Below are 57,671 nucleotides of genomic sequence, written 5' to 3'. Positions count from 1 at the left end.
TGGCGTCCCGGTTGCTTATCCACGTACGATGAACGCCAACGATGAGCGAGAGGAAACCAAACCCGACACCCGAGATTGAGGTGATCTCATGGATCGGCGAACCGTCGGATCGCATCCGATCCCTGGGCAGCCCGCTCTCAGGATGGCTTCCGGACCAGAAATAGTCAAAGGTGGCGCGGTGCAGGCTATCAAGTTGACCGGGTAATTCGTCTGTCACTTCCAACCTCAAAAGATCCACGGCAGTTGGGAGCAGACCCGTGCCAAGCCTTATCCGACTCGGTTACTATTTCCAAATGCGCAGGAATTCTTCGCCGGGAACGGAGGCCCACATTCGAAAACAGGCTCCGCGACGCCGATGTGGATTTAACATGTCTTTCTACCAAAGCTGAGACCTTGAGAACGACCAATCTTGCTTCACTAGGGTTTTGCGATACCGTCATGAACAGAGGTTTCGCAACGGAGGGAAGATGGGATGTGCAATCACTGCGTGATAGAAGACGTGAAGAAGAACATGCTGTCGCGTCGTATGCTGTTTAAAGGGGCGGCCTTTGCGGGTGTGGCGATGACCGCGGGAAATCTGGCGACACCGGTCCTTGCTCAGGCGGCTCACAAAGTCGTCGATCTCACTCATGTGTACGATTCAACCTTTCCAACATTTGATGGCAAGCCCGGAATAGAATTCGAATGGGCAGCAGATATCGCCAAGGACGGATACCAACTCCATAAATTGACGGTTTTCGAGCACACTGGAACCCATATTGACGCGCCTTTCCACTTCAGCGCCGATGGCGCCAGCGTTGATCAGTTGGAACCCCAAAAACTGGTCGCGCCGCTGGTCATCATCGACATCACCGATCGCGCCAAGGAGGATGCCAATTCGACGATTGAGGCGGCGGATATAGAACGCTGGATCAGCGCAAATGGCGAGATTCCCGCAGGTGCCGTCGTGGCTTTGCGTTCTGGCTGGGCAACAAAGGTTAAAAGCCCCTCCTTCCGTAATGACGACGCTGGAAAATTCGCCTTTCCCGGCTTCGGCAAGTCGGCGACCGATTTACTGCTCGAGCGCGACACCGTTGCAATTGGCGTCGACACGCTCTCACTGGATCCGGGCAACTCTGCCGATTTCGCTGTGCATAATTCGTGGCTTCCAGCCGGCCGCTACGGTATCGAAGGTCTGAACAACCTTGAGGCGTTGCCGATCAAGGGAGCGACAATCGTCGTTGGCGCGCCAACCCACCGAGGCGGGACAGGCGGACCGGCTCGTATTCTCGCGCTTGTTTAATCGTAACTGGTCTCCTGGCGATGAACGACGACTTCCGGAAATAACGCCGCAGAAGCAGGTGCTTGCTTTTGCGGTGGGCTGCCAGTGAACTGCTCGCCAGCCATGATACTTTCCAGAACGCTTTTGAACCGTGTTTTACGACCGCCCTCGCATGCTGTCTGCACAGAACGCCGTGGCAATGATTAGTGTAAGCCCTCCGGAAAATCCGTCGCGTGAAAAACTTGCCGATACCTGGCTGAACTACAGATCAAGAGGAATGTGCCTGGCGCCACTGCGTCAGCCGCGGGCTCTCTTTACGCCGCCCATACCGGTTCATCGATTCACTGAAAATCCGACAAGCGCTCAAAGCCGCGATTATGGATGACGATGTGCGATCTCTTCCGGATTGCGGGACGGCTGACCAGTTTATCAGCGGCAAGGACGCTCTTTCGGCTGCCGACTACACGCGGGTTGCGACAGCCGCTATGTTGGATATACATCCCGGAAACAGAGGCTGACCGGTGGAGCTGTTCAAGCGCACGACAAGAGAGGATATGATCATGGCTACGAAACCCCGACGACCGTCCAATCCAAAAGACGCGGCCGAGGCGCTGTTCAAACCGGCAAAGAAGGTCGTGGCGCCGGTCGTTGAACGGCCTGCAATCCCCAACACCAGGGAGCTTGTGTCATTGAAGATCGACAGCGATGTCCTCGCGTATTTTCAGGCGGACGGACCCGGCTGGCAAGAGCGCATCAACGATACCTTGCGAGCCGCAATGAATGCGTCCAATTAACATGCTCTCGATGAAAATCGAACCTTCGGCCTTACCGGTTGCGAGCTGGTCGTGAACGAAATCCATCGCCCAGACATCATTCGGGCCGACAGCCGTTTGCCGATCTTCCCGAAGCTTTGCCTTCACCCGCCGCTTGGGTGTCTTGTTGCGCAACTGCAGACCCAAGTCTCTGTAAATGCGGTAGGTTCGCTTGATGTTGGTGCCCCATCCGCAAAATAGAACCCGGTCGTCAGCCCAAACAACCATTGGATGGCATTGCCCGGCGGCAAACCGATTTCGTCCAGTTTCTCGAGGTCACCGCGCTCTTCGAGGGTCGCCGTTGTGGCGATGAATCCGTTTATATCCAAGACGCCATCCTAGCGCTCGCCGCCATCAAACCGGCGTGTCCACCATTCTGTGTACTCCATCTCATCGACATCGTGGGGAGCCCGTAGATAAGGATAGTCCCAGTTCTCGTAGCGCAGGGGTTTGAGGAAATCATTGACCGCACGATATGCCAAGGGCACCCGCCCCTTGTTCAAGTCGCCCAGTACAGGCCGTTCACCCGCCTGGAAAACGACGCCACCCTCATAGGGATGGAGGACGATCTCTTCTCCGAGCACCTCTCTCGCCTTCGCAAGACCACCGACGCGCTCAAGCAGCTCATCATTGACGGCTGTCAGCCAGTTCACGTCACGGATCACATCGGTGCGCTGTGAAATGATTAATCCAAAACGGATGCCATCTTCATAGAGGAGGCCGGGAAATCTGCGGAACAGTGGATAGGCCCGTTCGGTTGCACCTGTCGCATAGGAATAGAAAAAAAGCGACATCCCCGACACGGCGTAAAAAACCTGAAGGTCACGGCAGGCGTCAACGAAGAAACGCACGACACCTAGTGGATCTAGCGATAGTTGCGACAACCTCGTCTGGTACATCAGGTGCCCAGAGCCGCCACGATACCCAATGCCGGGAAGAAGCGCTGTCAAATAGTCGTGTACCGGATCGGTCGACCGCAGAGCTTTGGCAGGCATATGTCTGATATAAAAGCCTGCTGTCTCCTTCTCATCAGCGTAATTGCTCTGTGCTAGATGCCGCTCGATGTCATCTCTCGAAGACACACGGCGCGAACGCTCACCAACCGTCAGCAGATTGGTGTTTCCTTTCGTAAAATCGTAGTAGCGCAACGCCAGATCAAGCGCCGCTCGGCGTGTCCGCAGTGTTTCACCATCCGCAAAATAGAACCCCGCCGTCAGCCCGAACAACCATTGGATGGCATTGCCCGGCGGCAAACCGATTTCGTCCAGTTTCTCGAGGTCACCGCGCTCTTCGAGGGTCGCCGTTGTGGCGATGAATCCGTTTATATCCAAGACGCCATCCTAGCGCTCGCCGCCATCAAACCGGCGTGTCCACCATTCTGTGTACTCCATCTCATCGACATCGTGGGGAGCCCGTAGATAGGGATAGTCCCAGTTCTCGTAGCGCAGGGGCTTGAGGAAATCGTTGACCGCACGATATGCCAAGGGCACCCGCCCCTTGTTCAAGTCGCCCAGTACAGGCCGTTCACCCGCCTGGAAAACGACGCCACCCTCATAGGGATGGAGGACGATCTCTTCTCCGAGCACCTCTCTCGCCTTCGCAAGACCACCGACGCGCTCAAGCAGCTCATCATTGACGGCTGTCAGCCAGTTCACGTCACGGATCACATCGGTGCGCTGTGAAATGATTAATCCAAAACGGATGCCATCTTCATAGAGGAGGCCGGGAAATCTGCGGAACAGTGGATAGGCCCGTTCGGTTGCACCTGTCGCATAGGAATAGAAAAAAAGCGACATCCCCGACACGGCGTAAAAAACCTGAAGGTCACGGCAGGCGTCAACGAAGAAACGCACGACACCTAGTGGATCTAGCGATAGTTGCGACAACCTCGTCTGGTACATCAGGTGCCCAGAGCCGCCACGATACCCAATGCCGGGAAGAAGCGCTGTCAAATAGTCGTGTACCGGATCGGTCGACCGCAGAGCTTTGGCAGGCATATGTCTGATATAAAAGCCTGCTGTCTCCTTCTCATCAGCGTAATTGCTCTGTGCTAGATGCCGCTCGATGTCATCTCTCGAAGACACACGGCGCGAACGCTCACCAACCGTCAGCAGATTGGTGTTTCCTTTCGTAAAATCGTAGTAGCGCAACGCCAGATCAAGCGCCGCTCGGCGTGTCCGCAGTGTTTCACCATCCGCAAAATAGAACCCCGCCGTCAGCCCGAACAACCATTGGATGGCATTGCCCGGCGGCAAACCGATTTCGTCCAGTTTCTCGAGGTCACCGCGCTCTTCGAGGGTCGCCGTTGTGGCGATGAATCCGTTTATATCCAAGACGCCATCCTAGCGCTCGCCGCCATCAAACCGGCGTGTCCACCATTCTGTGTACTCCATCTCATCGACATCGTGGGGAGCCCGTAGATAGGGATAGTCCCAGTTCTCGTAGCGCAGGGGCTTGAGGAAATCGTTGACCGCACGATATGCCAAGGGCACCCGCCCCTTGTTCAAGTCGCCCAGTACAGGCCGTTCACCCGCCTGGAAAACGACGCCACCCTCATAGGGATGGAGGACGATCTCTTCTCCGAGCACCTCTCTCGCCTTCTCAAGACCACCGACGCGCTCAAGCAGTTCATCATTGACGGCTGTCAGCCAGTTCACGTCACGGATCACATCGGTGCGGCGCAATATTTCCAGGGTGAAATTACTGCCATCTTCGTAAAGGAGGCCCGGAAACCGACGGAACAGAGGATATGCTTTTTCAGTCGCACCCGCCGCATAGGAATAGAAAAAAAGCGACATTCCCGAAACGGCATAAAAAACCCGGAGATCACGGCAGGCGTCAACGAAGAGGCGAACCACGCCAGTTGGGTCGCGTGATAATTCCGATAACCGCGTCTGATGCATCAAGCGCCCATTGCCGCCGCGATAGCCGGCGCTCGGGAGAAGGACAGTAAAATAGTCGTGAACCGGATCGGTCGAACGCAGCGCCTGTTTTGGCATATGCCTGATATAGAAGCTCGCGGTCTCCCCCTCGTCAAAATACTCGTCTTTTGACAGATTTTGCGCAACGTCTTCCCGTGACGAGATGCGACGTACACGCTCGTTAAAGGACAACAAATTTGTGTTGCCCTCCGCTAGGTCGTAGTAACTTAGCGCCAGATCGGCCATTGCTTGGCGTGTACGCCGTGTTTCACCACCCGCAAAATAGAACCCCGATGTCAGCCCGAACAACCATTGGATGGCATTGCCGGGCGGCAGGCCGATTTCATCCAGTTTTTCGAGCTCACCGCGCTCTTCGAGGGTCGCCGTTTTGGCGATGAATCCGTTTATATCCAAGACGCCATCCTAGCGCTCTACACCATCAAACCGGCGCGTCCACCATTCGGTGTACTCCATCTTATCGACATCATGTGGCGCTCTAAGATAGGCGCGCTCCCAGTTCTCATAACGCAGGGGCTTGAGGAAATCGTTGACCGCACGATATGCCAAGGGCACCCGCCCCTTGTTCAAGTCGCCAAGCACAGGCCGTTCACCCGCCTGGAAAACGACGCCACCCTCATAGGGGTGGAGGACGACCTCGTCTCCCAGCACTTCTCTCGCCTTGTCAAGACCACCGGCGCGCGCGAGCAGCTCATCGTTGACGGCTGTCAGCCAGTTCACGTCGCGGATAGTGTCCGTCCTGTCTCGTATGGCCAATCCGAAACGTGCCCCATCCTCGTAAAGCAGCCCGGGAAACCTGCGAAACAGAGGATAGGCTTTTGCCGTTGCGCCCGACGCATAGGAATAGAAAAAGAGCGACAAACCCGAGACCGCGTAGAAAACCCGCAGATCGCGGCAGGCGTCAACAAAAAAACGGATCACGCTATCCGGATCGCGCGACAGCGCCGATAGCCTCGTCTGGCACATGAGGTGTCCATTGCCACCACGATAACCGGCGCCGGGAAGAAGGGTGGTGAAGTAGTCGTGAACCGGATCGGTCGAACGCAACGCCTGTTTTGGCATATGCCTTATGTAAAAACCCGCCGTCTCCTTCTCGTCGTAATATTCACCTTGCGACAGGTATTCTTCGATCTGTTTTCCCGCCGAAAGACGGCGTGTCCGCTCATTAAACGACAATAAATTGGTGTTTCCCTCCACGAGATCGTAATAACGCACTGCCAAACCGAGCATGGCTTGGCGTGTTTGGCGCGTTTCTCCGTCGGCAAAATAGAACCCTGATGTCAGCCCAAACAGCCATTGGATGGCATTGCCGGGCGGCAAACCGATTTCATCCAGTTTTTCAAGTTCACCGCGCTCTTCGAGGATCGCCATCGTGGTGATGAGTTCGTTTAAATTCATGATATATCCTACTTTATCGGTATCGGGCGACCGGGGAACCGACGACCGGGTAAGGGCAGCCAGATCGGATTCTCAAGACCTTTCCGAAGTTCGCGCCACAGCCTCTCAGCTTCCCATTGCCGCTCCTGTTCGCGCTGCCTTACAGCTTCCTCACAATTGTCGCACTCGTCCAGCACGACAAACTCACTGTATTCAGCGCCGTGCCGGTCAGCGATATCTTCATATGCTCTGGCCTTCGCCGCATCGTTTGGAAACTTGTCCCCCGGAAACTTCATATCATACATGTGGGTCATCTGGCCGTTCTCGACTTTCACCACATCCAGCCAGCGGGAGCCACGCACGTTGAACCATCGCGTGCCGCCCCAGGGCGCCCGACGGGGAACCTTCGGAATGTCGTGTTCCTCTCCCTGCAGAATGATATTGCCGGGCGGTTTATCCGGGAATGTATTGTTCGGATTGTTCGGGTCCCAGAATCCAAGCTCGGAAACATAGCCGTAGTTCGTGCGCGGATCTCCCACGGGCATGCTGCTGCCAAGAACAGTGTTTGGATATTGCGCCTGGATCGTTGCGTCGACACAGCGCTGATAGCGCCCGGGGCTCGACTCGTCGTCGCGCGGCAAAACCTGATCGATCCATTCAAGACCCTCGGTGACGCTGTTTCTCGGACGATGCAGCGCATAACAGCGGCAGCCCACTTCACACAGGTAACGCTCAGGATCACCTTCGGGCAGATCGGTTTTGTAACCTCCGACCGATACGGTGTTGCCCTTGTTGAGGAGCATCTTGTCGGTAAGGCGCGTCACTGCGCGGCCTTGCATGAAGACGTTGGGGGACCAGGAAAGGAAGGTGGCCTGATGCAGATGCGTGCCGGATTTGATCCCGCCGGACGAACCGGGTTCATCGCCGATCGATTTGGCGAACCGGGAGCCGCGCACGCCATTCATCGCCCCGCCATGCGAGAACACCGTGGTCGTCCCGTCGGCAAGATCGCGGGCAAATGCGGTATTCGTGTATGGCACGGGCACAGGCTTGGGCGGGGTCAGGCAAACATCCGGCAAGGTCGAGCGGACGTAGCCACTGGAGTTTTTGTGGCAGAGCGTAATCCCGTTGATGCGAATTGTTTCCTTCATGCGTCTACCCTACCGGTTTTCATGTCGCGCTGGACGCTCTCCACAATTGTTGCCGCTCTCAGCCCGTCGCGGGAACTGGCCGACAGAAGACTGTAGCGAAACTCTTCGCCGTCCGGTTCGGCATTTTCCCTGCGCGATCCCGGCGCCGGCGCAAGTGCAAGAGCGGCCATCACAAGCCCGCTTGCCGCCCCGAGGTCACCGAGCTGAAGCGCCGGGATTTCCGCCCTGTCGGCCAGCTCGGCCATTTCCGCGGCATTGGTTGTGATCGCATAGCCAAATTCCTCAGCGCGTACGCGATCGCCATTGAGATCGACAATAAAGCGATCAGGAGAAAAGCCTCCTTCGAGGAGCATCCCATAACAGCTCGCAAGGGCGCGACCCATCAATCCGCGCTCGGGATCAATCGGGCTTTCAGGCTCTTCCATGGTAGAAAGGCGCGCAATTCGACCGAGCCGCACATCATTTTCCGGCCCAAGTGCCAACACGGCCGCAGCTTCGCCGGGAACCATGCCGTAGGGGTTGTCTCGTGTCAGCAGTTCACCGTGATAGGCCAGACTGTCGAGCATGTCTGAGTGGATATAACTGTCAACGACGGCAACGAGAACAATTCTCCCCGTTCTCCTCACGATTTCCGGACAATCCCTGCCAACAAGCTGCAGGCTTTCAGCCTGTCCGCCGAAGGAAACGGAGAGGCTCGTCACCTGCGGCAGAGGGGCCTGGTGGAGCCTGGCATTAAAGTCCTCGGCGACAGGTCCGCCTTCCATCCAATAGGGCAGCAGCAGAAGCATCGCATAGTCGGCGCTTTCCTGTCCGCGCTTCGTCAGCTGCGCAACGCAATCGGCAAGCGCGCAGGCAAGTAATTTTCGCAGCCGCTCGACATAGTCCCGCTCTTCCGTCAACGGAAAGACCGCCGCAAGGGTTGGTGGTCGCCCGTCCGCCATCACCAGGCTGCGGTCCTTCTCGGTGAATCTTTCGCCGCTCGAATAGGCGGCAATTGCCGTTTCAAAGTCTTTGCCCGCCGGACACGTCAGGCCGGCCGCCAGGATTGAAACCGCCGCTCTCATGCGACAACTCCGGCCATCTGCCTTAGTCGGAGAAAAGAGACCTCGACATCCTGGTCGCGCCCGCCACATGGCACATGGGCATTCCATACCAGATCCACGAGACGCTCATCGCCAGTGATCTCCACCTGAACGAGCCTGAACCTGTGCGTCAGCGTCTTTCCGGCAATACGCGTATCAGCTTCGAGGATACATTGCGGCAGGCGAAATGCATAACCGCCTTCCGGATGAAGCCCTTCCAGTCGTACCGGCTCACCGCCGCGCAACTCGCCGGAATAGATTTGATCGATCGGCGCGGTCTGGTGGAAATTTTCGGAGAAATCCGAGGGCAAAAGCGGCGACCTGTTTTTAATCCAAGCGTCATCATAGGTGCCAGCGTGGATACGCCGTGCTGCCCAGGCAGGCTGAATCGCGCCAAACCCGACTGGCTGCGAAAGCGGCCGACCTGGTTCGAAGACATCCGCAGGGGCTGCAATCTGGGGCATATCTAGTTCCGCGCCCTCCGGCGCGCGATCGAAATGACCCGACCAGCCCAAGCCGATCGGATTGGCGTCGCACTCGGCGCCCTCATCGTCGGCAAAGGGATCCTTCCCGCCCAATGACCGCGTCCATGACAGTTCGGTGCGAGCGACGCGATCCTTCTCGGCAATCTCCCAGCCACGCCTTTTTTTGACCATGCACCCTCTGCCCGTAACGACGGCCTGCTTGGTCAATGTACCGACACCAACGGTGACGTCGATACGGTCCACTGGCTGCTCGTCAGGCGCAACAGCTGAGCCATGAACGAGAATATCGGCAGCGGGCCTGAAAGGGGCGAAATCGGCATCTGCAACAAGCTCGCGTGCCTCTGCATCACGGTAGACGGGAGAGAGCCGGATGGGCTGCGGCTCAAGCAGGTCGGTCATGCCGTCCGGACGCGCGCGAAATCGTCCGCGCACCGCGACACACCAATATTCCTTTCCATCGCGGTCGCGAATGAAATAGCCGTCCGCGGAGAAAGGCGTGTTGTTGCTGACTGCCCACATGCCGGTCAGTTCAGGTCAATATAGGCGGCGTCCAGCGCGATGTTCTGGCGAGCCGTCTGGATAATTTTCTTGCCTTCCACCCTGACGACCCCATCAGAGCCCAACGTGATACGAGCCTCGCCGTTGCGGATCGTCATCGTCCCGGAACCGTCGAACTCGATCATCGCCGCAAGCTTCAGCAGCTTACCCCAGGCGTCCTCCGATAACGGGAGCATTTGTCCCAAGAGCACCTTGCGATCAGGGATTTGGTTCATATCGTGCGAACTCCTCTCAAAAATGATCCAGGTGGAAGGCCGTTCAAAAAATGTCCGGCTGTTCTGTTAAAACCTCAGCGGCTCATTTCAGTTGGTCCACCAAACCGTCGCCGATGACACGAGTGACGAAGTCCGTATGGATCATCGTTGCAACATCCGTCGGCGCAGCAGGGAACGCCGTCACCGAAGCAACCGCAGCAACAATGCCCTTCTTGACGTTCAATACGGTCTTGGCGCGTATCTTCTGGCCGCTGCCTTGCAGGGTGACGATATCGATGAAGCCTCGATCAACGTCACCGACTTTCTCATCCGGAACGAAAGTCACGTCCTGATCCAACTTATAGCCCACATCCGGCATCAAGTTCTGCAGCTCGATTTCCACCACTTTCGCGGCGAGCTGTCGCAGTTGTTCGTCAGTAGGCGATAGGTCCGACTTAGGTGTTGGGAAGATAAACAGCGATACGGCAGCGTTTCCGTCAGGATCATTGGAATTTGTGAACATCGCCCCGGTATAGGACGGATTGGGATCGCTGTTCTGCGTCAGTTTCTTCCATCCGTCCGGCAGGCGTGCGGAATAAACGGTACCACCGCTGGATGGCAGCTCCTGCGAGTGCATCGAGCCATCAATGCTGTCAGTCAATTCGTTATCAAGCTTCAGAGCGCCGAAAAATTGTGCGATCTGGGGTTCGACGCGGGCAGCCTCCTCTTGCGCGTAGCCAGCGCGCACGATGAGCAGAGACTTGTCATCGCGCCGGACCGCAACCCTCTCACGGCGGTTGAATCCATTATCCGGCCCGAGGGCAAACACATCGCCAGCGTCGCGACCATATTCCTTCATCGCAGAGACCGAAGGCGCCCATTCTTTTGCAAAGAGCCGGGCGTAATCAACCCCACGCGCAACCTTTTCCGGTTTGATCTCCGCGGTGATTATCTGGATTTCAAAATGATCGCGATTGGCGGGATCATAGCCAATCGACTGCAGGGTGACGTTGTCGAAGGTTTCATACTTATCCCATTCGGACAGTGCCCGCTGCTCCTTGAACCACATAAAGCTATCGATCTTCACTGAGTGAAAGTTAAGATCCCTGGCTTCCTGAAATGTATATGGCTCCGACGCCTTCGCTGTGCTGTCGAGGGTCAAACGGCTTGTATAATCTTCGGCCATAACATCCAATCCAATTGCGGTCGTCATTAAAACCATCGCCGAAAAAGACAGTCGGCGCAGCACCAAAAATAGAGGCTTCAACGTTCGGTTCTCCGTATCATTTTCCCTGCCATCCCTTGATGAGGTCTGCGGCCTTATCAAGACCCGTCAGTCCGCCCGATACTTTCGCACCGCCGCCCAGGCCGAATCCAAGTTTTGCGCCAACTTCGGCGCGCGCCTTGCCATTTTTCACACCTGCTTCCGCAGATGCCTCAGCCTGAGCCCCAACAGCTCCCTGCAGCTCACCGCCAAGACACACGCCAATATCCCATTTATCTTCGATGAGTTGGTTGTGCTCTTCAAACAGCCAGTTCCACGCTTTGATGACAGGATTGCCAACACGGCTTGGCGTCAGGCAGAGTTCTCCGTTGACTGAGCCCTCAATGACATTCGCCTTGGCGGCAAGTTTCAGTGTCCCCGTTACCTCTTCCGGGTTACCGACAAAAGCAACCTCACCCTCCACCTCTCCTTTCAGCACCGCGCCTTTCGCGGCTCCGGAGATGACCTGGTCCTTGAGAACTTCAACCTTGCCCTGAGCAGCGGCGGCACTGGCTTTTGCGCTCAATTTGGCGTCAATTCCGCCTTTGGTGATAGAGAACCCGGCCTTACCATCACCTTCTCGTGCCCCGAGCTTGTATTCTCCCGAAGCCCAATCCTTTGCCGGATCGCCAAAGCTGTCTCCAGCCACCTTCTTATCGTGTTTCCACCAGGTATATTCGGCAACCTGGAAATTGCGTTCCTTCCATTTACCCCGCCAGTCGGTGTCATGGGCGGTCTTTCCATCCGGATTGCGGCGTGTGTAGCCCGAAGCAAGATACTCCCTGACGCCGCGTTGATATTTCTTGCCGATGCCGGCGTCCTTATAGTCCTGGCTTAGTTCACCAAACTTCCAAGCGCTGGCGCTTTCCTTGTTCTCGTTTTCACGCTCGTTCTGAGGAAGGAGTTTGTTTGCGCTGGACGACCGCCCGAAAAGCACGGTCTCGTCGACAGCGGGTATGTATTCGCATAATCCGCCGTTGGAATTGAACGACGGCTGGGGAGCATCCGCGCGAAATGGCGGCGTGATCCCCGGAGACACCGGAAAAAACGGATGACGCTTGAATGTCGACAGGTCGGTTTTCAACATGTCCAGGACATTGTCGTCGTCATATGCGGAAAAAGGCACCCCCAGCATACGAGACGGTGGCAATCCTGATGGTTTCTCAGCCATGGCCTACACTCAGTTCTGCGTAATCTGGTCGGCTTGGAAATGAATATGCTTGCCTTGAATCACGATATGCCCCTCGCGCGACATCGTCAGCATCGAATTCTCTCCTACTTTGATCGTCAATTGTTCGCCCACCCGGATGTTCATGATACGCCCGATATCCGTGTCAGAGCGCCCCCGAACGATGACACTGTGAGCTTTGCCGACCGTTGTTTGATAGGTGTGCCCAACAACGGTTGATTTGGCCCCGCCGACAACCTCCGAGGAACCAATACCGACGACCTGCGAGTGATTTTTCTCGACGAAAAGCTGGAAATTCCCTTTTGCGAAATTGAAAGGGTCCGGAATTTTGAGTTTACCCAATGCCGCGCCAACCTTGTCGAAAACAAGCTTCGTCTTGTCCCTCAAAAGGTTTGACAAGGCATTCTCGCCTACCGCAATCGACATATTGCCCGCGATAACCTCATCATGATCGCCACCAACTTCCGTCGATTTATCGTTGGCCACGAGTTCCGATTTGTCGTGCCCCACGCGCTTGGAATAGTCATTTAGAATTTCAAAGTTTGTATCCTTTTGAGCGTGCAGAAATACCTCTTCCTGTTCTGCTTCATCCTCAAACCGCAGTTCATTAAATCCAGCCCCCTTGTGTGTATTGGTCCTGAAAGTGCTCCGCGTCTTATTTGCCGGTAACTCATAGGGCACCGTCTGGCGTGCATTCGGCACCACACCGGTCACCAGCGGACGGTCGGGATCGCCGTCCACGAAGGCAACCATCACCTCCATGCCGATGCGGGGAATGATCTGGCCGCCCCAGGTGGAGCCCGCCCAGTTCTGCGCCACCCGCACCCAGCACGTATCGGTTCCATCCTTCTTCGCCTTGCGGTCCCAGGGAAACCACAGCTTGATACGGCCATATTGGTCGGGATGGATTTCCTCGCCTTCCGGACCGGCGACGATCGCCACCTGCGTGCCTTCGATGCGCGGGCGTTTTGTTGACCGATGCGGTGTCAGCGGCACGCGGGCGGGGATCGCCTCGAAACTGTTGCGATATTCCGGCTCGTTGCCGTTTGTTTCATAGGAAAGGTCCACGATGTTGTGGCTCGCACGGATGATGACATGCTCTTCATACGCATGTTCGGGGTGGGCGACCTCGTATGGGGTAAAGCGGCGGCCCGCCTCCAGAGTGCGCGAGGTGGACGCGCCGAACACACGGTCATGATCAGCCTCGATCGACTGGGTGCGCAGTTTCTGCGCCCGCTCCGCCTCTTCCACCGTGCTGATCCGGGCCGGATATTCATAAAGCTCGCGCTTGGTCGCATCCGGCATCTGCACCAGCGATGGCGTCATCGTACCAGGCACCATGCCCGGCGTCTCGAAGTTCCAGTCGGCACCGGCCCGCTGACCCGAAACGTAGGAAAAGCGGCGCGCCCAGTCATTGATGTGGTTGCGATCCGAAGACCCCTGCGCCAGACGTACCGTACCCTCGCCCTGCGCCGAAGCAGACGGGGCAAGCCAGCCGCTGGCGCTGTCGGCCACATGCAGCTTGTGGGAACCATCCTCATGGGCAAACCAGTAGAACAGCCCGTCCTCTTCGAAACGACGGGCGAGATAATCCAGGTCGGTCTCGTTGAATTGCACGCTGTAGTGCTGTGCCGGCGGCGGCGAGATGATGCCTGATGTATCGGGAGCGGGAATGCCGTGTTCGGAAAACAGCGTCTCGACGATCTCGATCGCGGTCTTGTCCATCCAGATGCGGCAATCGGAACGGCGTGACAGAAGCCACATTTGCGGCCGGATGGTCAGCGCATAGGAGCGCAGCCCGCGGGTGATCGGCGGTCCCTCATGTAGTTCGGTCACCAAGCCGTTGAAGGGGCGGCGGGTACCGCCGCCGTCTTCACCATCTCCCTGGCTTACCTCCACCGAGACATCAACCAGCCGTCCGATCAGTTCTTCGGGCTTGACCGCGTCTTTCTTTGCCCGCACCGTCAGGCGGATATCGAAGAGTTGCGACACGCCCTCATCGACCGACAGACGCTCCGGCAGCAACTGATCCTCGCCGAGCGGAGACTTGACCTTGAGAACGCGGCTGGCCTGAACGAAATCAGCAGATGAAGGTTGATCGGTCATGAGATACTCCTGAATCAGGATACGCGACCGGCCTGCAGGGGCCAGAACCAGATCGTTTCCGAATTATAGTAGCAAGCCGATGCGCATTGCGCGGCCTCCGCACCACCTCGCACGAGGTCGATATGACCGCCGCCGCTGTAGCCCGGAATGTTGTTGAATGCGACGACGCCGTTGCGTGCACCGATACCGGTTCGCGCCGTTGCCGGCGTAAAGGGCTCATGCTCGCCGAGATAGCCGGTCCTTCTCAGCAAAGCGGCAAGGCGGCGCATGTTGACCTCGATGCCTTTTCCGGCATAGGCGCCCTTCTGGATGCGGTGCGAGGCGGGTACAATATTGATGCCCGATTTCACGAATGCGATGCTGACACGGATCGCGCAGGTATTATGATAGTTCGGATTGCCGATATAATCTTCCCAGCCGATTTCGGTGAACAGATCACGCTGGCTGATATAGTTGGAATGCGAGGGTTCGCTGCTCGGATAATTGGCATAAAGAGTGTCAAAGTTAACGCGCATGGCTTATCCCACTAGTTACTTTTCGGCTCACAGGGAAAGGAGGACACAAGCGCCTCCCGCACGAGAATGGCTGCCTGTTCATCCAGTTTTTCCGCAGGGAGATCGCCGAGATAGGTGTAGATCCGGTCGGTGAGTTCATGAGGCGCCACGGTGCCTGCACCACACCAGTCCGATCCGCCCGTAAGGTCGGCCACACCGGCGATATAGGCGCTGGATTTGGCGACGGAAACCAGCCGCCGCATTTCCGGATCAGACACTTCCGGAGCGAGCTTGCCCTCGATTGCCTGCTTGAGTTCGGCACCGGAGAATATCCATGTCCGTTCCGCCGCCCCGGCCGGTGAGGAACCGGAAAGAGCCAGAACAAACGACATGGGAACAAGAAACGCATATTGGGAGCGCATGAAAAACCCGCTTCGTCCAACGTGGATGAGAAACATCACGACGTGAACTGCAAAACTGCAATGAAAATGGTCCGGTGCCGGCCGATACCGGCACCGGGTCGCGTGGCTATCAAGCGGCCTTGGTCGTCGCCAGATCGTAGGAAGCGATCATCGGAGACTGCGGCGAGTTGTTGTCGTCGAACGGCGTGTACTTCACTTCCATCTTGGTGAAGTTGAGCTTGATGGTCTCAACCGGACGGTCGCCGCTGGAATCCACCGAGTAGCTGGCGATAAGCGTATTCGTCAGCAGGTACTCGATATAGGTATTGCCGGGGTTGCCGGTGGTTACCATGTGGACTGTCGCCAGCTTGCCGGTACGGCCGGCGCAGGCTTCCTGGAAAAGCTTGGTGGAAGAAGAATCGCTAACCTTGGTCAGAATGACTTCCGAAATCGTCGGTTCTGATGCTTCGCGGTTTGCAGCAGAACCAGCAGAAGTGTTCATGTTGCGGGCGACGTTCCAGTGAATGGCTTCGATGTCCATCCACTTGCGGTGCTCTTCGTGCGTAGCGTCGCCCTGGATACCGTCAATCTGCAGATAAATTGGCATGCTGTAAGCTCCTGTAGCTGAAATGACCTCTTGCTTCGAGGCCGAGTTGCCCTTCGTCTAATGCCGCATGCGTCGGGTAGTCCCTTCCGACGCGGCAACTTCATCCATCCCAACCCCTTCGGTCGCGACGAATTCATTCTTTTCCCCAGCCGCTTCGGCACGAATGCCGAACCGATTTTCTTCAAAATCGACAACGACCTTTCCGACCCGCTCTCCCGCAACGACTTTCGCGAGGAAAAAGCTGGAGAGAGGCGGCAGGAGATCCTTGCCGATCATGATTTCGATGGCGCGCGCACCGATGTCGCTTGCGCCGGCGCGCGTCACCAATGCGTCGCGCGCTCCGTCTGACAAGGTCAGGTCAGCGCCATAGGTCGCCAGCACCCGTTCCCTGATCTTGTCAATCTGCATAGCCACGATCCTCGCCAGCTGTTCTGCCCCGAGAGGCATGAAGGGCAAGATGATCGTGCGCCCGAGGAAGGCGGGCTTGAACTGTTTCGTCAGCTCCGGCATCAGCAGCGCTTCCAGCGCCTCGCCTTCCGGCATCGTATCGGGATCGGCGGAAAGTGCCGAAAGCAGGTCCGAGCCGGTATTGGCCGTCATGAAGATCGTGGTGTTCTTGAAATCGACGTCGCGACCTTCGCCATCGCGAAGCACACCCTTGTCGAATACCTGGTAGAAAATATCCTGTACGCCGGGATGCGCCTTGTCGATTTCATCGAGCAGCAGAACCCCGAACGGCCTGCGGCGCACCGCTTCGGTCAGCACGCCGCCCTCACCGAAACCGACATAGCCGGGCGGCGAGCCAAGAAGCAGCGAAACCTTGTGCTCCTCCTTGAACTCCGACATGTTGATCGTCGTCAGGTGGCTGTTGCCGCCGTAGAGCAGGTCCGCCAGCGATAGCGCCGTCTCGGTCTTGCCCGTTCCGGACATGCCGACAAGGAAAAACACGGCCGGCGGACGGCGCGGATCGGACAATCCGGCGCGGGCGGTGCGCATGGCGTCGGCAATCCGGCCGATTGCGGCATCCTGCCCGACGACCCGCTGCCGCATGCGATCATCCAGCGTGCGTGCGCTTTCGATCTGGTCCGCAAGCAGTTTGCCAAGCGGAATCCCGGTCCACCGAGAAACGACGGAGGCGATAGCGTCGCGGTCCACCACCGTCGGCACAAGTCTCTCGACATTTGCCGGCTGAACCTCACCGACGGGCCGCAGGCGCGATATGTTCGACGCGCCGGTCTCATCCGCCTGCTCTTCGCTGAGCGCGGCAAGTTCGGCCATTTCCGCATCGTAACGGCCACGCAGATCAACGATGCCGGTCTCGAGCCTTTCAAGCTCGTCGCGTATCGACTGAATGCGGCCTTGCATGTCTTCATCCTGCGGTTCACGCAGAAGCCAGTTCAACTCGTCGGACAGAAGGCGTCGTTCGCTTTCCATGGCGCGCAGCCGCTCCGGCGGGGTCTGCCGCGCCAGCGAAACGGCAGCGGCAGCCGTGTCGAGAAGGCTTACCGCCTTGTCCGGCAATTGCCTTGCCGGCATGTAACGCGCGGATAATTGCACCGCCGCGACGATCGCCTCGTCACGAACGGTGACGTTGTGATGGCTGACGAAAGTATCCGCCACACCCCGCAGCATCCGTATTGCGGTCGCCTCGTCTGGCTCGCGCACGTGCACGGGCTGGAAACGACGCGTCAGCGCCGCGTCCTTCTCGAAATATTTCTTGTATTCGCTCCAGGTCGTGGCCGCGACGGTCCGCACCTCGCCTCTTGCGAGGGCGGGCTTGAGGATATTGGCCGCATCGCCCTGGCCCGCCGTGCCGCCCGCACCGACAAGACCATGCGCCTCATCGATGAACAGGATGACCGGTTCGGCCGAGCGTTTTACCGCATCGATCACGCCGTGAAGACGCCGCTCAAACTCGCCCTTAACGCCGGCGCCGGCCTGAAGCAGCGAAATATCGAGGTTCAGCAGGCGCACATTGCGCAGTTTTTCCGGAACACTTCCCGACACGATCTCAAGCGCCAGCGCTTCCGCAACCGCGGTTTTGCCGACACCAGCCTCACCCACGAGAATGGGGTTGTTCTGTCTGCGGCGCGTCAGAATATCAACGAGCTGGCGCAGCTCGTCATCGCGGCCGATCACCGGATCGACCTTGCCGTTCCGGGCATCGGCGGTCATGTCCTGGGTATAAAGGCGCAGAAAGTCGTTCTGGCCGGCGGCCGGTCCCGAACTGGCGGGCGCGGCGGAAAAATCCCCGCCCTTTTTGTCGTCAACCACACTGCGAAGGCGTTCGAGCGCTGCCCGATCCATCGCCTTCAGGGACGGGAATGCCGAACGGACGAAGGAGCGAAGTGAGGTTTCCTCATCCATCGCCAGCAGCAGGTCGCAAAGCGTCACCCGGTCACGTCCGGCCTCCAGCGAAGCCAGAACCCAGGCCTCCCGGCCCGCCGTCAGGATGTTCTGGGAAAGCGACAACGCCTCCCCATCGCCGATAATCGCCTCTTCGAGGCTGCGGCCGATTTCAGCCTGCAATACCGGAAGTGGAATTTTTAATTCCTCGAATGTTTCCGCATAGATACCGGCATCTACAACCGCCAGCAGCCAATGCGGGATATCCACATACCTGTGCCCCATACGCACCGCAATGGAAGCCGCAGCTTCAAGGGTGACGCGCAGGTCAGGCTCAAGCGCTTCAACGAGGCGATTGATATCGATATGCGACATGCAATGAGCCTCCTGCCCCGGTCCATTCCACAACGTGACGTGGAATAACTATGATGATGAAACCCGGTTGTCCACCCCGAAGTTTATTTTTTGTCAGGTGAGATTAAGCAATAGACGCCACAATTTAGACACATTTAGAATAAGTCTGTCTGAGGAATAGCCTTACGTAAGGGAAGTAACTACAAAAAATCCATTACTATTTTCTGGGGATAGACTGCTCTTGAACGCACCGCAAGTTAAAAGAGATGTAGAATTGTTTGGAGATTGCGGAGAAAATATCCGCATCGATTCAAGAACGCGTGAAATATACTACAGAATTAAGGATGAAAGAAACCACGCACGCACAGAAGAGCGTGCCGCTTCCCCTCAAGATAACTTGAAGATCTCCAGTAGCTGGGACAGTGTCAGCAATCTGGGATTGCAGATTATATATTCCGAAAGCAAGGATATAGAAATATTGGCATGGCTTGCCGAAGCAAGCCTGCGGCTGCGCGGCTTTCATGGACTGCGCGAAATCTATGACCTCTGCCGCGATCTTTTTTGCAACCACTGGGACTCATTGCGGTCGATCAGCGACGATAATGATGAAGAAAAATTTGCACCTTTTGCGGGATTGAACGGCATTGGCAGCGAAGGGACACTTGTTCAACCGCTCCGGCTAGCGCCCCTGATCCCGGGAGGCAAATTCGCGGAACACAGTCTCTGGGATTTCCAGCTGGCGCAGCGGCCGAACGAGAGCAAACGCCGCGAGGAACTGTATCGCGCCGCCTCCGAAGCCGGCGTTGCCGCCATGTCTTCCCATCTGGCGGAAGTGACGGCCTGTCTCGCCGCATTTGACGCCATCACCGCTGTTCTTTCCGAGCGCTGCGGCCAGGCCGCGCCGCCGAGTTCCAACATACGAAATACGCTCATCGAGGCCGCCGCCGCCATTCGCACGCTTGGCGGGCGGGATCAGGAACCGGCGCCCGTCGCGCAGGCGACAGCCGCGGTTCCGGGCGCGGACGACGATGGGCAACCGGCGGCAAGAGCGTCCTCGGCCTCCCCGGAAGGCATATCATCGCGGGATGAGGCGTTTGAAACTCTTCTCTCGGTTGCGCGTTACTTTCGCCGTACCGAGCCGCATTCACCGATTTCCCTGTCCATCGAAACGCTGGTTCGCAGGGGACGCATGGATTTCTCGGAGCTGTTGGCCGAGCTTTTGCCGGAAACGCAGGCCCGCAACGCAGTTCTGACGGCCGCCGGCATCAAACCCGGCGGAGAAAACAACGGGAAATAACGGGACGAGACGCCGTCCCGAAACAGTCATCTATGCCAACGGGGCATCAAGGAGGTTGAAATGGCAAGTGTACATGAAAAGCTGGAGCGGGTTCGCAAGCCCCGGGTCCACATCAAATACGAGGTCGAGACCGAAGGTGCGATGGTGGTCAAGGAACTGCCCTTCGTTGTCGGCGTGCTCGGTGATTTCTCCGGCAACCCGACCCAGCCGCTCAAGCCGTTCGGCGAACGCAAATTCGTTCAGATCGACCGCGACAATTTCGACGAGGTGATGCGCCGCATGACGCCAGGCCTCAACATCGCCGTTCCCAATACGCTGCAGAAAGACGGGACGGATATGCAGGTCAACCTGAAATTCGAGAGCATGGACGACTTCGAACCCGGCGCCGTCGTGCAGCAGGTACCGGCCCTGAAGGCGCTTCTGGATGCTCGCAACGAGTTGCGCGACCTGCTTTCCAAGGCCGACCGTTCGGAGGATCTGGAGCGGATGCTCGAGGATATTCTCCAGAACAAGACTGATCTCGCAACGCTGGTTTCCGAACTGAAGGAAAAAAACGGCGCGAGCGAATAATCGCCTGTGCGGAGGAAAACCTCCCCGAACGGCCCCATGGCGGGGCTTCAACTGTTCAAGCGGCAATTTCAAAGCCGCATGTGGAAGGACTGGAACATGAGCGCTGAAAGCCTGCTAAAAAACGAGGCACAGGCAACAACCGCCGAAGAGAACGGATTGCTGTCCAAGGTGGTTGCCGCAACCCGCCAGACCGAACCGGACCGCGCGCAAAATCTGCTGCGCACGCTGACCGACCAGGCCCTGAAAGGAACGGTCAAATACGACCGCAACCTCACCGTCACCCTCAACCACGCCATTGCCGAACTGGACCGGACGATTTCCGAGCAGCTCGCCGCCATCATGCAGGCGCCGGAATTCGCCAAGCTGGAAGGCACGTGGCGGGGGCTCAACTACCTCGTCAAGAATTCCGAGACGAGCGTTAATCTCAAGATCCGCGTCATGAATGCCGGCAAGCGGGAACTGGCGCGGGATCTGGAAAAAGCCGTGGAATTCGACCAGTCCCGCCTCTTCAAGGCGATTTACGAAGACGAATTCGGCACTCCCGGCGGCGAACCGCTCGGGGCCATCGTCGGCGATTACGAATTCGACAATTCCTTCGATGACGTGCAGTTGCTTCAGGGCGTATCGTCGATCGCGGCAGCGGCCTTCGCACCGTTCATCTCCGCGGCGAGCCCGCACATGTTCGGCTTTGAGGATTATCGTGATCTTGCCCGGCCGCGCGACCTGGAGAAAATCTTCGATACGGTGGAATATGCCAAGTGGCGCAGCTTCCGCGAAAGCGACGACTCCCGTTTCGTCACGCTCGCCCTGCCGCGTGTTCTGGCGCGCATGCCCTATGGCCCGAAAACCAATCCCATCGACGACTTCGCCTATGATGAGACAAAAGGCGCCGCCAATGGCGACCTGCAGCATGATGAATATTGCTGGATGAACGCCGCCTATGTCATGGGCACGAAGCTGACCGAGGCTTTTGCAAAAAGCGGCTGGTGCACGGCAATCCGCGGTGCGGAAAACGGCGGCCGGGTGGAAAATCTGCCCATGCACGTCTTCTCCAGCGACGATGGCGATCTTGATCTGAAATGCCCGACCGAAGTGGGCATTACCGACCGTCGCGACGCCGAACTCGGCAAGCTCGGTTTCCTACCGCTCTGCCACTACAAGAACACGGATTATGCCGTATTCTTCGGTGCCCAGACCGCGCACAAGCCGAAGCTTTACGACAAGCCGGAAGCGACGGCCAACGCCGCCGTTTCGGCCCGCCTGCCCTATATCATGGCCACATCGCGCTTTGCGCATTATCTCAAAGTGATGGGCCGCGACAAGATCGGCTCCTTCATGGAGGCGTCCGATTGCGAGGTCTGGCTCAATCGCTGGATCGCCAACTACGTCAACGCCAATGACGAGGCCGGTGAGGAAAGCCGGGCGAAATATCCGCTGCGCGACGCCAAGGTAACGGTGCAGGAAGTGCCGGGCAAACCCGGCGCGTACAACGCCGTCGCATGGATGCGACCCTGGTTGCAGATGGAAGAACTGACGACCTCGCTACGCATGGTCGCTCGTATTCCGTCCAAGAACTGAACCCGGACGGGGGTGGTTCGCCACCCCGCCACCCGTTCTTCACCCGGAGCCCATCCATGGCGCATCAGTCCTTTCCGGACGCCCGCATTTTTGCCGACCAGCTCATCGCCCTCATCGATGAGGCGCTGACCGGCCAGGTGAACGCCATTCTCCATCATCCTGATTTTCAGGCGATGGAAGCAAGATGGCGCGGGCTTGCCATGGTCGTGCGCGAAGCGGGCCGCAGCACCGACGTCAAGGTGAAACTGCTGAACGCCAGCTGGCGCGACCTTTCCCGAAACACGGAACGCGCCACCGATTTCGACCAGAGCCATCTTTTCGAAGTCGTCTATAATCGCGAATTCGGCATGCCGGGCGGCGAACCGGTCGGTCTGCTGATCGGCGACTATGCATTTTCCCCTGATGACGTGCAGGGTGCAGATTCCATCACGACGCTGTCGCAGATCGGCATGGTGGCGGCAGCGGCCTTCTGCCCCTTCATAGCGGCTGCGGCACCCTCCGCAGTGGGGCTGCAGGATTTTTCCGAACTCAGCCGGGTTCACGACTTCTCCTCCCTGAAACAGGATAAATCGCGGTTGCGGTGGAATGCGCTTCGCGCGCGCGACGATTCCCGCTTCCTGGGCCTCGTTGCGCCGCGTGTCCTGCTGCGCTCCCCCTACAGACCCTACGCCCGCGGGCGGGATGACGGATTTCCCTTCCGTGAGCATGTGGCGGAAAGCGGTGAAACCCTGCTTTGGGGCAACGCCGCCTTCGCCTTCGCCACGGTGGTCGTGCGAAACTTCGTCGATTCCGGCTGGTTCTCGGATCTGCGCGGCGTCACGCAGGATGCGGTTGACGGTGGTATGCTCTCCTCCCGACAACTGCCTCCGCTCGATCTGGGCATCGAAAGCAACGGTCTCTCCGCACAGCCCCCCGTCGAAGTGCAGCTGACGACGGGGCAGGAACAGCAGTTTTCGGATCTCGGGATCGTGCCCGTCTCCACCACCTATCTTTCCGGCATGGCGATCTTCAACGCCAACCAGTCGCTCCATGCACCCGGCCATTATTCCAGCGAGGCCGCGCGGCAGAACGCCCGTCTGGCCGCCATGCTGCAATATGTCCTCTGCGCGTCGCGGTTCTCCCACTACCTCAAGGTCATCATGCGCGACGACATCGGCCAGTTGAGCGATGCCTCCACAATCGAGCGCAAGCTGGAAGGGTGGCTTTCCTCCTACACCCTCGGCAACGACGATGCCGAGGCCGCCCTGCGCGCCCGTTATCCGCTGCGCTCCGCCGGGATCAAAGTCTTCGAGGTTCCCGGCAAGCCCGGAACATTCTCCTGCACCGTGCGTCTTCAGCCGCACTTCCAACTGGACGACGTCTCCACGAGCTTCCATCTCATTGCCGAAGCCATGATGCCGCCTGCCGCCACATCAAGGCCTTCGGCCGAGCCGCAAAGGATATCCGCATGACGCTGCGCGACGACATTTCCCGCCTTCTCGACGATAACAGGCTGCAGGAAGCGATCGGCCTTGCGCGCGAGCACGTGAAGACCAAGCCCACCGACAAGGACGGCCGTCATTTCTACATCGACCTGCTTGTCCTTGCCGGCGAATACGAGAAAGCCGATGCCCAGTGCAATCTCGCCGCGACATTTTCGCCGCAGGACAGTGTCGGCTTTTCCCTTTTTCGCCACCAGCTGCGCGCCATGGCGGCGCGAAACGCCTGGTTCGAAACCGGTGCGGTGCCAGATTTTCCCGGCGGCCCGTCAGAACTCGATCAACTGGCGATCAAGGCGAACCTCGCCGCACGCAGCGGCGATGGTGAAGGCGCCAGAAGCGCCTTGACTGAACTGGATGAAAAACGCGGCGAAGTACCGATCGGCCACGATGGCAAGCGCGCCGCCGATATCCGCGACCTGGACGACCGGATTCCGCATGCGATGGAGGTGCTGACCAATGGCGGCCGTTATCTGTGGATCGATTACGATCGCATCGAGAGCCTCAGGATCGACCCCATGAGTCGCCCACGCGACCTTGCTTTCCGCGATGCTGAACTGACGCTGCGCGATGGCGCGGTCGCATCCGTACTGCTCCCGGCGATCTATCACGGCGCGCAGGACGATGTCAGCCTCCTCCTCGGCCGGGAAACACGGTGGAGCGAGGAAAGCCAGCCTCTGGCGACCGGGCAAGGCCAACGCTGCCTTCTGATTGGCGACGACGTGGTCCCGTTCCATGAAATCGGCACCCTTTCCGCCATATCCGACGATGAAAGGCGGGCGGCGCGTGGTTGATCCGCTGGAGCAATATCGCACACGGCAGAGAACGCTGTCCCGCTCCATTCTGGACCGGCTGCTGGATGACGCGCCGGATGCGGAAACGGATGCGCTCGTCAGCCTCAAGGATCAGGCGCGTGAAATGCGCGAGGTGATCCGCCGCGATCTCGAGGCATTGCTCAACACACGCCGCAATCCCGCCGGCCCACCGGCGGCGCTGAAAGAGCTTTCCGACGCGCTGGTCAGCTATGGCGTCGATGGCATTCTTTCCGCCAATCTGGTGACGGATGCCTCCAAGGCCCGGCTTGCGCGTAGTATCGAACGGCGGATTTCCCTGTTCGAAACACGCCTTGCGGACGTGCATGTCACGATCCTGAAGAACCGCACGGATGGCGACCGGGCGCTGCGCATGCGCATTCAGGCGACCTTCCATCTTCAGGAAGGCATGCCGCCGATCAGCTTTGAATCCCGGATCGATCCGTCCACGCAACGGTTTCTGGTGGAGGCGACGAATGGCTGACGGCTTTCTCGAAAAATACAATGACGAACTTTTCGCGCTGCGAAAACGGGCGTCGCGTTTCGCGGCAGCGTTCCCGAAAATCGCCGGCAGGCTGCGCATGACGGGCGATGTCGCCGACGATCCGCATGTCGAACGGCTGATCCAGAGTTTCGCCTACTCCGCCGCCCGCGTTCGCCAGAAACTGGATGACGAGTTCCCTGAACTGTCGGACAGCCTGCTGGAAACGCTCTACCCCCACTATCTTGCCCCGATCCCATCGATGAGCGTCGTGCAGTTTGCCCAGAGCCCGGCGCTGGCAACCGTGCAGACCCTGCCGCGTCACAGCGAAATCCTCGCCGAACCGGTGGGGGGCGAGAGCTGCCGTTTCCGCACGACGCAGGAGGTGGAGATCGTTCCGCTGCAGATTTCCGCAGCGACCCTGGCCGGCCAGCCGATCGACGCGCCATTTTCGCCGTCCTTCGCCGGCGCGGCCAGCTGCCTGCGGCTTTCCCTGCGCAGCACCGCGCCGCGCGGCAGCACATTCCCCGAAATGGGCGTGACGAAACTCCAGCTATTCCTGTCCGCCGCGTGGCAGCAGGCAACTGCGCTTTACGAGCTTTTGACCAATCACTGCGTGGGGATGGCGCTTGCGCGTCACTCGGAAGACAAGGAGGCTGTCTTCCTGCCCGCCAGCAATCTCAGGCCTTCCGGCTACACACGCGATCAGGCCATGCTGCCCTATCCCGCCAATAGTTTCGACGGATACCGGCTGCTCACCGAGTTCTTCGCCTTGCCGCAGAAGTTTCTCTTTCTCGATATTGACGGGCTGCACAGATGGAGCGGCGGCGATTGCGAACTCTACATCTATCTGGATGCGGCGGACACGCGGCTGGAGCGGATGGTCTCCGTCAAGGATTTCGTGCTCAACGCCTCCCCGGTCATCAACCTGTTCAAGCAGAGTTGCGAGCCGCTCAGCCTTGACGGAACGCGCACGGAATATCGCCTTCTGCCGGATGCGAGGCGGCAGCGGACACGGGAGATTTACGCCGTCGAAAATGTCCAGCTGACCAGCCGCTCCGGTCAGACCGAAAAGACCTCCCCCTTTTTCGGACGCACCCAGCGTAACAACGGCTCGAATGTGTTCTGGCAGATTCAGCGCCGTTTCGATGACGATGGCTCTTCCGATACCGACATCGCCTTCGTGGATCAAAAACGCGGACCTCTGGGACCGCTCGATATGGTAGCAAGCATCGATACGCTGTGTCTCAACCGTGAGCTGCCGAGCCAGCTTCCCTTCGGCGGCGGCCACCCGTTCCTGCAGCTTTCGGCGGGCAATGAGGCGGTGGGCTCGGTTCAGGCGCTGATGCCGCCAACCGCCGCCATACGCGTGAACGAACGCTCGGCGCGGGAATGGCGGCTCATCTCGCATCTGCTGCTCAATCACCTTTCCCTCGCCGACAATGGCGGAGCGCCGCTGAAGGATATTCTGTCGCTCTATTCCTTCAGGGACAGTCCGGAAACCCGGCAACTGGTTGAATCGATCAGCAATGTCGAGGCGCAGAATTCCCATGCCCGGATCGGCTCGGTGATGGTGCCGGGAACGGACATAGCCGTGGAGTTCGACCCGGCGCTGATCGCGCGCCCCGTCGCCTTCGTTTTCGCCAATGTCCTCAACCATTTCTTCGGCCTCTACACCTCGATCAACAGTTTCACGCGGCTGACGGCGACAATGCGCGGCCATTCCAAACCCGTCGCCCGATGGCCAGCCCGCGCGGCTGACCGGCCGCTGCTCTAGGAGACCGGGATGGGATTGCAAACGCCGGACATGAAAGATCAACAGGCCGCGCTTCTCGGCACCGATCCCGGTCGCTTCGAACCGGCCACCGCTTTTCGCGTTGCCCAGCACGTGTCGGATGACGGGCTGACGATTGCGGCGCATGGCGGCGTGCAGCCCACGGCGCTGGCGGTCAGCGGCTTCGGCCGCAAACACGGTGCTGCCGAACTGAAATCCGCATTCGCGCCGATTGTCGGGCCGCTCGGGTCGCTGCCGCCAGCTTACGGCGAATTGCTGCAGCGGGAAGAGCGCAACCGCTCCGGCGCGCTGACGAGCTTCTTCAACCTGTTTGCCGCAAGGTTCAGCGAGCTTTTTGTATCGGCGACGGAAAAATATCGCCTCGCAAGGGCATTGCGCTGGTCAGACCAGCACAAGAGCAACGGTTTCCGCAAGACCTTGCTGGCCCTCATCGGGTTCCGCACCGCCGGCCTGACGCGGAAGGCCGGCGTGAGCGAAGATGCGCTTCTGCGTTTCAGCGGGTTTCTGGCCAGCCGCAATCGCAATGTCTCTGCCCTGACCTCCGTGCTTTGCGAATTCACCGGGCTTCCCGTCGCCATTGAACAGTTCCGCAGGCGATGGGTACCCCTGCCGCTTCACGAGCAGAGCCAGCTCGGGCAGGCATCCGGGCTTCGGCTGGGGCAGAACACGACGGCGGGAAGCGCCGTAGAGGATATGAGCGGCGGTTTCCGGGTCGTCATCGGTCCGGTTGCCTATGCGGATTATCTGGCGCTGACGCCCGGATCGAAACGGCTGGCAGAGATATTTTCGCTGACGCGGCTGTTTGTCGGAAGCGCGCTCGATTTCGATGTGCAGGTGATCCTGAAAAAGGAAGACATTCCCTTCTGCCGGCTGGGCCAGCTCGATGCTCCCGCCCGTCTTGGCTGGAACAGCTGGGCCCGCGTGGCGTCCGCACAAAAAGACAGCACCGACGCCATAGTGACCGAGCGGGAAGGCTCGGCGATTTCCGCGTGAGGCATGGATATGAAGCTGGCGCTCAAGGACACAAAAAACAACCGGTCCGCAAGATCCACCCCGTGGAGTTTCGAGCGGGGCCGCCGCGTGATTGGCCGGTCACAGGATTGCGACTGGCAGATCGACGATAATCAGAGGCGCGTTTCCAAGCTGCACTGCACCCTCAGCCGCGACGGTGAAGGCTTCACCATTCTTGACCAGAGCGCAAACGGCACGCTGGTTGACGGCCGCCTGCTGCTGGAAGGTGAAAGCGCGCGCCTCAGGGACGGTTCGCAGATCAATATCGGCGGGGAGATTTTTCAGGTCACCATCAGCGGCGATGCCGAGCTGGATTTCAGCGATCCGGACGCATCGTTGCGCATGAGTGACGAGCCCCTGACCATTTCGGCGATCCTTGCGGATATCGCGCCCAACGGCCGCTCGGCGGGCGGTGTGCTGGGCAACACCATATCCCTCGACGACTGGCCCGAAACCCACCGCGACAGCTCCGGCCGGAAAGCCAGATTCATCTCGCGAAATGTCGAGATCGGCTGGAACGCTCCCCCCTCGGCGGGCGGACTGGACTCTGTTCTCCCGGAAGACTGGGACGACGAGCCGGTTGCAAGCAGCGAGCACGAGCACACCGATGCACTGAACACGCCTGTCATGATCGCACGTCCGGCGGTGATGCCGCAGGCAGAGGATTTCGACAGCGTTTTCCCGGATGGAAGCGGAGCCCCGGACACGCGGGAGACATCGCCTGCGGGCGTCTCCACGGCGCAGGCGGAGATCGCCGGCCTTCTGGCCGTATTGGAAAGGGAAAGCACCGATTGTCTCGCCATTCTCGGCATCGAAGGCGATCAGGTTTCCGCAGGGCCGCACGCATCATTGAGCGAGCGTATGGAAAAGCTCGTTCATCAGCAGCGCCGTCTGGCCGCGTCTCTCGAAACGCTCATCCACACCTGCACGCAAAAACTCGAGCCCAGGCTTCTGGAGGCCTCGGTCGATGCGGGCAACGACATTCGCTCGAAAATCGGGCGCAAGGACTGGCAGGCGCTGATCACCAAGACTGATTACTGGTCCGCCTACAAAAAACAATTCGAAGAAAACGGTCGTCAATTGCCGGTCAGGCAGTTTCTGCAACGGGCGGCGCGCGCAAACACCGCGCCGGAGCATGACGTGATTGCGACCGATGCCAAGGGGGTAAACAACAACGATGAGACATGAAAACCGTGTTGCCTGGAGCGAGGGCATGTTTCTGCGCGTTCAACATTTCCAGCAATCCGACCGCTGGACCGAACGCCTGGTGCGCAATACCACGCGCAACCTTTCCCCCTACCCCTGGGGGATTGCCGAGATCGGTCTGGATCGCAGCGCGCTCTCCATCGGGCAATTCGCCCTTTCGAACCTGCGCGGCGTCCTGCCTGACGGTACACCCTTCGAAGCGCCTGAAGATTCCGATCTGCCGCCGCCGCTCGATCTTGATGACAGCGTCAAGAACGCCGTCATCTACCTGGCCCTGCCCGCCCGGCAGCCCGGCAAGGCGGACATGTCCGCAACAGGCCGGAACGACACGAACAACGTGCGCTTCACCGCCTCCACCTATGAAGTCACGGATACCAACATCGAAACGGACTTCGTGGCGCCGATCGATGTTGGCCGTTTGAGCTTGAAATTCCTCAAGACCGGCGACGATCTCTCCGGTTACGATCTCATCGGTCTCGCACGGGTGATCGAGGTCCGGTCCGACCGGGCGGTCATTCTCGATCCGGATTTCATTCCACCCAGCCTCACTTGCGCGGCCGCTCCACGTCTCAACGAATTGATGACCGAGCTTCTTGGGATCGTGCGCCATCGCGCCCAGGCAATCGCGGAGCGCATCGGCGACCCGACGATCAGGGGAACCGCGGAAGTCGGCGATTATTTCCTGCTGCAGATTCTCAACCGGGCCGATCCGCTGCTGGCGCATCGCGGCGCCAACGCCACGCGTTTTCATCCCATCCGCTTTTACGAAGACTGCATCCAGCTTGCCGGCGAGCTTGCCACTTTCACGACGGACAAAAAACGCGCGACGGATTTTCCGCCCTATCGGCATGACGATCTGAAAGCCACCTTCGGCGCGGTTTTCGACGATCTGCGCACCTCGCTTTCAGCGGTTCTGGAGCAGGCGGCGGTGGCCATCGAACTGGTGGAGCGCCGTCACGGCGTCCGCGTCGGCACCATTCACGATCGCACCCTGCTGCGCGATGCCGGTTTCGTGCTCGCCGTGCGCGCGGATATGGCCGCCGAAGACATTCGCCGCAGGCTGCCCGCACAGATCAAGGTCGGGCCGGTCGAGCGGATTTCGGAACTGGTCAACGTGGCGCTGCCGGGCATTCCCGTGCGCTCCTTGCCCGTTCTGCCGCGGCAGCTGCCCTATCGATCCGGCACCATCTATTTCGAAATCGACACGACATCACCGCTTTGGAAACAGCTCGAGACCTCCGGCGCCATCGCCCTGCATCTGGCGGGCGAATTTCCCGGACTTGAGATGGAAATGTGGGCGTTACGCGAATGAGCAATGAAAAGCCTTCCTCCTGGCAGGATTTACCCACGGTGGTCGAAATCACCGAGGAGAGCCGCCGCCGCAACCAGAACGCCCGCAACATGGCGACGATCCTCGAAGACATCATCGAGACCGACGAGCCGGCTGGGCGGGCCAGGGGCAGCGCGGCCGCCATGCCGGTTGACGAACTGCTTTCCGGTTTCCGCTTCGGTGGCGACGATGTGCCGACGCTTGTGCAATCCGCAGCCCCCCTTCTCAATCTCGCGCATCTGTTGCGCTTCAGCGATGCCGAACCGGACCCGGATCATCTTCGCCGCGCCTGCCTTGAAGCGATCACCCGCTACGAGCGCGATCTCGCTTCCGCCCGCATCAGCGCCGAACGTGCACGGGCGGCGCATTATGTCGTCTGCGCGACGGTGGATGATGTCGTTCTCAGCAAGCCCTGGGGCGTGCGCGCAGGCTGGGCGCGCTCCGGTCTGGTGTCCACCTTCCACAACGATGTCACCGGCGGCGACCGGGTTTTCGACATTCTCGACCATTTTCACCAGTCGCCCGGCGCCAACAAGGATCTGCTGCTGCTGATCTATCTGTGCCTGTCGCTGGCTTTCGAAGGACGCACCCGCGTTTCTCCGAAAGGCGCATTGGAGCTTTCGCGTATCCGCGACAGTCTCTACAAGACGCTGATCGGCCAATACGGCGCCTTCGAACGGGAGCTTTCACCACACTGGAAAGGTGTCGAGGCCCGGCATACGCCGTTGCGGACGATGGCCGCACTCTGGACGTTGCTGTCGCTGATGGCGCTTGCCTTCGCGCTTGGCTATCTTTTCTTTACGCTGTCGCTCAACAACGCATCCGATGTCACTTTCGAAAGGCTGGCGCATCTGCCGCCGACGGAAACGCCGAGCGTGCTGATCGCGAACCCCCCGCCGCCACCGGTGAAAACCGAAGTCCCGAAGGTTGTCGAACCACCGAAAATCGTGGAGCCAAGGCAACCCTCGCGGCTTGAAAAGCTGATGGCCTTCCTTCAGCCGGAAGTCGAGAAGAAGCTGGTCACGCTGGCGGATGTGAACGGGCGGCTACGCGTACGCATCAACAATTCCGGCCTTTTCGCCACCGGCAGCGCCGAGGTCAGCCCGCAATTCCGCGATCTGATCCAGCGTATCGGCGGCGCGCTCGCCGCTGAAAAATTCCGCGCCGTCGTCATTGGCTATACCGACAATGTGCCGATCAAAACCGTGGAATTTCCTTCCAACTGGCATCTTTCCGAAGCGCGGGCGAAAGCAGTCGGAGCCATTCTCTCGCAATTTGCCGGCCCTGAAGCAATCCTGACCGAAGGGCGCGCCGACAGCGATCCCATTGCCGACAACAAGACGCAGGAAGGCCGCGAGACGAACCGCAGAACCGAGATCATGGTCCTGACCAACCCCGATGAAAAATTGAGCGACGCCGGCATTCTCTCGCCGACCATTGAGAACAGTTCGGGACAGCAACCGGGAGAGGCCAGCCCATGAATCCGCTGAGTTATTTTTATACGATCCGTTCCTATGTCGAAAGCTATGCCGCCCTTGTGGGACGTCGCTTCCTGTCGCTGTTATGGGTGATCGCGCTTTGCGTCGTCATCTGGTTCTACGGCTATCTGGTCGCACTGGGCGATTTCAAGCCGCTGGGAACGACGCAATCGCGGCTTATCGCCATCGGCATCATTCTGGCGATCTGGCTTGTTTATATCGTCGTCACGATTTATCGCGGCCGCAAGCAGGACAAGGAACTCGTCGACAGCATCGAGCGGGAGGCTCTCGCCAACCGTCAGGCCGAAATAGGTGAAATCCAGACGCGTCTGAAGGAAGCGCTGGCGCTGTTGCGGCGGGTCACGAAAAAACGGTTCGGTTATATATACGACCTGCCGTGGTACGTGATCTTCGGTGCACCGGGCTCCGGCAAGACCACGGCGCTGACCAATTCCGGCCTGCAATTTCCGCTTGGCGATGCGCTTGGCGAAAATGCGGTGAAAGGCATCGGCGGCACGCGCAACTGCAACTGGTGGTTCGCCGACGAGGCGATATTGATCGATACCGCCGGCCGCTATACCATCCAGGATGATCTCGACGGCTCCTCGAAAGCGGGCTGGGAGGGTTTCCTTGGCCTTCTGAGACGATATCGCCGTTCGCAACCGATCAACGGCGCGCTGGTGACCTTGTCCATCCCCGATCTCCTGACCCGCGATCCCGAGGAACAGCGGCAGGAACTGCGCTCCATCCGTCAGCGGCTTTCGGAACTGGATGAATATCTGCACGCGCGCGTGCCGGTCTATATCGTGTTGACAAAGGCCGACCTGCTGCACGGTTTCGTGGAATTCTTCGACAGCTTCAACAAGACCGATCGCCAGCAGGTGTGGGGCACGACCTTCAAGCTGGATGAGAGCTATGCCGCCAAGGACCTGCCGCAACGGCTGACGGAGGAATTCGAACTGCTGCAACAGCGGGTCGACGCGATGTTGATCGAGCGCCTGCAGCAGGAACAGAATGCGGAGATACGCGGTCGCATCTTCCGTTTTCCGGCAGAACTCGCACGGCTGAAAGACCGGTTGCATGAGGCCTTGAGCGAGCTTTGCGCAAGCTCGCCTCTCATCGAAGCGCCGCTTTTGCGCGGCGTCTATCTCGCTTCGGGAACCCAGCCGGAAACGGATAGGCCCGTCAGTGCGCCGAAGGCCCGCCGAAGCTACTTCCTGTCGCGGCTCTTCCAGGATGTCATCTTCCCCGAGGCCGCGCTGGTGACACGCGACAAACGCCTTTCAGGGCGGCAACTGCTTGTCCGGCGCATTGCCTATGCGGCCTGCACCGTGGCGGTCGCCGTCGTCTTCACCGGCTGGATATTCACCTATTTCGCCAATACGCAGGCGCTGGCGGAGGCCGATCGCAAACTCGGCGCTTATGAACAGCTCGTTCAGGGCATTCCCGTGCGTGATGTCTCGGACGCCGACTTCCTGCGCATCCTTCCGGCACTCGACAATCTGCGCGGCGTCAATTCCGGCTTTGTCCGGGAAAGAGTGTGGAATGTCAGCTTCGGTCTCGATCAGGAAGACAAGATTGCCGGGCGGCAGCGCGATGCCTATCAGCGTGCGCTCAATGCCCTTCTCCTGCCGCGCATGATCGTGCAGCTGCAAAAACAGCTCAAAGACGAAAAGGATGTCACCCGCACGTTCAATTCGCTGAAGCTCTATGGAATGCTCGGCGGAATGGGTGCACTGGACCGGGACTTCCTGACCACGCAGACGCATCAGATGTTTGCATCGCTTTATCCCGGTGACGGCAGGGCGGCGGCCAGAGAAGCTCTCGACCAGCACGCAAGGGCGCTGGCGGACGGCGTTCTCGCCCCGATCGAACTTGACGCGCGGCTTATCGCCACCGCACGCGACACGATCCGCGATCAGGCGATCGGCACGCGCGCCTATGATATTCTCGCCGGCCTTCCGCAGGCGCAGGAATTGATGGAATGGACACCGGCGACGGCCTTCGGCCCGCTCGGAGAACGCGCCTTCGAACGCCGCAGCAAAGCGCCGATGGCGGATGGCATCGAAGGCCTTTTCACCGCGCAAGGGTATCGCAGCGTCGTCATTCCGCAGGTCGCCAACGCGGCGCGTATCGCGCTTTCGGAAGGGTGGGTGCGCGGTTCCGACGATCCGATCCGCGGCGCAACGGTCGAACAGGTGGCGCAGGCCGCGCTGCAAATCTATTTCGACCGGTTCGAGAAAAAATGGACCGACACCCTCACCGATCTCAGGGTCAAACCGTCCCAAACGCTGGGCGACGCGGTGGAAACAACCCGAACGCTTGCCAATGAGCGAAACATTCTGGCGGAGGCTGCGAAATCGATCGCGGATGCGACCGATCTTCGCCCCGATGTCGGGGCCAACCCTGCGACCCTCGCTTCCGCCGCCGAAGGCGACACGACCGCAGCCGTCCTTGCTGCCACCGTCAATACCGCAGACCCCTATGCGAGATTGCGGGATATGCTGGCAGCCAAAAGCGGCGCACCCCCGGCAGGCGGAGAAACCAGTGCGGGCAAGGGCGCGGCCTCTCCATCAGAGCAGCTGCTTGCGAATTTCAAGATGCTGAACGAGCAGCTCGCCCGCTCGGCAACCACCTCCGACGAGGTCGCCAGGGTGTTCGATGTCGACAGTCAGCTGACCAAGGCCAATCAGGATCTGTTGCAGCAGGCCCGCGATTTGCCGGCACCGCTTGATGTGTGGGGGGCGGGCGTGGCCGCGGATGTCGGCTCGCTTGCGGTGAAATCCGCCCGCGGCCGCATCGCCGAACTCTGGGCGGCCGATTCAGCGTCCCTGTGCTCTTCGATCGTGACCGGCCGTTATCCGTTCGACAGGTCGTCTTCCCGCGATGTCGCGATCGCGGATTTCACACGCCTGTTCGGCCCGACCGGGGTTTTCCAGACCTTCTTCAAGCAGCGCATGGAGCCTTTCGTCGACAAGACGACGACCCCCTGGAGCTGGAAAGGCACCTTTGGCGCCGCCGGCATTCCCAGCAGCGCCATCGCCCAGTTCGAAAATGCCGACAGGATTTCTCGCGCCTTTTTTCCGAATGGCAGCGAGACGCCGGCGGTCGCGATCAATGTCAAACCCGTTTCGCTCTCCAATGCCTCAACTGCTGTGATGCTGGAGATCGAGGGGGAACGGGTCGTCTATTATCACGGGCCGATACAGGCGAAATCGATCACCTGGCCATCCCGGGAGAACACGGCCCGCCTGTCCCGCATCGCTTTCCAGCCGGGCGGCTGGCAGCAGGCGAAAACCGAAAACGGCGACTGGTCGCCATTCCGCCTGTTCGACGGTGCGAATATCGAAAGCCAGTCCGGTGATCTTTTGCGGGTACGGTTTGAGAATGGCGGCCAGAGGGCCGAATTCGATATTCAGTTCGGGTCGGTTCTCAATCCATTCAGGCTGGAGGCGATGTCCAGCTTCACCTGCCCTCAGCAATTTTGACGGCAGGCGAGATATGGATTTGCAACGGAGGGGATTCATGATTGTAGCGATAACGGCAAACTCAGCGGTCATTTCCGTCTGATGGCCAATCAAGCATCGAGACCCGCGGAAACCGCTGCGGAAAGCGATCGCATCGGTTTTTTCGGCAAGGTTCCCAGCCATGGCGATTTCATCTCCGACGGTCTTGAACGGGAATTGATCGGCACCTTTGACGACTGGATGCGGTCCGGCCTGCATGCCTGCGCTGAAATGTTCTCCGGCCGCTGGCCAACAATATTCTCGTCATCGCCGCCCATACGCTTCATCATCGAGAGGGGCATATGGGGAAACTGCGCCTATGCGGGTGTCCTGGTACCCAGTACGGACCGGGTGGGGCGCAAATATCCCCTCGCCATCATCGCCCAGCTCAACGGCTTCAGACGACATCCAAGAACGCTTTATCTGGACGATACCTGGTTCATGGCTGCCGAAGCGCTGGCCGAGACATCCATGGCGGGTGATTTCGATATGTCCCGCTTCAACGCCGCGGTCAAGAAACTCCGCTTGCCAAAACCACGGGAAGAAGACGACGCCCCGGAGACGATGCGCGGCCGCGCGCCGACGAGCCTCTGGTGGCATATCGAACCTCTCAGCCGACGCGCGCGCGGTTTGAAATTCGACGGCAAGCCGCAGGCGGCCGATTTCGTGCGCCTGTTCAGCGAGATAGGAGCAAAGGGCGAGGAAGACGGGGTGAGCGCCACGCGCGCACAGGCGCCGTCGCGCGATGGCGCGTCCCCCCAAAAGCCTGCGGTAACGCGGCCTGCACCATCAGCCGAACACCCGTCATCGGTCACCTACAGCTATGCAACCCATCCCGGAACACGGTTTTCCCTCAATGCGGATTCGCTGTTCGTTTCACGAAACCCCGACCTCTTCGCCATAGCCGACGGACAGGGCGATACCCATGGCGCGGTGGAGGCCGCACGTCTGGCCACCAGCATTCTGGCGGAGATACAGGCGGCCCCAAACCCGGAGATGATGACACAGCAGATCAGGGGAAAGCTCGGCACCGTCAACAGCCTTCTCCTCTCGCGGCAGATTGCAGGGGCCGACGGCAGGCCCATGGCCAGCCTCGTCATCGCCCACATCATCGGCGACGGGCTGAGCATCGTGTGGTCCGGTGACGCGCGCGCCTACCTCCTGAAAAACGGGACAATGCATCAACTTTCCCGCGATCACGTCATCGTCGGCATGAAAAAACAGCTGTCCCAATGTGTCGGGCTTTCCCAGCAGTTCCGGCCGGATATCGTCCATGAGGACTGGAGCCCGCGCGACAGGCTGCTTCTGTGCAGTTACCCGCTGGTACAAATCCTGAAAGAGCGCACGATCGCCGAAATCGTCAGCGACACTCCGGTCAAGGACTGCGCCAACGCCCTCATTCAAGAGGCGCTCATCGAAGACGCGCGCGAGAATATCAGCGCCATCGTGATTGGAAACGGGCGTGAAGAAGGGTGAACGGGAAGGCCGAAATCCGGTCCATCCGCAGGTGGGCGAGCGATTTTCGCACCTGTGGCAAAGCATTCGCCATGACGGCACGCGCGAGAGACCCGATGACGAACAGAGAGACCTGATCGATCAGCTCAGAAATGCACTGGATCGGAAAGTCTCGCAGTTTTCCGCAGCAAAACCCGACTGGATCGCCGACAGCTTCGCCGTCGAGCGGATTGCCTATGAGAGTGACACCACGCTGCTGCTGCAATTGCGCCACCGCGATCTCGGCTCCCTCCATGCCCTGAAAACCGTGCCGCCGGCATTGCGAGACGACGCGGCGCTGCTGCAAAGACTGCGGGACGAGGCCGGGATCGGATGGGCCCTGCGCCACCCGTGTCTGGTGGAAACTTCCGTGCTGCTGCGACTGCCGGACGGGCGCCCCGGCCTTCTGCAACCCTGGTTCCCGCACTCACTGGCGTCGCGGGCATCCGCCGTGCCGGTCACCGGGCAGAATGCAGTGGTGATCCTTCGTCGCACGCTGGAGGGGCTGAACGCCATGCATGCGCAAGGATACGTTCATTGCGATGTGACGTCTGCCAATATTCTTATGCGGGGTGATGATTTCGAAACCGGCAGGCTCGGTGATTTCGGCATTGCGCTGGAGATTGGCCGACGGCATGGGGAACGGGGCATGGCATTCGCCGGCTCCACGGGGTTTGCAGCACCGGAGCAGATGCGGGGTGCTGCCGCAAATCCCAATCAGGATATATTTTCGGTCGGGCGGCTTGCCTCACGCCTCATGGCGACAACGGGAGCGCAGACGACGGAAAGGCTGGCGCATTTCGCCGATGCCTGTTGCCATGACGATCCCGCCTTGCGTCCGCAATCGGCAATGGATGCGCTACAGCTCTTGTAGCGCCGCTTGTCAGTTGCCGCTGCCGGGCAGCGGCGCGGCCGCCGTCGACGCGCTCTTCTGGAACACGGTCAAGAGCTTTGCCGAATCCACCAGCGGGGCGTTGCTGGCATAAAGCACATCACCCTTCTGCATCTGGAACAGTTGCATGAGCGCAATGCTCGACGCATCGCGCATATTGACGTGGTAGATCACCGGCCGCATCGTCGTGGCGGTCGCGACCGGGCCTTTTGCACCCGACGCGGATGTGGACGGAACCTGAATGATCTCGTTGCGGAAGACGTAGACATTGCGCGCATCGGCGCGGTCATCCAGCAGCCCGCCGGCACGACCGACAGCCTGCGCCAAGGTCAGCTTTCCAGCTTCGAACTGGAATTCACCGGCGCTCTTGAAAGCGCCGAGCGCCGTGTAACTTGCGGCATCGCCATCGATCATGATCTGATCATCCGGCGAAAGACGGATATTCTGGCGGTCTTCCCGCATGACGCGATCAAGCGATGCGCTGGCCCTCTGCGAACCACGAACCACGGTCACCGTTGCCGCGCCCGGAGCGACAGTCGGGCCGCCGGCCTGATTGAGCGCATCGAGCACGCGCTCCTGACGGGCGGTGAGCGTGATCTTTCCGGGGCTCTTCACCGCACCGCTGAGCATCACGGCGCTCGTCGGCTTATCGACGACGGTGACGACAGCCTGCGGGTTCACGGCCGAACCCTTGAGTCCTGCGACGACCTGAGACTGCAGCCCCTCGGGCGTGGAATCCACCACCCTCTGTTTGCCGACAAAAGGAATATTGACCGATCCACTCTGGTCCACCGTAAAGCGGCCAAGGTTGAGGGTCTTGCTCTGCGTTGGCGAGAAAAGCCCGTCCTCACCCGTATCCAGCACGGTGATGTCGACCACATCCCCGCGTCGCAATCTCTGGGCATTATAGCCGGTGTTGCGAAGCGCGGTGAGCCCCGGGCCGGAAGCGCCTTGCAGGCTGGTCGCGGATACGGTCGCCGCCGGCGCATTCGCCAGTTCGATGACGGGTATTTTTTCGTTGGTTCGAGGGAAAGTCGCCGACCGGATATTGCCCGCGGTCGGCCCGTCAGATGGTTTTGCACATGCGCTCAGCAGAGCCACCAGCAGAACCGCCCCCAACTTCTTCATACCTCATCCCCTCGATGATTCAACTTAACGCAGAGATAGCATCAAGCTGCGTCATCGCAACAACTTTGGCGGTTGTAAATCTGTGAAAACTTACCCTCCAATCCACGGTGTGACCATTCGGCAACCTTTCCGTAATCTAGCCAGCGGCGGCTCAAGTCGCGAGGAGACGGATTGATCGCCACCCTCTGGAATTGATTCTTTTGGGTAAAGACCGACAAAACAGCAATGATAGCGAATACGAAGCCAGCGCCCTCGGTCCAACGCTGAACGTTCGTTCAACGGCTCTGCTGCAAATATTGCAGCAAGAACTGATTGCCGGGGGCCTGTTTTTCCAGCCCTTTTTTCGAAACCGCCATCCCCCTCACCCAACGTTACTGACGTAGGTTTGCATTTAATCGTGAGATTCCGCCCCAACACTTTCAACAAGTTAGCCCGGCACTAATTCGTTGATGAAATCTGCGGTGCTTCAGGATGGATGCTCAGTTCCCAGACGAGATTGACGAAACTCTTTGGGACGAGGCGTGTCGACGCGCCGAGGCAATCCGAGAGTTTCTGAAGCGCCGGTCTGGCGATGTAACTTCCGGGGATATCGGAGCCAGAATTCGACGCCGACGCAGCGTTCGCGTGAAGACGAACTTATACGCCCTGCCCTCTTGGCAGGTGTGGCCATTGTTCAGCATGCCGGGTCTGCCAAACGACACCAGTCCTTGTCGTCGAACGAGAGGAAGAACCTCGCCAGCAGCCTGACAATAGTCCTCTCCGCTTTAAGATCCACGCTGGTCACTGGTGTCTCCTCGTATCGGCTCTGATGATCAGGACGGAAGTCTGGTTGCCACGATATTGGCGTCAAGAGCTTCATAGCCATTGAGATCAATAAGATCGTAGAGCTCGGCCCTTGTCTGCATGGAGTCAAGGATGTCGCTGGTCGTCCCTGTCCGGCTGATCTCTCCATATAGTGCCTGCTGCGCCTTGTTCGCTACGCGCAAGGACGACACTGGCCAAATAACCATCTTGTATCCAAGCGCTTCCAGTCTGTCCGCGGTCATCAGCGGCGAGCGGCCGAATTCCGTCATATTAGCGAGCAGCGGCACGTCTCCCATCGCCGATACGAATTCCGAAAACATCGCCTCGGTCTTCAACGCTTCCGGAAATATGGCGTCGGCACCAGCCCGGACATACAGCCTCGCCCGGTCGATAGCCTTGTCGATCCCTTCGTCGGCGGCGGCATCCGTGCGGGCGACGATCAGCAGCGAGCGCCGAGCCTTGGCGGCGGCCGCGACCTTGGCCGCCATATCCTGCGGTGTTGCCAGCTTCTTGTCGTTGAGATGCCCGCACTTCTTCGGGAGGATCTGGTCCTCGATCTGGATGGCCGCGGCACCAGCCTCCTCAAGACGACGAACGGTGTTCATGACGTTGAGCGCTTCGCCGAAGCCCGTGTCTCCATCCACAAGCAGTGGAAGCCCAGATGCCCGAACGATCTGCCGTGTAAAGAACAGCACATCGTCCAAGGTCAGTATCCCAAGATCAGGCATGCCCATGGATGCGCTAACCGCCGCGCCGGACAGATAAAGCGCCTGGAAACCGCTAGCCTTTGCCTGCAGCGCAGCCAGTCCGTTATGGGCACCAGGCATCCGGACGATTTCGGTGCCGTCAAGCATCCGGCGCAGCCGAAGACCTGACGGCACGTCCTCATCGTGTGAAGGAACAAGATACGACATGCGATAACCCCTCTCTCAGTCCGTCTCGACGATCGTCTTGTGGCGCCAGCTTCTGAATTTCGGCATCAGCAGGGGGACCAGCAGAACGCCTGCAGCCATGATCCAGAGCGTGATGGAAATCGGGCTCGACCAGAGGATGGAAACATCGCCAGCCGACAGGGACAGTGCTCTGCGAAGGCTTTGCTCGAGGATCTTGCCCAGTACCAGCCCCAGGATCAGGGGGGCCATCGGCACGCCGACGCGGCGAAGGAAATAGGCTCCGACCCCGAGCGCGACCATCAGGACGAGGTCGAATGTCGTCGATTTCCCCGAATAGACGCCGATCGCACTGACCACGACGATGAAGGGGACAAGGACCCACGCCGGAACCGACAGCATCTTCGCGAACAGGCCGACGAGCGGAATGTTTATCGCAAGCAGTATGATGTTGCCGATGAACAGCGAGGCGATGAGACCCCATACGACGTCGGGCTGCGACCGGAAAAGGGCGGGCCCGGGCGTGAGATTGTAGAGGGTGAGGACACCGAGCATGATCGCCGTGGTCCCCGAGCTCGGGATGCCCAATGTCAGCATCGGAATGAAGTTGCTGTTCGAAGCGCTGTTGTTGGCGGCCTCGACGGACGCAAGGCCACGGATGTCACCGTCACCGAAACGGCTGCCTTCCGGGTCGCTCTTTTCGACGACGCGCTTCTCGGTTGTATAGGCAAGAGCGGAGGCGACAGTGCCGCCTGCCCCCGGAAGGATGCCGACGAAGAAGCCGATCAGCGACCCGCGCAGCGTCGCCATGTTGGTGAAGCGCATTTCAGCACGGTTGAAGAGACTGCGGCCGAGTTGCTCGATGCGGATCGACGCGCCTCCGTGCATCGTGTCCAGCATGATCAGCAGTTCGCTGATGGCGAAGAGGCCGATGACGACGGTCGCAAACTGAACGCCGTCTGCAAGGTTCGGCGAGCCGAACGTGTATCTGTAAACGCCGGAATTTGCATCGATGCCGATCGTCGAGATGGCGAGCCCGAGCATGATCGCCAGCAGCGCCTTCACGGGCTGGTCAGTAAGCAGGCCCGTCAGGCAGGAAAAGGCGAAGATCATCAACGCGACATATTCCACCGGTCCGAAGGCGAGCGCCCAACGCGCAAGCACGGGCGCGGCAAGCACGATACCGAATGTCGCGATCGCCGAGCCGACGAAGGAAGTCCAGGCCGACAGGGAGAGCGCAATTCCCGCCTTTCCCTGCCGCGCCAGCGGATAGCCTTCGAGCGCCGTCATGACGGCCGAAGCTTCACCGGGGACGTTGAGCAGGATGGCGCTGATGCGGCCGCCGTATTCGGAGCCGATATAGATGGCGGCCATGAGGATGAGAGAACCTTCAGGCGGCAGTCCAAGCGCGAAGACGACCGGGACAAGCATGGCGACGGCGTTAATCGGACCCAGTCCCGGGAGGACGCCGACCATTGTGCCGACAATGGCCCCCAGGGTTGCGAGAAGAAGATTGGTGGGAGCCAGGGCAACCCCAAAGCCATGGGCAAGATAGCCGAGTGTGTCCATCAGATAATTCCTCCAAGCGGGCCGCCCGGTAAAACGACCTCGAGAACGTGGTCGAATAGAAGATAGGAAGCAAGGCCAAGAACCACTCCCGTCACAGCCCCCTGCCACCACTTGGCTCCGAAGATCATGGCAATCGGAACCATGAAGATCGCTGTCGAGATCACGAAGCCGAGGGGCTGGAATAGAACCGCATAAGCCAGCAGCGACGCGGAAAGCGCAGCAATCACCATGCCGGCCCCGGCCTTGTGAGCCTGATCCGGCTCTCCGGGCTTCAGCAGCAACATGATGCCGCAGATGGCGATCACTGCCGCTGCCAGAAGCGGGAAGGTCCGGGGACCGACAGGTTCATATGCGAACGGTGCCTGAAGCCCATAGCCGAAGGCGAGCATCGATGCTGCGACCGCGAGTGCGGCCGCTCCCAGGAGACGGTCGGTATTCATGATAAGTGCCCCTTACTTGGTGGCGAGACCGAATTCGGTCGCAAGCGTCTTGTATGCAGCGACCTGCTTCTCGACGAAGGCTGTCGTCTCTTCACCTGTCATCGGCAAGGGAAGGAGGTTACGCTTCTGAAGAGCGGCCTCGTAGCCAGGCGCCTTCATGGTCGCGGCGAACGCATCGGACCACCACTTATAATCCGCGTCGCTGACATCCGGACCGACATAGAAGCCACGCACGATCGGCCATTTGATGTCGAATCCCTGTTCGGCGGCGGTCGGCACTTCGGCGAGCTTGCCCGGCAGTCTTTTCTCGGAGAAGATCGCCAGAAGCTTGAGCGGCGCGCCGCCATCGATGGCCGCCTGGCTGTCCCCGACGTCGTTCATGCAGACATTGACATGGCCACCCTGAAGGGCCGTGGCGCAGTCACCGCCGCCCTCGAATGCCACGAACCGCATCGTCTTGTAGTCGATGCCGGCCGCACGTGCCGTCATGGCCGCCTTCATCCAGTCCTGGCTGCCGATCGTGCCGCCAGCACCGATGATGACGGATGAAGGATCCTTCTTGATCGCTTCCATCAGTTCTGTAAGCGACTTGTATTCGCTGTTATCCTGCACCACGACCGCGCCATAATCCGTGCCGACGCTGGCAACCCAGCGCACGTCCTTCTCGGTATAAGCGCCAAACTTGCCCTGTGCGAGGTTAAGGAGCGATCCGGCGGAAAAAGCGACGATCGTTCCGGGCTCTGCACGACGCTGGCCTACGATCGAGTTATAGGCGACCGCTCCGATGCCGCCCGGCATGTAGGACACGCGCATCGGCGACTTCACGGCACCGGATTCCCGCAACGCCGCCTGGGCAAGCTTGCAGGTGATGTCAAACCCGCCGCCGGGCTGAGCCGGAGCAACACATTCGGGGCTTTTCGGTTCGGCAAGCGATGTGGAAGGCGTGGCCGAAAACGCAGCCGACGCGAGCGTGGCCGCGAAGGCGGCGCGGGAAATAGAAGTCATTGTTTTCTCCTCCATATGACGTGTGCAGACCTCCAATCTGCAACGCTGCTATAACTGACCCAAGCTTTCAACTGGCTTTCATCAAGTTGCCGGAAGCACAATCCGTATGATAAGCCCCGATCTATCCTGGCGATTTTCCGCCGTCATAGTACCTCCGCTCGCCCGAGCTACGGTCAGTGCGATCGCCAGTCCCAGTCCGCTGCCGCTCGATTTGCGATTTCCACTCCGAAACCTTGTGCCCGCGAATGCGAGTTCCTCCGCACTCATTCCGGCCCCCTCGTCAATCACCTCGAGGGTGCAGCTTTCGCGCTGCTTTTGCACCGTGACAGTGATCAGCGTGCCTTCCGGTGCATAGGTAATCGCATTATCGATTATATTCATGCAGGCCTCTTGCAGAAGCCCCTCATTCGCCCTGACTTTGACCGGCACCTCCGAAGCTTCAAGGACACAGTTCATCCGTCTTGCACGGATCCGGGGCCACAGCATCCGTATCGTGTCGGCAGCAATCTCCGTGACGTCGAGCTGCGCTTGGGGATAAATATCCGTTCCTTGCGATGTTCGCGCCTTGGCGAGAGATAGAAGCTGGTTGGTGGTTCTGATGGAGCGATCGAGAACGTCTCGTGATGCGCGAAGTGTCTGATGGACGTCCTTGAAATCCGTTTGATGCAGAGCGTAGTCGATTTGAGTTCTGAGGATCGCCATGGGCGTCCTGAGCTGATGCGACGCGTCGTCGAGAAACCGGCGTTGCTGCTCGGCTTCATCGACCGTCCGCTGTATCAACCGGTTCATCGCCTGCACCAGCGGCCTTACTTCCAAGGGCAGTGACGCGGCCTCGACCGGTTTGAGATCGTCCGGATCCCTGGCATCGATCATTTCACGCAGTCTGTTTAGGGGCTTCACCGCCAGATAGACACCGATACTGAGGAGCGCGGCGAGCACGAGAACAACAAGAAGATCGCGCAGCACCGCCCGCAATATCAATTCGTTCTGGAAGGAGGTCCTTGAGACCTTCGTTTCCGCCACCTGGATCGTCACCTGCGTGCCGTCGGGTTTCGAAGGATCAAGCGGCCGTGTCAGCGTCCCGATCCGAACCTCCTTTCCGAAATAAGAGGCATCCTCGAAGCTGAGCTCGCCACTCGTCAGGCTTTGCGCCTTTGGCAGCAGGACGTCCCCTATCTGCACGAAGCCATCGCTTGTCGAGATGTTGAAGTAGACAGCACCCTGAGCCGTCAGCTGGAAGAATTCGAAGAGGTTGTAGGGAAGCTCTACGCCCACGCCTCCGCTCTCCGTGGAAATATTGCCGTCGATGGCTCGGACTGCTCCCGCCAGCGAACGGTCGTAAGCGCTGTCAGCCATCTCTGCGATCGTGGTCGCACTGAACCAGAGCGTGGACGCCATCGCAGTGATGATTGCCGGCACGATCCAGAAACCGAGCGAAATAGCCAGACGATGACCGGGCCTTTCACTAGGCGATTGCCCACTCATGCCCCGGCGTCCTCCAAAACATAGCCGATGCCTCTCAGGGTCTTGATCTGTGCCGAGCCGGGAAGCTTCTTGCGAAGTCGATGGGCAATGACTTCTATGGCCTCCAGCTGTATTTCGGCATCGTAGGAGAACATGCGGTCGAGGATTTTCTGCTTCGACATCGGCTCGCCGGCGTGTTGGATCAGGATCCGAAGCATCGAATGTTCTCTGGGCGTCAATTCCAGGGCGGAGCCTGCGAGCGTGAACCTCTGCTCGGATGAAGAAAAGTACAGGTCTCCGCAGGTGAACATTCCCGCGTGACGACCATGGGCGCGGCGCACTAACGCAACAAGGCGCGCTTCCAGTTCCTCGATCGCGAAGGGCTTGGCCAGAAAGTCGTCGGCACCCTGGTGCAGACTGTCGATCCGCTCGGTCAAGGTGTCGCGTGCGGTCAGGATGAGAGCCGGTGTATTGTCCTGCCTTGCCCGCATCGCAGCCAGAACCGATCGGCCGTCCATCAACGGCAGGCCAAGATCGAGGATGAGGATGTCGAATTCCTCGTTGCGCAACCGGGCGTCGGCGGCGCGACCGTCTTCCGCCCATTCGATGATGAACTCGTAGCGCTGGTTCATCGCCTTGATGAGCCACTGGGCCAGCTCGACATCATCTTCCACGAGAAGGATTTTCACTTGAGCCTCAAAGTGACGTTTCGATGCCTCACTTGAAGCAGCGGTTTTGTATAGGGTCAAGTCAAACGCTATTCCGCGACTAACCTTAGCAGTTTATCACCTCGACTGTGGGAGGTAGATCTTCCACCACAAGGTTCACGGCCAACCTGTCGAATATTGGGATGGCGAAGAAAACGGCACATTTGATCTCTGACACTGCGTCAATAATCGAAGGCCCTTGCGAGGAAGTGCCTGCGTGACCATCCAGAGAAATGCTCGGGTACGCCGACGCCAGATCTACGGTTAGAAATGTATTTTACGCGGAGAACGGAAAAGGGAATTGGAAGAGATCATAGCTGATCAGACCCACGTCTGAACTCGATATAGATACCAATCATTTGTTGCAGCGCAGCATCCACGATCACTTATGTTTTCCGTGGCGATTGCCAATATGCTCATTGAGCTTGCTATAACGCAGCGGTTTCGCCAAAACGGCGCCATGATTTCAATTACCGATCTTTCCACCCGCATTGCCGGACGCCTTCTCCTTGATAAAGCCAATGTGACGCTACCAAGCGGCACCAAGGCCGGCCTGGTTGGCCGAAATGGTGCTGGCAAATCCACCCTGTTCAAGGTCATCACCGGCGATCACGGTCCCGAAACCGGTTCCATATCGATCCCTCGAAATGCGAGGATCGGACAGGTGGCGCAGGAGGCTCCCGGCACCGAAGATAGTCTCATCGAGATCGTCATGGCAGCCGACAAGGAACGCGCCGCGCTGATGCTGGAATCGGAGACCGCGACCGACCCTGAACGCATCGCCGACATCCAGATGCGGCTCGTCGATATCGACGCGCATTCGGCGGAAGCGCGCGCTTCAAGCATTCTGGCCGGACTCGGCTTCGATCAGGAAGCCCAGCTTCGTCCGGCTTCGTCCTTCTCAGGCGGCTGGCGCATGCGCGTGGCACTGGCATCGGTGCTGTTTGCCGAACCTGACCTGCTGCTGCTCGACGAGCCGACCAACTATCTCGATCTGGAAGGCACCCTCTGGCTTGAGGATTACATCCGCCGTTATCCCTATACGGTGATCATCATCAGCCATGACCGCGACCTGTTGAACAACGCCGTCAATGCCATCGTGCATCTCGATCAGAAGAAACTGACCTTCTATCGCGGCGGTTACGACCAGTTCGAGCGCCAGAAGGCCGAAAACGACGAATTGCAGACTAAGGCCAAAGTCAAGAACGATGCCGCGCGCAAGCACCTGCAGAGCTTCATCGACCGCTTCAAGGCCAAGGCATCCAAGGCCAAACAGGCACAATCGCGCGTCAAGGCGCTGGAGCGCATGGGAACGGTGTCTTCGGTCATCGAAGATCACGTTCAGCCGATCACGTTTCCGACCCCGGAAAAGCAGCCTGCCTCCCCCATCGTCGCCATCAATGGCGGTTCTGTCGGGTACGAACCCGGCAGTCCCATCCTCAAGGGCATCGATTTGCGCATCGACAATGATGACCGCATCGCGCTGCTGGGCTCGAATGGCAACGGCAAATCGACGTTCGCCAAGTTCATCTCCGGCCGTCTTTCGCCAGAAACGGGTGATCTGCGCACGGCCCCGTCCCTGAAGGTCGGCTTTTTTGCCCAGCACCAGCTGGATGATCTGGTGCCTGAGGAATCCGCCGTCGAGCATGTGCGCAAACTGATGCCACAGGCACCGGAAGCCAAGGTGCGCGCCCGCGTGGCACAGATGGGCCTTGCCACAGAGAAGATGGCAACTGCTGCCAAGGATCTGTCGGGTGGAGAAAAGGCTCGCCTGCTGATGGGTCTGGCGGCATTCCATGCACCGAACCTGCTGATCCTCGACGAACCGACCAACCACCTCGACATCGACAGCCGCCGCGCGCTGATCGAAGCTCTGAACGATTATGATGGTGCGGTGATCCTGATTTCGCATGATCGCCATCTGATTGAAGCGACCGTCGACCGCCTGTGGCTCGTCAACAACGGCACCGTCACCACCTTTGAAGGTGATATGGACGAGTACCGGGATATCGTCGTGTCTTCCGGGAAAAAGAAGAAGAAGAAAAAAAACTGACGTCATAATCGCTTCTGTTTCTGAAGCGCATCGGTGCGGGCATCTACAGCAGCCTGCACTGTTGCGGCGACCACGCAGACCAGTATTGATTCACTCAGGAATTTCACCGGTCGTATTTTGCGCCGCAACCTGATAGATGGACGGTTCAATAGGTAACATTGTCCGGTATCATTTCGAGACCAGAAATGCTGGACCGACGGAAGGACTTCCGATGGGCTGGAAAACGCCGAAATTCGAGTACGTCAATGGCTACAAAATCGTCGAAACCGATGGCCCGGTCTTCAAGGTGTTCGATGGCGATCGTCAATCGGGCGACGATTTTCCCTATTCCGGCGAGGCCGCTGCGCACGCCAAGTCCTTGCCGAAACGCGATCCTCATCAGTAGGCGAGACGACAGTCGATGACGATCCCGATGACCTCGGCGCTGGAAGAACTCGGTTGGTCCGCCTTTTTTGCGGATCAGGTGAAAGACAGCGAAGCCGGCCTCTTGCCCAGACGGATAGCATCGGTCCACCGCTCGCGCATAGAGGCGATCGATATCGCAGGACCCGTTGCACTGGAGCTGCCGGGCAATAGTAATACAGCCGACTTCGCAGTCGGGGACTGGGTCCTTGCCGATCCGCTGACCGGTATGTTCGTCACCCGTCTCGATCGGAAAAGCCTGTTCAAGCGAAGGCCTGAAGGCGGACATGGCCAGCAACTGGTTGTCGCCAATATCGACACCCTGCTGATCGTCACCTCGTGCAATGCAGATTTCGATCCCGCCCGGCTTGAACGTTATCTGATCATGGCGAACCAGGCCGGAAGCGACGCAATCATCGTGCTGACCAAGGCCGATACTGCGGAAGACGTCGGCCAGTTTCAGTCACTGGCCGAGGCACTGCAACGCGACCTGCCAGTCATAGCGCTGAATGGACGCTCAGCCGATGCCATCGCCTTGTTGAGGCCCTGGCTGGGCATTGGCCAGACCGTTGCGCTGGTGGGGTCCTCCGGGGTTGGAAAATCAACGCTTGTAAATACCCTGGCGGGATCTGATGCGAAGCAGAAAACCGGCACCATCCGTGAATACGACGCGCAGGGCCGGCACACCACAACGGCGCGATCCCTGCATGCTGTTCCAGGCGGCGGCTGGGTCATCGATACGCCGGGGATCAGGACGCTCTATGTCAGCGATATTACCGACGGAATAGATACGCTGTTTGCCGAAATCACCGATCTGGCGCCGTTGTGCCGGTTTCGCGATTGCACCCATGCACATGAACCAGGATGCGCCATCCGAGGCGCTATCGCCAGCGGCGAGCTTAGTGCCGATCGCCTTGAACGTTGGCGAGGTTTGCACGCTGAAAATAGCAACCGGACGCCAGTCGTGAGCGGACCGCGCGGCAACAAGGTCATCAAGAAGAAGAAATATTAGCCGCTTCGACCATCGGCATGCGATCCGTTCAGGGGGCAACTAGTCTTGCAGCCCTGAACCCTTCGTCTTGAAGGGATATGAACCAACGACCCTGTTCAAGCTCGCACTCGATACCCGGCCACCAAGATCGAGCCAACTATCGATCTGGCATCGGTCCGCGTTCCAAGAACGTCGACAATGCGATGTAACTGCGTACAGAGCGCACGCCGTCGAGGCTCTGGACTTCCATCAGGAAATTTTCCAAGGACTCGGTGTCGGCTGCCCGCACCTTCACGAGAACGCAGCCGTCACCCGCCACCGTGTGGACTTCCTCGACCTCTGGTCTTTCGGTGAACGCGAGAAGCGCACGAGTGGCGCTATAGCTGCTGGTGTCGATGACCAGAAATGTCAGAAGTGAGCGGCCGAGCTTGCATCCGTCGAGTTTCGCGACGGTGCCTCTGATCACGCCGTCCCGCTTCAGCCGCTTCACGCGATCATGCACCGCAGGCGCTGACAGGTTCACGATCGTGCTGAGTTCAGCGTAGCTTCGAGAAGCGTCCTCTGCGAGCGCGCCTAATATCTTTCGGTCGAAAGTGTCCAGCTCTACGGGCCGATGCTTCGTTTGCCGAATAACATCTGTTTCTTTTGCAGTCGAAGCCATTTTGGCTTTACTCCCGAATTTCATATCCGATATCGGCATTATCGCCGAACTGTATTCGGCAAACAATATCGCATCTGGAGTATTTTATGCCTCTCGCTCTTTTCGCGCTGGCCATTGGCGCATTCGGTATAGGTTTAACCGAGTTTGTCGTTGCCGGCATCCTCCCTCAGATAGCTCGCGACTTTAGCTTAGACATCCCGACCGCCGGCCTGATGGCGACGACCTACGCTCTCGGTGTTTTTGTTGGTGCACCAATCCTGACCGTTGCGGGTTCACGGGTCCCGCGCAAAACGATGCTGATCGGACTGGCAGTGCTGTTCACGTTGGGAAACCTGCTGACGGCCCTCGCTCCAAATTTAACAATTGCTCTGGTTGGTCGCGTACTGACGGCCCTTAACCACGGCACGTTTTTCGGTCTCGGTTCGATCATCGCTGCGTCGCTGGTGACCAAGGACCGACAGGCGAGCGCAATTGCCGTCATGTTCTCCGGGCTGACTTTAGCGAACCTTTTCGGTGTTCCGCTGGGCACCTGGCTTGCGCAGGTTTATGATTGGCGTCTGGTGTTCTGGTTGGTCGCTGGTATTGGCGTGGTGACCATCGTCAGCATCGCGATGTTGGTTCCCCGGATAGAAGCGGGCAAGCCGATCGCACTGAAGACGGAACTGCGCGCGTTTGTGGACCCGCAGGTATTGCTCGCGATGGGCATTACAATCTTCGGACCCGCCGCGTTCTTCACTTCCATCACCTATATCGCTCCGATGATGGTCTCCGAAGCCGGATTTTCCGACACGGGTATCGCGTGGCTGATGGTCCTGTTCGGCCTCGGTCTGGCCGTTGGCAATTGGATTGGGGGCCGGTTTGCGGACCGCTCTTTGTTTGGCACATTGTTCGTGACGCTCGCCGCCCAAGCAGCGGTGCTCCTGGTGTTTTGGATCGGCGTCGGCAGCCCTGTCGTTGCCTCGGCAGCCGTGTTCCTTATGGCCGCCTTCGGCTTTGCTACCGTCTCTCCGATCCAGAAACTGGTGATGGACCGCGCAGATTATGCCGGCGCGCCCACCATGGCTGCGTCCGTCAACATAGGTATGTTCAATCTTGGTAACGCAATTGGCGCCTGGGCGGGCGGGGCGACGATTGCAGCAGGGTTCGGCCTCGCATCACCAAACTGGGCAGGCGCGATCCTCTCGCTGATGGCCCTTGCCTTGGCATTGGTGGCGTGGGCATCGTCGAGGAAACAGCTTTCGAAAGCACATGCCAAGTGATTTTGTCGGTTAGATAAAGACCGTTGCGGGTAACATAAGGGGCGCCACATCAGGTGAGCCCCTTGTACCTTGCAAGCCGTGGTTTTCTCCTTCACGTTCAAGCTCTTGAGCGGATACGAACCAACGTCCCTGCGGTTAGCAATTGTAGAGAAATAATTATTCTACGGTTTATCAGTGAAGCGAACGAGACGGCGTTAGGCTTGGACATCGCCAGATGGTGTGAAAAGGCGCACCTTGTTTCGTCACGGCGTGCAACTACTGGATTTCAGAGATTGACGGTGACCCGCAGGATGCAGGTGGGCGCGAGTGCCTTGCGAGGCGTTGTCACGTTGTTTCGCCCATGCCAGGAGGAGTATCCGCGCATAGATCAGGCAAGTGCGCCGGTCACAGCTTTCCGCTGCGCCATGGCGCGGATACGGTGAATGTGGTGGCCAGAGCTGAGCGCTTCTGGCGTGGTGCGACGAAGAGATTTCGAACGACCGAAAAGATCGAGACGAAGCGTTGCAAACTGCCGACCGATCGAAATCCCTGCATCATCCGTTCTCGCTTTCGCAGTGGCACGTGAGAAATCTCCGCTCGATTGTTCAAGCCCTTGTGCGATCGATGTTCGACACTGGGTATGACATTCCGTTTTGCGGCGCGGTAGGAGCGCAATTTATCGGTGATGATGCGCTTCGGCGTTAGGCCTTGCTTCTTCAGCAGCCTGAGCAGCAGTCGCTTGGCAGCCTTGGTATCGCGACACGCCTCTTTCTGCGCAACTGTTTTGCGTAGGCCGGACCGAATTTTCGACCCCATCGGCGGATCGTTTCATAAGAAACGACGATGCCGCGCTCCAGCAGAATTTCCTCGACAAGCCGCAGGCTCAAAGGGAACCGGAAATACAGCCACACAGCACGGGCAATGATCTGTGGTGGAAAGCGGTGGTTCTTATAGCTGATTGTCGGCGCGCTCATCCTGAGCAAGCCAACAGAAACACAACTATCTGATTTCACTCAATCATTTTCGAGTAGATTCTGAGTTTCGTACCGACCGAACAGTCGCGAACGTCTTTCGAGCAACGGGTAATCGCAAGTGGGGTGTCGTGTCGGCATCACCGCCGGTTCGGGCAGATTCCGGCTCTGCCTCGTCTTCGGCAAGGCTGGCGTTCGCCTGCAGATGCAGGCCCATTACCGCCACGAGGAGAAAAAACCAGACGGAGCCCGAACTGAGCAAGAATAGCGTTTCCAGAAAGCCGTAGAGCAGCACATAAAGCCAGATACCGACGTAAAGGCGGGTCAGCGGACTTTTGCGCGTCGCCTCGTTCATTTTGCCGAGATAGTGAAGCGGTAGCAGATAAATCCACATCATCACCAGCACCAGACCGGGGATGCCACCCGCAAGCAGCAGATCGAAATATCCACTGTGGGCCGCTGGCGCGGTCGTTGCCCAACTGTTGCTATCCATGCTCGACATCAGGGCGTCGCTGCGCCAAAAGGCCTGATAGCCATATCCGAGGATCGGACTTTTGCGGATGTAATCGATGGCGACGACCCAGATATCGGTTCTGCCAGTAAAACTGGCATCGACACCCATCCTAGTCAGCATCTGCGAAAACACCGGGTCGACCGTGGTGCCGACGGTCACGACGGTGAAGACCAACAGAAGCAGGGCCAAGACCACATAACGCCACTGGGGCCAGTGCACGATGAACCAGCCCGCCGCGACGACGATCGGCATCAGGCCGAGCACCGTCTTGCCGCCTGACTTGATCAGGAAGAACAGCGATAATAGCAGCACCAGTAGGCCGCCGATGAAGGACCAGCGCCTGCAGAGATAAATCGCCACGATGATCAGCACCGCCATGACCGAGGCAGCCTCGTTCTTGTGCTGGAAGACTCCGCGCCAGTTACCCGCCAGAAGCGGCTCCAGCGCGTCGCTTGCCTGATGGATAGATCGTGACGGCAGGGCGATGACGCCGAAATAACACAGGAAAAGGATAATCATCGCGCAGCTGGCAAGCAGCGTGGTGAAATGCCGTTCCGTGCGCGGCAATTGCAAAAAGCAACCGGCAAGCACGCAGATGATGGCGCACATGACAAGCCGACGCAGCGAAAACATCGGCGCCTCCCCCACGACAGAGGTGAGGGCGTACCAGCCGAAAATCGTCGCCATCAGCAGACGCGGCGTGAAGACGATGGAGAAAGACCGTTCCTTCACCATGAACACCATGAAACTGAAAAGCAGGATGATCGCGGTGAGCTGGTTCAACAGGTTGGACCCCTCCGCCATGGCAGAGCCCTGATAGGTCGACGAGAGTGAAATATAGGGTGAGAAACCGACCGTAAAATAAAGGAACGTCACATAAAACAGTGTATTCCGCCAATTTCCACGCGTCTGTTCTTCGTGCGCTGCATCCATAAGGGGATCTTCTCTGCCATTTTTCCCATGTGTGCCCGATGCTTCATTCCGGTAACACCAATATCCCGAGAAAACCCTATTTTTTAGTTATTCCGAATGCACGGATGAATAGCAAATCCGTCATGAAGAAAAGAGGCCTAAGCGGAAAAACAGACGCCTTCTGCAATCAAACGGTGCGCAGATTCTGGCTCGGGTTAGTTTCTTTCATCATCGCGATAAAGATGTGCCTTTTCGACGAATCCCCAACTCCGCACTTGACGAGAAGATGCCAGTTCAGGCTTATTGGAATTCAACTACAAGATGTCTTTGTTGGGGGTGCCGTGAGAGGTTCTATACTGACTTGGCTACTTGCCATGATTTTGTATGCTGCGGGCTCTCCAGCTCACGCTGTAAGTGTAGATTGCGGGGAGAACCAGTCATTTTCGGCCGGGCTCGGAGGCTGGGGACCATGGTGGAGCGGGTCGACCCCCGTCGTGGATACGTCCGTCGGCCACACGGATTCACAATCCTTGCGCTTACAGGGCGGTCCTGGCACGGCAAGCAGATACATATTGCCCACCGAATGCCCGCTCGGCATCGCTTATGTGAATTATTGGGTGCGCACCCAAACGGGTAGCGCTCGTATTTACACAAAGCTCGTTGATCAGATGACCGACGCCGTCCTGTACGATTCGGTCAACGCCGGACCGACCGTTGTGGGGACGACTTGGACCAGGATTTCGATTCCCGTCATGATCACCAATGAGACGCTCATTGGCATTACCGCCGAGCCGGTTTCGCCGGCAACCAACACAACAGTTTATATTGATGATGTCGTCGTTGCGAACGATGCCTGCGCAAACCAGTCTTTCACGCAAGACACGGGCGGGTTTGTGGTTTGGTGGAGCGGCAATGCGGTGGCCATAACCTCCCCTGGACGAACAGATGACTGGTCGCTCAAACTGAGCGGTTCTCCATATGGCACCGCCAAGCGAGATATAAGCCCCGGCGAATGCCCTCAGCCATTAACCCGAGTTGCTTATTATGTCCGAGCGGAGACGGGAAGCGCTCTTGTTCACACAAAACTCGTCGATCAGGTAACTGACGAAACACTATGGGATACCAACACCGGCCCGATTGCCGTTTCTTCAACGGCCTGGACGCGCGTCGTTATTGACGTTCCGATGCCGAATACAACATTGATCGGTATCACAGCCGAAAGACAGGATGGCGGTGCGGTCTCGGTGCTGGTGGACGATGTCATGCTGAATCCAGGCATCGCCGCCTCCCTCCCAACTCAGCCAGACAATGTACCCGTTCCCGTTCGCGATGGTTGGGCTCTGACTTTTTCGGATGAATTCTCGAATGGTACACTTGATCCCGCAAAGTGGGTGGCAATCACCACGGGCCCAACATACGGGTCTAGCACGGAGGGTTTTGGCGAGACCTGGGGAACGGAGTGCTATGATGCTTCGCAAGTAGCGATCAAAAACGGATCGCTACAGTTGACCGCAAAGCAGCAGTCCGTGAGCTGCCTGGGGATCACCAAATCGTGGCTCAGCGGGCTTGTCATCTCGAAAGACCGGTTTTCGCAGGCTTTTGGCCGTCTGGAGGCACGGATCAGAATGCCAGTCGCAAGGGGGGCCTGGCCAGCGTTCTGGATGATGCCGCAGTTGCAAAAGAACTGGGGAACTTGCGGCATGTACTGGCCCTGCGGCGGCGAAATCGACATTCTTGAATATGTAGGGCAACTCAACTCGACGACCAATGCCACTGAAGACAAAACAGTGCACAGTACTTTGCACTGGGGTACATCGACTGGTGGACATACACAGGACTCCGGTTCGGCAAACGTTATCCCCAGCGTCGACCGTTGGACGGTATACGCCGCCGAATGGGATACGACAGGAATCTCGTTCTTCATCGATGACAACTTTGTCAAGAAGACCACATTTCCCCTTCCCAACAGCTCAGGACTTTACGCCCGAGCAGAACCATTCGATGTTCCGTTCTACTTCATCCTGAACCAGTCAGTGGGAGGCGTTTGGCCAGGGACGCCAGACCCGGCAGATTATCCCAACACTGTCAAAATCGACTACGTTGCGGCATATAAACGTTTGTAACCAGGGCATTTACTCAATTACACATGAGATGGCTGCTTCTGGTAAGAATAATTCTGGTCATCTGGCTCTTCAGATTTTAGGTATTTTTTGAACGTATCCCTCATCAATTCTTGCAAGCATCGAAATCAGGAGAGTTCTGCGACTTTTTCGAGTTGGTGCGAATCGCTGCCTCTGTCTGCATTTGAGGCGAAGGACGTGAACGGTTGAGTACTTCAGGAGCGGTAATGCAAAAGGTTTATTCCATCCAGTTTCTGAGGGCGCTCGCGGCGTTTTCGGTCCTGCTGTTTCATATAGTCGGTGACCCATTTACGATTGGGGCGGCAGGTGTGGATGTCTTTTTTGTCATCTCCGGCCTCATCATGGGTTCTTTCGCAACGGCGGGGGGACCGGGGGCGTTTTTATATCACAGGCTGGTCCGTATTGTGCCCTTATACTGGGCCGTGACCTTGGTGATGTGCGCCGGTGCGATGGCGGGCGTTTTTTCTACCTTTACCTTTACCCTCGAGCATTTATGGAAATCGCTGCTTTTTATTCCCTATACAGGCGATAACGGCGAGGTAGCTCCCCTTTTGGTCGTGGGCTGGACCCTTAATATGGAAATGTTCTTCTATATTGTCTTCGCGCTTGGACTTGCCGTGCGCGCACCGCTGGCTGTAACGGTCGGCATCCTGTCCGTCATGGCCTTGGCGGGACAGGTTTTACCCTCACAATCCCCCTTCATACAAACCTGGACCTCGCCGCTCTTGCTGGAGTTCCTCGGCGGGCTTCTGCTGTCGCGCTTTATGTTCCAGGGCAGACAAGCGGGTATCGCCGCGCTTGTCATATCACTGACGGGTTTTGTTGCCGCGGCTATGATAAGCGAGCAATCTGGAATGCTGCGCCTGATGACGTGGGGCGTACCTGCCTTTTTCCTTGTGGCCGGATGCGTGTGGCTCGAAAATGCCGGACTATGGCCGCGACGTCTGCTGAAACCAATCGAGATTATCGGGGACTCGTCCTACGCCCTCTATCTTCTGCATGGCCTGGTGATCTCAATCATTCATAAGATATTGGCGCCCGGTATTCTCGCTGGAGCGGTTATCATCATCGTTGCACTGGCCGTGTCGGTCTTGGCGCATTTCCTGTTCGAGAAACCGCTTATCAAGCTTTTCAGACGCAAGTATGGCGGCGGGCCGCGCCGGCAAGACCATGCCGTACCGGTGCGCTGACGTGAAGATTGGCCACAGGAAAAACATGCAGGCCGAAGCTTTTCCTCCTGCTCGGCTTCAAGGACTGGATGTTTGCATACAATCCATCACCGATGCAGTCGAACGCATGGCTCTTGCGCCGGCGATTGCGACCGCAACCGTTTCTTTATAATGTCAAGGCCAATGAATTTCATGCGTCATCGTCACTCTCCTGGTTGGTGGCACGGACGCTTCTATTCCACCCACCGCTCGCATAGTTGGGAGGGAAGGAGATCATCGGGTCCAGTACCGCTCACGCTGCCATTTTTTAGCGCGATGGACACCAGTAAAATCTGAGAGGGAGGCACTATTGTGGCGAGTTTGTCATCAGAACGGAAGATGATCAAGATCTTGGCTTCCTCCTGTTTGGAAAGCAACAAGGCGAATAGGCACCTACAGGGCCAAATGAATGCGTCTTCAGCGGTTCCTCATATAAACATTGCTCTTGAACGAACCCCGCGGGCGTTTTGTGACGGAGCATAAAGGACAGGAGTGGGATCGCAGCCGTGAACTACACGGACACCGAAATCACTGTGCTGATTGATCTCGATATGGGCTGGACATTTGAACTGCGCAGCAACGAGGATAGGTAGCCTGCGATCTCAGGCAGGAAATTGCTCGGCCGCGATATCGTCTTCACACAGCAACGCAATGAACGCTTCTCTCAGATTCCGGTAACGATGAAGCAAATCGGCATTTTCACCTTTTAATCGCCGCAGGAGGGCCAACTCTCTGTCGTTGGCGTCGTTCGACATTGCCCGAAGTCGAAGATCGGTTTCGATCTCTCGAACTGCCATTTCGCAGGCCGCGATCTCCCTGAGCAGCCGCTCCCAGTGTTTCTCCAACACAAAGCTCACATCGTTGGTCCGCCAATCGCCCCTGTTTACCAACGGTTAACATAACTGAAGCGGACTTGGTGTGGCGGTTCCCAATATGGTTAACGCTGCAGAGTGGGATGTGTACCAACGACACCCAAAATCAATACGCCAATTAGCATTTCAGAAGGGAAATTGCGGAGCGCCGAC

The 57,671-nt window shown here is 58.6% G+C and carries 47 protein-coding genes and 3 pseudogenes (1 of these 50 running past the window's edge); 22 read left to right on the top strand and 28 right to left on the bottom strand.

Translation table 11 applies throughout. From position 1 onward, the window contains the following. A protein-coding gene (locus FCH38_RS16635) for a glucoamylase family protein (RefSeq protein WP_174374594.1) crosses the window boundary here: on the bottom strand, nt 1-115 show its 5' end (the start). 1,067 nt of this gene lie to the left of the window's left edge; the window shows 115 of its 1,182 coding nt (coding positions 1-115); its start codon is at nt 113-115; the stop codon falls past the left edge of the window. Nucleotides 116-472: 357 nt separating this feature from the next. Between FCH38_RS16635 and FCH38_RS16630 the strand changes: the two genes are divergently transcribed. Then, on the top strand, nt 473-1,282 hold the full coding sequence (locus FCH38_RS16630) for a cyclase family protein (protein WP_174374417.1): 810 nt from the start codon (nt 473-475) through the stop codon (nt 1,280-1,282). Between the two features lie 539 nt (nt 1,283-1,821). Then, the gene (locus FCH38_RS16625; protein WP_174374593.1) at nt 1,822-2,055 is read left to right on the top strand and encodes a BrnA antitoxin family protein; all 234 of its coding nucleotides are present in this window, start codon (nt 1,822-1,824) and stop codon (nt 2,053-2,055) included. Nucleotides 2,056-2,085: 30 nt separating this feature from the next. Here the strand turns inward: FCH38_RS16625 and FCH38_RS16620 are convergent. From FCH38_RS16620 to tssH, 16 genes and pseudogenes are all read right to left on the bottom strand, one after another. After that, nucleotides 2,086-2,265, bottom strand: a pseudogene (locus FCH38_RS16620) (IS3 family transposase); the annotation flags it as partial. 146 nt (nt 2,266-2,411) lie between these two features. Then, nucleotides 2,412-3,404, bottom strand: a complete 993-nt coding sequence (locus FCH38_RS16615) for a type VI immunity family protein (protein WP_174374416.1) — start codon at nt 3,402-3,404, stop codon at nt 2,412-2,414. 9 nt (nt 3,405-3,413) lie between these two features. After that, nucleotides 3,414-4,406 (bottom strand): type VI immunity family protein, encoded by a 993-nt coding sequence (locus FCH38_RS16610; protein WP_174374416.1) that lies wholly within the window; start codon nt 4,404-4,406, stop codon nt 3,414-3,416. Nucleotides 4,407-4,415: 9 nt separating this feature from the next. Continuing rightward, on the bottom strand, nt 4,416-5,408 hold the full coding sequence (locus FCH38_RS16605; protein ID WP_174374415.1) for a type VI immunity family protein: 993 nt from the start codon (nt 5,406-5,408) through the stop codon (nt 4,416-4,418). A 9-nt stretch (nt 5,409-5,417) separates the two neighbouring features. Beyond that, nucleotides 5,418-6,410, bottom strand: a complete 993-nt coding sequence (locus tag FCH38_RS16600) for a type VI immunity family protein (RefSeq protein WP_174374414.1) — start codon at nt 6,408-6,410, stop codon at nt 5,418-5,420. An 8-nt stretch (nt 6,411-6,418) separates the two neighbouring features. Then, the gene (locus FCH38_RS16595; RefSeq protein WP_153517066.1) at nt 6,419-7,540 is read right to left on the bottom strand and encodes a DUF4150 domain-containing protein; all 1,122 of its coding nucleotides are present in this window, start codon (nt 7,538-7,540) and stop codon (nt 6,419-6,421) included. Beyond that, entirely contained in the window at nt 7,537-8,604 is a 1,068-nt protein-coding gene (locus tag FCH38_RS16590; protein ID WP_153517067.1) for a hypothetical protein, read from the bottom strand. The genes FCH38_RS16595 and FCH38_RS16590 overlap by 4 nt, the downstream gene beginning before the upstream one ends. After that, nucleotides 8,601-9,626 (bottom strand): DUF2169 family type VI secretion system accessory protein, encoded by a 1,026-nt coding sequence (locus FCH38_RS16585; RefSeq protein WP_174374413.1) that lies wholly within the window; start codon nt 9,624-9,626, stop codon nt 8,601-8,603. Before FCH38_RS16585 ends, FCH38_RS16590 begins: the two co-directional genes overlap by 4 nt. Nucleotides 9,627-9,631: 5 nt before the next feature. After that, nucleotides 9,632-9,880 (bottom strand): hypothetical protein, encoded by a 249-nt coding sequence (locus FCH38_RS16580; RefSeq protein WP_153517069.1) that lies wholly within the window; start codon nt 9,878-9,880, stop codon nt 9,632-9,634. Between the two features lie 82 nt (nt 9,881-9,962). Then, nucleotides 9,963-11,126: a hypothetical protein gene (locus FCH38_RS16575; RefSeq protein ID WP_153517070.1), complete on the bottom strand. Its 1,164-nt coding sequence runs from the start codon at nt 11,124-11,126 to the stop codon at nt 9,963-9,965. A gap of 16 nt (nt 11,127-11,142) precedes the next feature. After that, nucleotides 11,143-12,294: a hypothetical protein gene (locus tag FCH38_RS16570; RefSeq protein WP_149900668.1), complete on the bottom strand. Its 1,152-nt coding sequence runs from the start codon at nt 12,292-12,294 to the stop codon at nt 11,143-11,145. A gap of 9 nt (nt 12,295-12,303) precedes the next feature. Further along, complete coding sequence (gene tssI, locus FCH38_RS16565) at nt 12,304-14,418, bottom strand: type VI secretion system tip protein TssI/VgrG (RefSeq protein WP_174374412.1); 2,115 nt, start codon at nt 14,416-14,418, stop codon at nt 12,304-12,306. A gap of 14 nt (nt 14,419-14,432) precedes the next feature. Then, nucleotides 14,433-14,933: a type VI secretion system amidase effector protein Tae4 gene (locus FCH38_RS16560; RefSeq protein ID WP_149900666.1), complete on the bottom strand. Its 501-nt coding sequence runs from the start codon at nt 14,931-14,933 to the stop codon at nt 14,433-14,435. Nucleotides 14,934-14,944: 11 nt separating this feature from the next. After that, nucleotides 14,945-15,334, bottom strand: a complete 390-nt coding sequence (locus FCH38_RS16555; RefSeq protein ID WP_174374411.1) for a Rap1a/Tai family immunity protein — start codon at nt 15,332-15,334, stop codon at nt 14,945-14,947. A 109-nt stretch (nt 15,335-15,443) separates the two neighbouring features. Beyond that, nucleotides 15,444-15,920, bottom strand: a complete 477-nt coding sequence (locus FCH38_RS16550; RefSeq protein ID WP_046801021.1) for an Hcp family type VI secretion system effector — start codon at nt 15,918-15,920, stop codon at nt 15,444-15,446. Between the two features lie 57 nt (nt 15,921-15,977). Continuing rightward, nucleotides 15,978-18,641, bottom strand: coding sequence for a type VI secretion system ATPase TssH (tssH, locus tag FCH38_RS16545; protein ID WP_174374410.1), 2,664 nt, complete (start codon nt 18,639-18,641; stop codon nt 15,978-15,980). 220 nt (nt 18,642-18,861) lie between these two features. On the opposite strand from tssH, the gene tssA reads away from it, so the two are divergent. From tssA to FCH38_RS16475, 14 genes are all read left to right on the top strand, one after another. Beyond that, nucleotides 18,862-19,917, top strand: coding sequence for a type VI secretion system protein TssA (tssA, locus tag FCH38_RS16540; RefSeq protein WP_174374409.1), 1,056 nt, complete (start codon nt 18,862-18,864; stop codon nt 19,915-19,917). 60 nt (nt 19,918-19,977) lie between these two features. Continuing rightward, nucleotides 19,978-20,487: a type VI secretion system contractile sheath small subunit gene (gene tssB / locus FCH38_RS16535; RefSeq protein WP_149900662.1), complete on the top strand. Its 510-nt coding sequence runs from the start codon at nt 19,978-19,980 to the stop codon at nt 20,485-20,487. A 96-nt stretch (nt 20,488-20,583) separates the two neighbouring features. Beyond that, entirely contained in the window at nt 20,584-22,065 is a 1,482-nt protein-coding gene (tssC, locus tag FCH38_RS16530; RefSeq protein ID WP_153517078.1) for a type VI secretion system contractile sheath large subunit, read from the top strand. Between the two features lie 56 nt (nt 22,066-22,121). After that, a complete protein-coding gene (tssC, locus tag FCH38_RS16525; RefSeq protein ID WP_174374408.1) occupies nt 22,122-23,516 on the top strand; it encodes a type VI secretion system contractile sheath large subunit in 1,395 nt (464 codons plus the stop codon). Beyond that, nucleotides 23,513-24,337, top strand: a complete 825-nt coding sequence (locus tag FCH38_RS16520) for a type VI secretion system accessory protein TagJ (RefSeq protein WP_174374407.1) — start codon at nt 23,513-23,515, stop codon at nt 24,335-24,337. The genes tssC (FCH38_RS16525) and FCH38_RS16520 overlap by 4 nt, the downstream gene beginning before the upstream one ends. Further along, the gene (gene tssE, locus FCH38_RS16515; RefSeq protein WP_174374406.1) at nt 24,330-24,839 is read left to right on the top strand and encodes a type VI secretion system baseplate subunit TssE; all 510 of its coding nucleotides are present in this window, start codon (nt 24,330-24,332) and stop codon (nt 24,837-24,839) included. The genes FCH38_RS16520 and tssE overlap by 8 nt, the downstream gene beginning before the upstream one ends. Further along, a complete protein-coding gene (tssF, locus tag FCH38_RS16510) occupies nt 24,832-26,613 on the top strand; it encodes a type VI secretion system baseplate subunit TssF (RefSeq protein WP_174374405.1) in 1,782 nt (593 codons plus the stop codon). Before tssE ends, tssF begins: the two co-directional genes overlap by 8 nt. 9 nt (nt 26,614-26,622) lie before the next feature. Further along, nucleotides 26,623-27,624, top strand: a complete 1,002-nt coding sequence (tssG, locus tag FCH38_RS16505; RefSeq protein ID WP_174374404.1) for a type VI secretion system baseplate subunit TssG — start codon at nt 26,623-26,625, stop codon at nt 27,622-27,624. 3 nt (nt 27,625-27,627) lie between these two features. Next, nucleotides 27,628-28,830 carry a type VI secretion system-associated FHA domain protein gene (locus tag FCH38_RS16500; protein ID WP_174374403.1) on the top strand — a complete coding sequence of 401 codons (1,203 nt, stop codon included), beginning with the start codon at nt 27,628-27,630 and terminating at the stop codon, nt 28,828-28,830. Beyond that, nucleotides 28,820-30,160, top strand: coding sequence for a type VI secretion system baseplate subunit TssK (tssK, locus tag FCH38_RS16495; protein WP_149900654.1), 1,341 nt, complete (start codon nt 28,820-28,822; stop codon nt 30,158-30,160). The genes FCH38_RS16500 and tssK overlap by 11 nt, the downstream gene beginning before the upstream one ends. Continuing rightward, nucleotides 30,157-31,659 (top strand): type VI secretion system protein TssL, long form, encoded by a 1,503-nt coding sequence (gene tssL, locus FCH38_RS16490; protein ID WP_174374402.1) that lies wholly within the window; start codon nt 30,157-30,159, stop codon nt 31,657-31,659. The genes tssK and tssL overlap by 4 nt, the downstream gene beginning before the upstream one ends. Next, entirely contained in the window at nt 31,656-35,144 is a 3,489-nt protein-coding gene (gene tssM, locus FCH38_RS16485) for a type VI secretion system membrane subunit TssM (RefSeq protein WP_174374401.1), read from the top strand. Before tssL ends, tssM begins: the two co-directional genes overlap by 4 nt. An 81-nt stretch (nt 35,145-35,225) precedes the next feature. Next, nucleotides 35,226-36,638 carry a type VI secretion system-associated protein TagF gene (gene tagF / locus FCH38_RS16480; protein ID WP_153517085.1) on the top strand — a complete coding sequence of 471 codons (1,413 nt, stop codon included), beginning with the start codon at nt 35,226-35,228 and terminating at the stop codon, nt 36,636-36,638. Next, nucleotides 36,625-37,530 (top strand): protein kinase domain-containing protein, encoded by a 906-nt coding sequence (locus FCH38_RS16475; RefSeq protein ID WP_174374400.1) that lies wholly within the window; start codon nt 36,625-36,627, stop codon nt 37,528-37,530. The genes tagF and FCH38_RS16475 overlap by 14 nt, the downstream gene beginning before the upstream one ends. Nucleotides 37,531-37,539: 9 nt before the next feature. Here the strand turns inward: FCH38_RS16475 and FCH38_RS16470 are convergent, their stop codons facing one another. From FCH38_RS16470 to FCH38_RS16440, 7 genes are all read right to left on the bottom strand, one after another. Then, nucleotides 37,540-38,676, bottom strand: a complete 1,137-nt coding sequence (locus FCH38_RS16470; protein WP_174374399.1) for a polysaccharide biosynthesis/export family protein — start codon at nt 38,674-38,676, stop codon at nt 37,540-37,542. Between the two features lie 812 nt (nt 38,677-39,488). After that, nucleotides 39,489-40,394, bottom strand: coding sequence for a methylisocitrate lyase (gene prpB / locus FCH38_RS16465; protein WP_174374398.1), 906 nt, complete (start codon nt 40,392-40,394; stop codon nt 39,489-39,491). Nucleotides 40,395-40,409: 15 nt separating this feature from the next. After that, the gene (locus tag FCH38_RS16460; protein WP_174374397.1) at nt 40,410-41,939 is read right to left on the bottom strand and encodes a tripartite tricarboxylate transporter permease; all 1,530 of its coding nucleotides are present in this window, start codon (nt 41,937-41,939) and stop codon (nt 40,410-40,412) included. After that, nucleotides 41,939-42,379, bottom strand: coding sequence for a tripartite tricarboxylate transporter TctB family protein (locus FCH38_RS16455; protein ID WP_174374396.1), 441 nt, complete (start codon nt 42,377-42,379; stop codon nt 41,939-41,941). Before FCH38_RS16455 ends, FCH38_RS16460 begins: the two co-directional genes overlap by 1 nt. Nucleotides 42,380-42,391: 12 nt before the next feature. Continuing rightward, entirely contained in the window at nt 42,392-43,384 is a 993-nt protein-coding gene (locus tag FCH38_RS16450; protein WP_149900645.1) for a Bug family tripartite tricarboxylate transporter substrate binding protein, read from the bottom strand. Between the two features lie 81 nt (nt 43,385-43,465). Then, nucleotides 43,466-44,869: a sensor histidine kinase gene (locus FCH38_RS16445; protein ID WP_174374395.1), complete on the bottom strand. Its 1,404-nt coding sequence runs from the start codon at nt 44,867-44,869 to the stop codon at nt 43,466-43,468. Beyond that, on the bottom strand, nt 44,866-45,537 hold the full coding sequence (locus FCH38_RS16440; RefSeq protein WP_149900643.1) for a response regulator: 672 nt from the start codon (nt 45,535-45,537) through the stop codon (nt 44,866-44,868). Before FCH38_RS16440 ends, FCH38_RS16445 begins: the two co-directional genes overlap by 4 nt. Nucleotides 45,538-46,015: 478 nt before the next feature. Between FCH38_RS16440 and FCH38_RS16435 the strand changes: the two are divergent. The 3 genes and pseudogenes from FCH38_RS16435 to rsgA all read left to right on the top strand — a co-directional run. Beyond that, nucleotides 46,016-47,599 (top strand): annotated as a pseudogene (locus FCH38_RS16435) (ABC-F family ATP-binding cassette domain-containing protein); the annotation flags it as partial. A gap of 220 nt (nt 47,600-47,819) precedes the next feature. Next, nucleotides 47,820-47,993: a hypothetical protein gene (locus tag FCH38_RS16430; protein ID WP_174374394.1), complete on the top strand. Its 174-nt coding sequence runs from the start codon at nt 47,820-47,822 to the stop codon at nt 47,991-47,993. A gap of 27 nt (nt 47,994-48,020) precedes the next feature. Continuing rightward, nucleotides 48,021-49,022, top strand: coding sequence for a ribosome small subunit-dependent GTPase A (gene rsgA, locus FCH38_RS16425; protein ID WP_236776632.1), 1,002 nt, complete (start codon nt 48,021-48,023; stop codon nt 49,020-49,022). A 136-nt stretch (nt 49,023-49,158) separates the two neighbouring features. Here the strand turns inward: rsgA and FCH38_RS16420 are convergent, their stop codons facing one another. Further along, entirely contained in the window at nt 49,159-49,662 is a 504-nt protein-coding gene (locus tag FCH38_RS16420) for an Lrp/AsnC family transcriptional regulator (RefSeq protein ID WP_174374392.1), read from the bottom strand. An 86-nt stretch (nt 49,663-49,748) separates the two neighbouring features. On the opposite strand from FCH38_RS16420, the gene FCH38_RS16415 reads away from it, so the two are divergent. Continuing rightward, a complete protein-coding gene (locus FCH38_RS16415; protein WP_153517091.1) occupies nt 49,749-50,921 on the top strand; it encodes an MFS transporter in 1,173 nt (390 codons plus the stop codon). A gap of 367 nt (nt 50,922-51,288) precedes the next feature. Here the strand turns inward: FCH38_RS16415 and FCH38_RS16410 are convergent. Continuing rightward, a pseudogene (locus tag FCH38_RS16410) lies at nt 51,289-51,874 on the bottom strand (IS6 family transposase). A gap of 43 nt (nt 51,875-51,917) precedes the next feature. Next, on the bottom strand, nt 51,918-53,318 hold the full coding sequence (gene uppW / locus FCH38_RS16405; RefSeq protein ID WP_236776631.1) for a Wzy-type polysaccharide biosynthesis protein UppW: 1,401 nt from the start codon (nt 53,316-53,318) through the stop codon (nt 51,918-51,920). A gap of 104 nt (nt 53,319-53,422) precedes the next feature. Here uppW and FCH38_RS16400 point away from each other — a divergent pair, with 104 nt between their 5' ends. Together FCH38_RS16400 and uppZ are read left to right on the top strand one after the other, a co-directional pair. Further along, on the top strand, nt 53,423-55,420 hold the full coding sequence (locus FCH38_RS16400) for a glycoside hydrolase family 16 protein (RefSeq protein WP_174374391.1): 1,998 nt from the start codon (nt 53,423-53,425) through the stop codon (nt 55,418-55,420). Nucleotides 55,421-55,644: 224 nt separating this feature from the next. Then, nucleotides 55,645-56,628, top strand: a complete 984-nt coding sequence (gene uppZ / locus FCH38_RS16395) for a polysaccharide biosynthesis acyltransferase UppZ (RefSeq protein WP_153517093.1) — start codon at nt 55,645-55,647, stop codon at nt 56,626-56,628. Nucleotides 56,629-57,248: 620 nt separating this feature from the next. Here uppZ and FCH38_RS16390 read toward each other — a convergent pair. Then, nucleotides 57,249-57,503 carry a hypothetical protein gene (locus FCH38_RS16390; RefSeq protein WP_174374390.1) on the bottom strand — a complete coding sequence of 85 codons (255 nt, stop codon included), beginning with the start codon at nt 57,501-57,503 and terminating at the stop codon, nt 57,249-57,251. Between the last annotated feature and the right edge of the window lie 168 nt (nt 57,504-57,671).

This window comes from Agrobacterium tumefaciens (genome assembly GCF_013337285.1).
GTDB lineage: Bacteria > Pseudomonadota > Alphaproteobacteria > Rhizobiales > Rhizobiaceae > Agrobacterium > Agrobacterium burrii.
Note: the sequence above shows the minus strand (reverse complement) of the source record. Positions and strands in the feature narration are given on the sequence as shown.

Coding starts and splice junctions, on each gene's coding strand:
- FCH38_RS16630 (WP_174374417.1), top strand. CDS start 473: ATGTGCAATCACTGCGTGATAGAAGACGTGAAGAAGAACATGCTGTCG.
- FCH38_RS16625 (WP_174374593.1), top strand. CDS start 1,822: ATGGCTACGAAACCCCGACGACCGTCCAATCCAAAAGACGCGGCCGAG.
- FCH38_RS16600 (WP_174374414.1), bottom strand. CDS start 6,410: ATGAATTTAAACGAACTCATCACCACGATGGCGATCCTCGAAGAGCGC.
- FCH38_RS16595 (WP_153517066.1), bottom strand. CDS start 7,540: ATGAAGGAAACAATTCGCATCAACGGGATTACGCTCTGCCACAAAAAC.
- FCH38_RS16590 (WP_153517067.1), bottom strand. CDS start 8,604: ATGAGAGCGGCGGTTTCAATCCTGGCGGCCGGCCTGACGTGTCCGGCG.
- FCH38_RS16585 (WP_174374413.1), bottom strand. CDS start 9,626: ATGTGGGCAGTCAGCAACAACACGCCTTTCTCCGCGGACGGCTATTTC.
- FCH38_RS16580 (WP_153517069.1), bottom strand. CDS start 9,880: ATGAACCAAATCCCTGATCGCAAGGTGCTCTTGGGACAAATGCTCCCG.
- FCH38_RS16570 (WP_149900668.1), bottom strand. CDS start 12,294: ATGGCTGAGAAACCATCAGGATTGCCACCGTCTCGTATGCTGGGGGTG.
- tssI (WP_174374412.1), bottom strand. CDS start 14,418: ATGACCGATCAACCTTCATCTGCTGATTTCGTTCAGGCCAGCCGCGTT.
- FCH38_RS16560 (WP_149900666.1), bottom strand. CDS start 14,933: ATGCGCGTTAACTTTGACACTCTTTATGCCAATTATCCGAGCAGCGAA.
- FCH38_RS16555 (WP_174374411.1), bottom strand. CDS start 15,334: ATGCGCTCCCAATATGCGTTTCTTGTTCCCATGTCGTTTGTTCTGGCT.
- FCH38_RS16550 (WP_046801021.1), bottom strand. CDS start 15,920: ATGCCAATTTATCTGCAGATTGACGGTATCCAGGGCGACGCTACGCAC.
- tssH (WP_174374410.1), bottom strand. CDS start 18,641: ATGTCGCATATCGATATCAATCGCCTCGTTGAAGCGCTTGAGCCTGAC.
- tssB (WP_149900662.1), top strand. CDS start 19,978: ATGGCAAGTGTACATGAAAAGCTGGAGCGGGTTCGCAAGCCCCGGGTC.
- tssC (WP_153517078.1), top strand. CDS start 20,584: ATGAGCGCTGAAAGCCTGCTAAAAAACGAGGCACAGGCAACAACCGCC.
- tssC (WP_174374408.1), top strand. CDS start 22,122: ATGGCGCATCAGTCCTTTCCGGACGCCCGCATTTTTGCCGACCAGCTC.
- FCH38_RS16520 (WP_174374407.1), top strand. CDS start 23,513: ATGACGCTGCGCGACGACATTTCCCGCCTTCTCGACGATAACAGGCTG.
- tssF (WP_174374405.1), top strand. CDS start 24,832: ATGGCTGACGGCTTTCTCGAAAAATACAATGACGAACTTTTCGCGCTG.
- tssG (WP_174374404.1), top strand. CDS start 26,623: ATGGGATTGCAAACGCCGGACATGAAAGATCAACAGGCCGCGCTTCTC.
- FCH38_RS16500 (WP_174374403.1), top strand. CDS start 27,628: ATGGATATGAAGCTGGCGCTCAAGGACACAAAAAACAACCGGTCCGCA.
- tssK (WP_149900654.1), top strand. CDS start 28,820: ATGAGACATGAAAACCGTGTTGCCTGGAGCGAGGGCATGTTTCTGCGC.
- tssL (WP_174374402.1), top strand. CDS start 30,157: ATGAGCAATGAAAAGCCTTCCTCCTGGCAGGATTTACCCACGGTGGTC.
- tssM (WP_174374401.1), top strand. CDS start 31,656: ATGAATCCGCTGAGTTATTTTTATACGATCCGTTCCTATGTCGAAAGC.
- tagF (WP_153517085.1), top strand. CDS start 35,226: ATGGCCAATCAAGCATCGAGACCCGCGGAAACCGCTGCGGAAAGCGAT.
- FCH38_RS16470 (WP_174374399.1), bottom strand. CDS start 38,676: ATGAAGAAGTTGGGGGCGGTTCTGCTGGTGGCTCTGCTGAGCGCATGT.
- prpB (WP_174374398.1), bottom strand. CDS start 40,394: ATGTCGTATCTTGTTCCTTCACACGATGAGGACGTGCCGTCAGGTCTT.
- FCH38_RS16460 (WP_174374397.1), bottom strand. CDS start 41,939: ATGGACACACTCGGCTATCTTGCCCATGGCTTTGGGGTTGCCCTGGCT.
- FCH38_RS16455 (WP_174374396.1), bottom strand. CDS start 42,379: ATGAATACCGACCGTCTCCTGGGAGCGGCCGCACTCGCGGTCGCAGCA.
- FCH38_RS16450 (WP_149900645.1), bottom strand. CDS start 43,384: ATGACTTCTATTTCCCGCGCCGCCTTCGCGGCCACGCTCGCGTCGGCT.
- FCH38_RS16445 (WP_174374395.1), bottom strand. CDS start 44,869: ATGAGTGGGCAATCGCCTAGTGAAAGGCCCGGTCATCGTCTGGCTATT.
- FCH38_RS16430 (WP_174374394.1), top strand. CDS start 47,820: ATGGGCTGGAAAACGCCGAAATTCGAGTACGTCAATGGCTACAAAATC.
- rsgA (WP_236776632.1), top strand. CDS start 48,021: ATGACCTCGGCGCTGGAAGAACTCGGTTGGTCCGCCTTTTTTGCGGAT.
- FCH38_RS16420 (WP_174374392.1), bottom strand. CDS start 49,662: ATGGCTTCGACTGCAAAAGAAACAGATGTTATTCGGCAAACGAAGCAT.
- FCH38_RS16415 (WP_153517091.1), top strand. CDS start 49,749: ATGCCTCTCGCTCTTTTCGCGCTGGCCATTGGCGCATTCGGTATAGGT.
- uppW (WP_236776631.1), bottom strand. CDS start 53,318: ATGGATGCAGCGCACGAAGAACAGACGCGTGGAAATTGGCGGAATACA.
- FCH38_RS16400 (WP_174374391.1), top strand. CDS start 53,423: ATGAATAGCAAATCCGTCATGAAGAAAAGAGGCCTAAGCGGAAAAACA.
- uppZ (WP_153517093.1), top strand. CDS start 55,645: ATGCAAAAGGTTTATTCCATCCAGTTTCTGAGGGCGCTCGCGGCGTTT.